Genomic DNA, 56836 nt, shown 5'->3' on the forward strand with positions numbered 1-56836 from the left:
TTCATCAGCGTGTTCTTGGCGTTGTGCCGGCAGCCGGTCATGCACTCGCCGCACTCGATGCACGCGTTGCGATCCGGCCCCACCCCGCCGAAGTACGGATCGGGGACGAGCTCGCCGGGCTTGCCCTGACCGCCGGTCTTCTCGCCGAAGAACACGCCGACCGGGGTGTAGACGAAGGTGTCCTCGGCGCCCATGTCGCGGGCCACCTTCTTCATGACCTCGTCCGAGTGGGTGTGCGTGGGATTGGTGACCACGCCCAGCATGCGGCGGCCCTGGTCGTAGAACGGGGAGAGTTCGGACTCCCAGTCCGTGATGTGACCCCACTGCCGGTCCTTGAAGAACTGGCTCGTGGGCTTGTACAGCGTGTTGGCGTAGTTGAGCGATCCCCCGCCCACGCCCGCGCCGGCGAGGATCATCACGTCGCGCATCATGTGGACGCGCTGGATCCCGAACAGCTTGAGCTTGGGCGCCCACACGTACCGGTGGAGTCGCCAGGACGTCTTGGGCAGGTCCGCGTCCTCGAAGCGGCGACCCGCCTCGATGACCGTGACGCGGTACCCCTTCTCCGACAACCGCAGGGCCGTGACGCTGCCACCGAAACCGGATCCGATGACGACGACATCCGTGTCCGTCGGCGTGGTGGGGGCGTCGGTCGGGGTCGACGGTGTGTGCGGCGTCATGGTGCAACTCCCAGGAGTGGTCGATGGTGGGCATCACAGTACCCGAGCACCCTCGAACCTACCCGACAGTAGGTCACGATTTGTCCAGAGAGTGGGGCCGTCCGACCCCCGGTCGGGCGATCAGGGCCGGACGGACAGGTCCACCTTCTGGAAACCCTTGACGTCGGAGTAGCCGCACTTCGCCATCGCGCGACGCAGTCCGCCCATGAGGTTGCGGGTGCCGTCGGGGACGCTGGTGGGCCCCTCGAGGACCTCTTCCAGTGGCGCCAGGGCCGTCTCGTCCTCCACCTCGGACACATGCCCACGCGGCACCTTGGGGTGGGCGGAGACCGCGTCCCAGTAGACACCGCGGCCCGGGGACTCCAACGAGCCGGCGAGCAGCGGCCCGAGGACCACCGCGTCGGCGCCGCACGCCACGGCGCGGGCGATGTCACCGGAGGTGTAGATGTCGCCGTCGGCCAACACGTGCACGTAGCGGCCTCCGGTCTCGTCGAGGTAGTCCCGCCGGGCCGCGGCCGCGTCGGCGATCGCGGTGGCCATGTGGACCTCCATACCCAGCACCTGGCCGGTGGTGGTGATGCCGTCGACCCCGCCGTATCCCACGATCACACCGGCGGCGCCCGTGCGCATGAGGTGCAGGGCGGTCTTGTAGTCGACGACGCCGCCGGCGATCACCGGGACATCGAGGCCACCGATGAACTCCTTGAGGTCGAGCGGGGCGTCCTCACCGCTGACGTGCTCCGCCGAGATGATCGTGCCCTGCACCACCAGCAGGTCGACCCCCGCCGCGACGAGCCCCGGGGTGAGCTCGCGCGCGTGCTGCGGTGAGACCCGCACCGCCACGGTCGCACCCTCGTCGCGGATGCGGTGAACCGCAGCGGCGAGGAGCTCGCGGTCGATCGGGGCGCGGTGCAGCTCCTGCAGTCGCGCCACGGCCCGGTTGCCGGTCACGTCCTCCAGCGCGAGCTCCCTCAGCTCGGCGATCACGGCATCGGGATCGGCGTGACGGGCCCACAGTCCCTCTCCGTTGAGCACGGCCAGACCACCGAGCTTGGAGAACTCCACCGCCGAGTCCGGGGAGACCACGGCGTCGGTCGGGTGGGTCATCACCGGGATGTCCATCTGGTAGGCGTCGATCTGCCAGGAGGTGGACACCTCCTTGGAGCTGCGGGTCCGGCGGGAGGGGACGATGTCGACCTCGCCCAGCCCGAACATCCGACGGGCCTCGCGACCCAGGCCGATCTCCACGACATTGCGCACGCGACTTCAGTCCTTGACGTTGTAGTTGGGGGCCTCGACCGTCATCTGGATCGCGTGCGGGTGGCTCTCCCTGAGCCCCGCGGCCGTGATCTGGACGAACTGGGCACGGTGCATCTCCGGGATGGTGGCGGCTCCGGTGTAGCCCATGCCCGCACGCAGCCCTCCGGCGAGCTGGTGGAGCACCTGACCGACGTCTCCGCGATACGGGACCCGCCCCTCGATGCCCTCGGGCACCAGCTTCTCCTCGGACAGCACGTCGTCCTGGAAGTACCGGTCCTTGGAGAACGACTTCTCCTGCCCGGGCTTGCCGCGGCCGCGCATCGCGCCCAGCGAACCCATGCCGCGGTAGACCTTGTACTGCTTGCCGTCCACGAAGATCAGCTCACCCGGCGATTCGGTGCACCCCGCGAGCAGGGACCCGAACATGCAGGCCGAGGCGCCGGCGGCGATCGCCTTGGCCACGTCACCGGAGTACTGCATTCCGCCGTCGGCGATGACGGGGATCCCCGCCGCATGCGCTGCGACCGAGGCCTCGAGGATCGCGGTGATCTGGGGAGCACCCACGCCCGCGACCACCCGGGTGGTGCAGATGGAACCGGGGCCGATGCCCACCTTGATGGCGTCCGCACCCGCGTCGATCATCGCCTGGGCGGCACCGCGGGTGGCGAGGTTGCCCCCGATCACCTGCACGCGGTCGCCGAGTTCCCGCTTGACCCGGGCGACCATGTCGAGGGCGTTGCGGTTGTGGGCGTGGGCGGTGTCGACCACCAGGGCGTCCACCCCGGCGTCGGTGAGGGCCCCGGCGCGCTGCCAGGCGTCCTCCCCGGTGCCGATGGCGGCGGCCACGCGCAGCCGGCCGTCCGAGTCCTTGGTGGCGTCGGGGTGCTTCTCCGTCTTGACGAAGTCCTTCACCGTGATGAGTCCGGTCAGTCGCCCGTCACCGTCGACGATCGGCAGCTTCTCGATCTTGTGCCGGCGCAGCAGGCCGAGCGCCGCCTCCGCGGTGACGCCCTCCCGCGCGACCACCAGGGGCGCCCGGGTCATGACCTCGTCGACCCGCCGGGACTTGTCCATCTCGAACCGCATGTCGCGGTTGGTGATGATGCCGACCAGCTCACCGCGCTCGTCGGTCACCGGCAATCCGGAGATGCGGTAGCGGGCGCACTTCTCGTCGACCTCCGCCAACGTGTCGCTGGGCGCGCAGGTCACCGGGTCGGTCACCATCCCGGCCTCGGACCGCTTCACCGTCTCGACCTGGGCGGCCTGGTCCCCCACGGAGAGGTTGCGGTGCAGGACGCCGATCCCGCCCTGCCGTGCCATGGCGATGGCCATGCGGGCCTCGGTCACGGTGTCCATCGCCGACGAGATCAGCGGCACCCGCAGGGTGATGTCCCGTGTCAGGCGGGTGCTGGTGTCGACCTCACTCGGGACCACCTCGGACGCGGCCGGGAGGAGGAGCACGTCGTCGAACGTCAGGCCCACCATCGCGACCTTGGTCGGGTCGTCGCCGCCGGTGCGCACGGGGCCATTCGACTCGCTCATCTGCCGTCCTCCTGGGGGGTCGTCTAGGTGCTGACTTTCGAGGATAGTGGTTCCGGGGGCCACGGCTCGAACCGTCGACCACGTGAGACCGTGGTCACGGGTACGGTGGAGGTCGTGGACGATCCCCTACGGCACGGAATGCCGCCCGACCCGTTCGCCGGAGATCCGGATGATCCGGCCGCGGAGCTGGCCGAGCTCGACCCCGTCGATGACGACATGCCCACGGGCCCGCTCGACGCGGACGAGCGGCGGGCGATCGAGGAGGACCTCGCGGATCTCTCGGAGTTCCGTCGGTTGCTGGCCCCGATCGGGGTGAAGGGGGTCGCGGTCCAGTGTGACGACTGCGCCGAGGAGCACTACCACGAGTGGGACATGCTCCGCGCCAACCTCATGCAGCTTCTCGAGGACGGCTCCCTCCTCCCCCACGAGCCTGCCTTCGACCCGATCCCGGACGACTACGTCACCTGGGAGTACTGCCGCGGATACGCGGACGCCGCCCGGGCCCTGCGCCCCCGTCGACTCAACTGGCGCCGCTGAGCAGAGGCGGTCGCCGCGCGCGGGTGCCGCCCGTTCGACCCGGGCCCGGCCCGGCCCGGCCCGGACGACTCGATCCCCGTCCCTCCGAGACGGGCGGGGATCGAGTCGTTTCCCGGGGTCAGTTCGTCGGCCGGACCGACTGCGAGGTCTGTTGTGAGTCGGTCGGCGCCGGCTGCGTGGGAGTCGGGACCTGGGTCACGGTGGTGCGGCTCGGCGTCGGCGCCGGCACCACCCGGTCGTCATCCGCCTCGTCACCCTGTCGTCCGGTCGTCGGTGACAGGAAATCCTGGATCCGCTGGGTGTCGATCGGGATCTGCAGCGTGGTCGAGATCCGCAGCCCGTCGAGCGGGAGCGGGATGACCGGCATCCCCGGAGGCGGCGGGGGGACCAGGTTGGACGGCACCGGCACGGGGAGGCCGGGAACGAGAGTCGCCACACCCGGAGCGGGCGGGGGCGACGGGGCCGGCGCGGGTGCCGGGGCGGGCGACGGGACGACGCTCGGGGTGACCCGACTGAGATCGCGCTTGATGGCGTCCCGACGCTTCATGAGCTCGACTCGTTCGGAGGCGTCGGAGACCTCGTCGAGCCGCGCGCTCACCTCATCGAGCAGCCGCTCGGCCTCGTTCCGGTCCCCCTCTCGGGCGGCGAGGTCCGCGGCGGCGAGGTCCTCGCTGAGATCGCTCACGAGCTCGACGTTCCCGGCACGGTCGGAGAACATCGTCTTGGACACCCCCCAGAGCGGGTCGCCCGGCATCGCGCTGTGCGCGGCCACGGACAGACCGCCGACGATCACGGCCGCCACTGCGGCGGCGCCGGTCACCGCCTGCCACAGGGCCGGACGCTGGCCGTGGTGGTGCTCGCCCGAATGCACCCACCCGCGGCGCGGCCACAGTCGGGAGACGTTCGGGGCGAGGGCCACCTCGATCTGCTCGTCGCTGGGCAGGTCCGGCAGTCCGGCCGAGTCCACCTCGGCGCGCCAGTCGGCGAGCAGCGCGACGAGAGGCTCATCCCCCTCGGGACGGTCGCCGCGTCCGAGCGCGTCGAGGAGCTCGTCGTCGCGATCCACCTCGACCCGGTCCTCGTCGACACGGTCCTCGTCGTGGCCGTCCACGTCATGCGCGCGGAGCGAGGCGTCATCGTCCCGGGTGCCGGGATCGACTTCGTCGTTCATCGCCATCGCTCCTCTCCGTCCTGCTCGATCCTCGCCCGGAGCTGCTTCATCGCCCGGTGTTGGGCGACGCGCACGGCGCCGGCCGTACTGTCGACGATCTCCGCCGTCTCCTCCGCGGAGAGTCCGACCACCACACGTAGCCGGATGATCTCCCTCTGCTTCTCGGGCAGCGTGCCGAGGAGGCGGCTCACCGCTCTCGACACCTCGCCGTCGAGGACGTGGTCCTCCGGCCCCGTGTCGGTCGAGAGCACCTCGGGGAGGTACTCCACGGGGTCGGACTTGTTCCGCGCGGCGCCACGATGGGCGTCCGCGACCTTGTGGGCCGCGATCCCGTACACGAAGGCCATGAAGGGACGTCCCTGGTCCCGGTACCCCGGCAGAGCCGAGAGAACCGCGATGAGAACCTCCTGGGCGACATCGTCAGCAGACAGGTTGACCCTCTCCGAGCCACCGACGCGGGAACGGCAATACCGCACCACACCGGGCCGCACGAGCTCCAGCACCCGCGTGGCAGCGACACGGTCACCCTTGACCGCCTCGGCTACGGCGAGTTCCAACTCGTCTGCTGTACCTGTCATCGGATTACGGGGGCCCCGTGTTACACGGATGTGTTACGGGGCACGGCCTTTCTCTCGAGTCGCGACGCACGTCACGACGGATCCCACGTCCCGGCCCGTCAGCGGCCGATGTGGCTCGGGCTCAGAACAGGCGTGTGACCCCTGGGTCGTGGGACCACTGCTGAGCGCCAAGCGTAACCGCTGGGGGGCGTGCGGGACCACGTGACCGGCCCGGAACGGGGCCGGGCCCCGTCCCCCGCGGCGCGGAGAGCGGGGCCCGGGAGGCCGGACGCGATCAGTGCGAGTGACCGGCGTGCGAGTGGCCGCCGGCGCCCTTCTCCTCGGGCTTCTCGACGATCGCCGTCTCGGTCGTGAGGACCATACGGGCGACCGAGCAGGCGTTGACCACGGCGGAGGAGGTGACCTTCACCGGGTCGATGATCCCGGCGGAGACCAGGTCACCGTACTCCCCCACGGCGGCGTTGAAGCCGTCGCGCGGGCCCATCTCGGAGACCTTGCTCACCACGACGGAGCCGTCCTCGCCGGCATTGGCGGCGATCCAGAACAGCGGGGCGGACAGCGCCTTGCGGACCACGTTCACCCCGACCGCCTCGTCGGCGTCGGCGGTGTCGGCGGCGAGCCGCTCGAGTGCCGCGGCCGCCTGGACCAACACGGAGCCACCGCCGGCGATGACGCCCTCTTCCACGGCCGCCTTGGCCGAGTTGACGGCGTCCTCGACGCGGAGCTTGCGTTCGGTCAACTCGGTCTCGGTGGCCGCACCCACGCGGATCACGGCGACACCGCCGGCGAGCTTCGCGACGCGCTCCTCAAGCTTCTCGCGGTCCCAGTCGGAGTCGGTGGCCTCGGCCTCGCGGCGCAGCTGCGCGACGCGGGCGTCGACGTCCGCCTGGTCGCCGGCGCCGTCCACGATGATCGTGTCGTCCTTGGACACGGTCACCCGCCGGGCCTGACCGAGCACGTCCAGGCCGCACTCCGACAGCTTCATGCCCAGGTCGGGGCTGATGACCTGCCCCTTGGTGACGATCGCCAGATCCTCCTGGAAGGCCTTGCGCCGGTCGCCGAAGAACGGCGCCTTGATCGCGACGACCTTGAGGGTCTTGCGGATCGAGTTGACCACGAGGGTCGACAGCGCCTCGCCGTCGACGTCCTCCGCGATGATGAGCAGCGGCTTGCCGGTCTCGGCGACCTTCTCCAACAGCGGCAGCAGATCCGGCAGGGAGCTGATCTTCTCCCGGTGGATCAGGATCAGCACGTCCTCGTGGATGGCCTTCTGCTCGTCGGGGTCGGTGACGAAGTACGGCGAGAGGAAGCCCTTGTCGAAGGCGATGCCCTCGGTGACCGACACCTCGGTGTGCAGCCCCTGGGACTCCTCGACGGAGACGACGCCGTTGACTCCGACGGCGTCCATGGCCTCGGCGACCATGCGACCGATCTCGGGGTCACGCGACGAGACGGTCGCCACCTGCGAGACGGCGTCCGAGCCGGAGACCGGTGTCGCTGCCGCACGGAGGAACTCCACGACGGCGGCGGAGGCCTTCTCGATGCCCTTGCCCATCGCCATCGGGTTGGAGCCGGCGGCCACGTTGCGCAGCCCCTGGCGGATGAGTGCCTGGGCAAGCACGGTGGCCGTGGTGGTGCCGTCGCCCGCGACGTCGTTGGTCTTGGTGGCGACACTCTTGACCAGCTGTGCGCCGAGGTTCGCGAACGGCTCGGAGAGCTCGATCTCGCGGGCGATGGAGACACCGTCATTGGTGACGGTGGGCCCGCCGAAGGCCTTGGCGAGCACGACGTGACGGCCCTTCGGGCCGAGCGTGACCTTGACGGTGTCGGCGAGCTCGTCGACACCGGCGAGCATGCCCGTGCGGGCCTCCTCGTCGAACGCGATCAATTTGGACATCGATGGAACTCCTGGAGGGAAGTGGGTGGTCGTGACGGGCGGGTACCGCGGGGTGAGACACCTCCGCCCCGGTGGTGCCTGGCTCTGGCCGGCGCCGCCGGGGCGGGGGTCATCAGCTCACGTCAGTCGATGACCGCGAGGACGTCACGCGAGGAGAGGATCAGGTACTCCTTGCCCTCGTACTTGATCTCGGTGCCGCCGTACTTCGAGTAGATGACCTTGTCCCCCTCCTTGATGTCCATGGGGATGCGGTCGCCGTCCTCGTCGAAGCGGCCCTTGCCGACCGCGACGACGGTGCCCTCCTGGGGCTTCTCCTTGGCGGTGTCCGGGATGACGAGACCCGACGCCGTGGTGGTCTCGGCCTCGAGGGCCTGGACGAGAATCTTGTCCTCAAGCGGCTTGATCGCCACGATGATCCTCCCGTATGGGGTGTGGCCGCCCGGATGCCGGGCGACTCGGAGTGTGGTTGGACAGATCGGGACGCCGGAAGGCGGCCCGTGGTTTATGTACGACCCGGGCTGCCGCGTGCACCGTCGCGGGTGGCGCCCTCGGAGCTCCGTGTCTATTGGCACTCTACACAGGCGAGTGCCAGCACTCAAGGAAACCGCGTGCGGGTTCGCCGCCGTCGGGGTCCGACGGAGATCGGAGAACGCTCGGCGCGGGCCTGCGCCGCGGGTAGGCTCACCCGCACCGCACGGACATCAACCGGACCACCCCCTCTGCCCGACCCGATCCCGATCGAGTACAGCGAGGCCCAGAAATGACCGCAGTCGCACCCCCGGACATCGTCACCGCCGCAGTCGAGGGCGGGGAGGCGAAAGCCGACGCCCCGGGGTGGCAACTTGCCCTCCGCGGCTTCCTCGCCGTCTACCTGCTCGGAGCGGCCACCCTTCTGTCCGTCATGGCCACCGAGGCGACCGGAGTGGCGATCCTCGGCGCCGTGCTCTTCCCACTGGGCCTCACCATGGTCGTCCTGCTCGGCTGGGAACTCGTCACCGGCGCCTACGGGCTGGTCCCGCTGGCCGCGATGGAGGGCCGCATCCGGGTGCGCGACTGCCTACGGATCTTCGGCTGGATGATCCTCGGGCACACTGTCGGCGGGCTCGCGGCGGCGTGGATGCTGACCTCCGTGCTCACCGGGATGGGGACCGAACCCGACGCCACCGGGGCCCAGGGCCTGGTGGACCTCGCTGTCGAGAAGACGGTGGCCTACAAGGAGGCCGGCGTCGTCACCGGACTCGGTTGGGTGACGTTGAGCGCCGTGCTGTGCAACTGGCTGGTCGCGCTCGGCGTGATCATGTCGTTCTCCTCCACGAGCACCTCGGGCAAGATCCTCGCCATCTGGCTGCCGATCCTCACGTTCTTCGCCCTCGGTTACGAGCACGCGGTCGTCAACCACTTCACGATCCCCGCGGGCATGATGCTCGGGGCCGATGTGAGCATCGCCGACTGGCTGCTGTGGAACCAGATCCCGGTGCATGTCGGTAACTTCATCGGCGGGATCACCCTCGCGGGGTTGGGACTGTACTTCGCGCAACGGACGCGGGTCGAGCGCTCCCCCGGGGCACCGGCGGGCCGCACCCACCCACCCCGGGAGTGACCTCCTCGTATGCACCCACCCGAGAAGCCAGGGGATCGGCCCGACGGGCCGCGCCGCCGAACCGGGTCCGACGGCACGCCGGGATCGTTCCACCCTCCCGGGACCAACACACTGGCCGTCGTCGCCCTCGTGATCGCCGTCGCGAACGTGGTGTTCGGCTCGTTCCTCGGCCTGTTCGTGCCGCTGGTCCCGGCCGCCGTCGCGGTCGTCGTGGTCGCGATCGGACACACGTCCCTCAGGCAGATCACCCGCAGAGGCGAGGCCGGAAAGGAGATGGCCGTGTCCGCCCTCGTGATCGGCTACCTCTGCCTGGCCGCGGTCGCCGCGTTCCTGCTGATGGCGTTCACGTTCACCACCGTGGGGATGGCGCTCCTCGGCTACTAGGCGACCTGGGTGACCTCGACCGGCAGCCCGGGGTCGGCCGCCACGGTCAGGGGGCTGGGGTCCGCGTCCGCGGCGAGGAGCGCGGAGGCGACCCCCACCACCATCGCGCCGTTGTCGGTGCACAACCGCGGCCGCGGGACGCGCAGGGTCAGGCCCGCGTCGGCACACCTGCTCGCGGCGAGGTCACGCAACCTCGAGTTGGCGGCGACCCCGCCACCCACGAGCAGGGTGTCCACGCCCAGGTCGGTGCAGGCCCGGACAGCCTTCATGGTGAGCACGTCGGCCACCGCCTCCTGGAACGAGGCCGCGACGTCCGCCACGTCGAGCTGCTCACCGTCGCGTTCGGCGGCCTCGATGCGTCGGGCGACCGAGGTCTTGAGCCCGGAGAAGGAGAAGTCGTGCCGGGCGTCGCGTGATCCGGTCATCCCGCGCGGGAACGCGATCGCCGTGGGGTCACCGGTGCCCGCGAGCCGATCGATCACGGGCCCGCCCGGGTACCCCAGGCCGAGCAGCCGGGCCACCTTGTCGTAGGCCTCCCCTGCCGCGTCGTCGACGGTCGACCCGAGTTCGACGACCGGCTCGGTGAGCGAGCGGACGTGTAGCAACTGGGTGTGCCCACCGGAGACCAGCAGGGCCACGCACTCGGGAAGCGGGTCACCGTCGAAGCCCGCGACGGCGACGTGACCGACGAGGTGGTTGACGGCGTAGAACGGGGCCCCCCACGCGGCCGCATAGGCCTTGGCGGCGGACGAACCCACGAGCAGCGCCCCGGACAGGCCGGGTCCGATGGTGGCGGCGACGGCGTCCGGCCGCTCCACCCCCGCCTCGGCGAGGGCGGCGCGGACGGTCGGCACGAGCGCCTCGAGGTGGGCGCGGGAGGCGATCTCCGGGACGACCCCGCCGAACCGGGCGTGTTCGGACATCGACGAGGCGACCACGTCGGACAGCAACTCGGCGCGGCCGTCGTCGTGCACGCGCGCGACGGCGACCCCCGTCTCGTCGCACGAGCTCTCGATCCCCATGACGGTTCTCACCGGCCGCTCACCTTCCCTGCCTCGTTCTGACCAGCGGCTCCCGCCGGCCGCACCATGAGGTGCGCGTCGGTCCTGCTGGGCCGGTAGTACCGGGGACGCAGCCCCACCACCTCGAACCCGTGGGCCTCGTACAGGGTGCGGGCCGGGACGTTGTCGGTTCGCACGTCCAGCACCACCGGCGACGCGTCCGCGTCCGCCACCTCGAGCATGCGGCGCAGCAGCGTGCGCCCGATCCCCCGCCCCTGGTGGGCCGGATCGACCCCGATGGTGTGCACCTCGTACTCGCGATCCCCCTCGGGTCCGAGCACGGCCAGCACGGCGTAACCGACGAGGACCCCGTCCGCCCGCGCCGCGAAGCAGTGGGTGTGCCGGGAGCCGATCTCCGACAGGAACGCCGCCGCCGACCACGGACCGTCGGCAGGGAACAGCACCCTCTCGAGGTCCGCGCACCGCATGGCGTCGTCGGCGACCAGATGGTCGTGCACGATCGCGTCCGGCGGCGTCCCGGTCACCGCTGGACCCCCCGCAGCGCGGTCGAGGGTGCGGCGCGCCGGGGCGGGATGGCGTCGGGCCGACGTAGGTAGAGCGGTTCCAGCGGCGCCGGGGCCGTGCCCGCGAGGAGGTCGGAGGCCGCGACGGTGACGAGGCCGGCGGGGTCGGGCGCGGTGACCGCCTCGAGGATCCCCGCGGCGGCGTGGCCGGCGGCGGTGACCTCTCCCAGGCGTACGGGGTCGCCGACCAGGTGGTCGACGCCGTCCGCGTCGATCCCGGCGGCGGGGCCCACCATGGGGCCCGAGGTCCGTGCGCCGTCCGCGGAGTAGCGGGCGTGGTAGGCCTCCCGGCGGCGGGCGTCGGTGACGACGACGAGGTCTCCGGTCGCCCCGGCGGCGCGCGCGGTGGCCGCGAGCCCGTCCAGCGAACACACCCCGTGGACCGGCCTGGAGATGGCGTCGGCGAATGCGGCTGCGGTCGCCATCCCGACGCGCAGGCCGGTGAACGGTCCCGGACCGATGCCCACGACCACGGCGTCGAGCTCGCGCGGCGTGAGGCCCGCGGCGGTGAGGCACTCGAGGATGTGCGGGGTGAGCAGCTCCGCGTGGGCGCGGGCGTCCTCGGTGACCCGCGTGGCCAGTGCCTCCACCTGCGGGACCCGGTCGCCGGGCACGAGTCGGCACACCCCTGCGGTGACGAAGGGCGTGGAGGTGTCTACGGCGAGGACGAGCACGGGGTCAGGGTACCGCCGGGCCGGGTGCGGGACCGTCCGAGGCGTCCCGGCGCCAGCTCGCCGTCCGGACGTCGGTGCCGTCGGGCCGACGCAGGGTGACGACCAGTGGCGCCTCGACGAGGGAGTCGACGAATCCGGCGCCCCACTCGACGACCACCACGTCGCTGTCGAGTGCCGTGTCGAGGTCGAGCGATTCCAGTTCGTCGGCCAGGTCGGCCCTGGTCGGTTGCGGACCGTCCGGGTCCTGGCCGCCGAGCAGTCGGTAGGCGTCGACGTGGACCAGCCCCGGACGGCCGGGCGTCGCCGGGGCGTGGCGACGGGCGATGACGAAGGTCGGCGAGGTGATGCGCCCGCGTACCCCCAGGCCGGCGGCGATCCCGGTGGTCAGCGCGGTCTTGCCGGCGCCGAGGGGGCCGTCGAGGATCACCACGTCGCCGGCCCGCAGGAGGCCGGCGAGCTCGGCGCCCAGTGCCCGGGTGTCCTCCGCCGTCGGCAGGTCGCGCTCCCCGGGGACGCGGATCGTCACGAGGACCGGTCGTGGTCGGTGGACGGGGCCGTCTCCCCACCGGCGCCCCGGTCCGGCGGGGGCATGGCGGCGCGGCCCACGCCGTCGGCGCGACGCTCCCGCTCCCGCCATTCGATGATCGCGTCGGCCACCAGGTCCCCCAGCACCTCGGACACGTGGGCGGGCTCCTCCAGCATCACCATGTGCCCGGCACCCGGGACCACCACGAACTCGGCGTCCGGCAGTTCCTCGACGATGTCGACCGACCGGTCGAGCGGGGTGAGCAGGTCGCGGTCACCGCACAGCACGGTCGTGCGGACGTCCCGCAGGACGGGCACGGCGGCCGACTCGTCGTGCTGGGTGAGGGTCTCGAAGAAGTTGGCAATGGTCAGCACGTCGGTCGAACCGATGAGCTTGTCCACGAACCGGGCGACGGTCGGGCTCATCGTGGCGGGGTCACCGAACGAGCCGCCGTAGATGAACGGCGAGATGAGCGCCCCGAGGGCCCGCCGACCGTTGGTGAACACCCCGGGACTCCGGCCTGCGAGACCGGCGAGCCGCGCGACGGATTTGTTGTCGAGCACCGCGCCGAGCCCCGCCTCGGAGAGCTCGGCCATGGCGGTGGAGACCAGCCCGGCCCCCAGGACGCGCTCCCGCACGGTCTCCGGGTGGCGCGCGGCATATCCCATGACCGTCATCCCGCCCATGGAATGCCCGATCACCACCACCGGACCGGTGGGTGCCGTCGCCGAGATGACGGTGTCGAGGTCCCGGGACAGCTGGTCGATGGTGGAGTTCTTCCGCGAACTCATCCCGCTCAGCCCGTGTCCACGCTGGTCGTAGAACACCATCCGGATCTCCGAGCCGAACCGGTCCGCGAGATGCCGCCGCTGGAAGTGCCAGCTGTCCATCGACAGGGTGTAGCCGTGGGCGAACACGACGGTCATCGGCGCATCGGTGGGCCCGGCCTCCCGCACCGCGAGCGGTACGCCGTCGGAGGCCGCGACCATGGAGCCACGGTCCACTCCGAGTTCCCACATGTCTTCGCCCGCCCACGGGTCGTTGGCGCGTCGACCGGGCAGCAGGGTGACCACCGAACCGAGGGTCGCGGCGCCGAGGGCACCCAGGCCCGCACGCAGCCCCCCGGGGGTCCGGATGTGGTCCGCGACCGCCTCGAGATCCCCGGGCGCACCCCCCACGACCTGGGGTGGTCGGATCTCCACCGGCTCCTCGGCCGCGGACCGGGCCGGGCGTCTGGGCAGACGGATCCGGGGCCTACCGCTGCGACCGGTCACCTCGCCGTCGTCGTCGTCCTCGCTCATATCGCGGCCTCCCGCCCCCGGTCGGCACCGTGCGACGCGCTCAGGACGTGGTGCCTCTCGGCACGTCCCCGCACAGCGGTGACCACCTCGTAGTGGATGGTGCCGACCGTCCTGGCCCACTCGGCGGCCGTCGGGCCGCCGTCGGCCCCGTTCCCGAACAGCACCGCGGTGTCCCCCACCCGGACCGGCGTCGCGGGCTCCGGGCCGAGGTCGACGACCAACTGGTCCATACAGACGCGGCCGACGTTCGGATAGCGGCGTCCGCCGATCGTGACATCCATCCGGCCCGACAGCAGCCGCCACACCCCGTCGGCGTAACCGGCAGCGATCAGGGCAACGGTGGTGTCGTGCGGGGCGTGCCACGTGTGCCCGTAGCTCACGCCCTGACCGGCGGACACGCGCCTCACCAGGAGGACCTCCGCCGAGAACGTCATGGCCGGGACCAGGTCGGCCTCCAGGCCCTCGACCGGGTTGAGACCGTAGAGCGCGATCCCCGGCCGGACCATCTCGAAACCGTCCTCGGGTCGGGTCAGGGTCGCCGCCGAGTTGGCGTGGTGGTTGACCGGGCACTCCAGCCCCCGGGCACGCGCGAGGGACACGCACTCGTGCAGCCGGGCCACCTGCAGGTCGATCACCGGGTTGCCCGGATCATCGGCGTGGGCGAAGTGCGCCATCAACCCCGTCACCTCGACGAGACCGCCGGCGGTCGCCGCGACCAGCCGCTCGAGTACGGCCGGCCAGTCCTCCAACGCGATGCCCGACCGGGCGAGACCCGTGTCGATCTTGGGGGTGATCCGCGCGCGGCGGCCGGTACGTCGGGCGGCCTCGAGCACGGTGTCGAGGTGACCCGGGCTCGGGACGGCGAGGTCGATGTCGGCCTCCAGGGCCGACCGGACGTCATCGGACGCCGAGTAGAGCCACGCCAGGATCTCGGCGCCGATCCCCGCCGACCGCAGCTGCGTCGCCTCCGCGATGGTCGTCACGCCGAGGGCGTGCGCGCCTCCGCGCAGTGCGGCCAGTGAGACCGGGACGGCCCCATGACCATAGGCGTCCGCCTTGACCACGGCCATGACCCGCGCCCCGCGCGCAGCTCGGACCAGGACGCGACTGTTGTGCTCGATCGCGTCCAGATCGATCTCGGCGCGGCACGGCGCCGGGGGGACAACTGGACCCATTTCGTCAATACTGCCAAAAAGCACCACCGGTGGGCGATTCACGCCCCCCGCAGGGCGGAGATCGCTCCCGGCACTGCTGCCAGCAGATCGGAGGCCCCGATCGGCGCACCCGCCACTCCCTGGCGGTGCGCGGCCCGCCGCGCGGCCTCCCCGTGCGCCGTCGCGGCCGCGACCGCCGGCCACGCCAACGACTCCCCGGGAACGGAACCGCCCACCCCCCTGCCACCGACCCCCGTGCCACCGACACCCATGCCGCTCGCCAGCAGCCCGCCCGCCATCCCGGCCAGGACATCGCCCGAACCCGCTGTCGCGGCCCACGAGGAACCGACATCCACGGCGAACGTCGTCTCGCCGTCGTCTATCAGGGTGACCCGCCCCTTGAGCAGCACCGTCGCCCCGATCCCTCGCTCGCGCAGACCCGCGACGAAGCGGCGCAGCGCGCCGGGGCGGTCCCCGCGGTCCCATCCACCGGTGAGGCGGTCGAACTCGCCGGCATGCGGGGTGAGCAGTACGGGCGCGGTGGCGCTGCGCAGCAGCACGGGGTGGGTGGCGATGCAGGTGAGGGCGTCGGCGTCGAGGACGGTGGGCCGTCCCGTCGACAGGACCGCGTCGATGTCGGCCACCGCGCCGGTCCCCGTCCCGCCGCCCGGCCCCACCACCCACGCCTGGGCGGTGCCGGCCTCGGCCACCGTCGGGTGGCACACCACCTCCGGTCGGGCCGCGAGCACCGCCCCCGCGGCGGATCCGACGTACCTCACCATCCCCGACGTCGCCGCCACGGCGGCGGACGCACACAGCACCGCTGCCCCCGGATACCGGTCGGATCCAGCGCGCACGGCCACGACGCCCTGGGTGTACTTGTCGTCGGCCGGGCCGGGCACCGGCCACGTGCGCCCCACCTCGGCGCGGGAGTGGGCGACGACAGTGTTCGGACCGGCGCTCAGATAGTCCGGCACGCGCTCCTGCATCTGCAGACGACGCGCCTGCACGGGATCCGTGGGATCGATGAGGCCGATATCCACCACCTCGACGCGGCCGCACACCGGCGAAGCCAGCAAGTGGGCCCGCCGCAGCAGCCCGAACGTCACGGTGAGGGTGGCGGGAACGTGGGCGTCGTGGACGGTGCCGGTGTCGGCGTCGACCCCGCTGGGCAGATCCACTGCCACCCACGGAACCCCGGCCGCGGCCAGGCCGTTGACGATCCGGTCGGCCGGCTGGCGCAGCGGTCCGCGTCCGCCCAGGCCCACCACGCCGTCGACGGCGACATCCGGGACCGGAAGACGAGAGCCCACCGACTCCGTGTCGTGGATCCGCCCGCCGACACGGCGCAGGGCGACCAGGCCGCGAGCGTGTGCGCGGTCCGGGTCGAGCATCACGGCGTCGACGCGACAGCCACGGGCCCGGAGCATCGCGCCGGCGTAGAGCGCGTCGCCCCCGTTGTCGCCGGCACCGACCAGCAACTGCACCGTCCGGCCATAGAGGCCCCCGGTGCGCTCCCTCAGTAGGACGGCGGTGTGGTGGGCCACCCCGGCCGCGGCACGGCGCATCACCGCATCCGGGTCCCCGGAGGCTGCGGCGGCGGCGATGAGCGGGCGCTCGGCATCCCTGATCTGCCCGACCGGGTGAGCGCGCCTCATTGCCGTGGCCCCCGCCGTCCTACTCGACCGTGACGGACTTGGCGAGGTTCCGCGGCTTGTCCACGTCGTACCCCCGCGCGGCCGCGACCTCGGCCGCGAACGCCTGGTACGGGATGGTGGCCAGCAGCGGCTGCAGGAGCGTGGTCGACGCCGGGATCGGGATGAAGTAGTCCGACAGCGGCCGGACCACGTCGTCACCCTCTTCGGCGATCACGATTGTCCGGGCACCACGGGCCCGGATCTCCTGGATGTTGCTCACCAGCTTCGAGTGCAGCACCCCGCGACCCTCGACCGGCGGCATCACGATGAAGACCGGCAGGCCCTCCTCGATGAGCGCGATGGGTCCGTGCTTGAGCTCGCCCGCCGGGAAGCCCTCGGCGTGCATGTAGGCGAGCTCCTTGAGCTTGAGCGCGCCCTCGAGGGCCGTCGGGTAGCCGACGTGGCGCCCCAGGAACAGCACCGACTTGGCACCGGCGAGCTCCCGGGCGATCCCGCGGACCGGCTCGAGGGAGTCCACGACCTTCTGGATCTCGTGCGGCATCTGCTCGAGCTGGCGGAACTCGGCGGCGACCTCGTCCGGGTACTTGGTGCCGCGGGCCTGCGCGAGCGCGAGTCCCACGAGGTAGTTGGCGGTGATCTGCGCCAGGTACGCCTTCGTCGACGCCACACCGATCTCGGGACCGGCGTGCGTGTACAGCACGGCGTCGGCCTCGCGCGGGATCTGCGAGCCGTTGGTGTTGCACACGGCCAGGACGCGCGCCTTCTGGGACTTGGCGTGGCGGACCGCCTCGAGGGTGTCCGCGGTCTCGCCGGACTGGGAGATGGCCACCACCAGCGTGGAACGGTCCAGGACCGGGTCGCGATAACGGAACTCCGAGGCGATCTCGACCTCGCATGGCAGGCGCGTCCAGTGCTCGATCGCGTACTTGGCGACCATGCCGGAGTGGTAGGCGCTGCCGCAGGCGACGATGAACACCTTGTCGATGTCCCTCAGGTCCTGGTCTGTCATCCGCTGCTCGTCCAACACGATGCGGCCGTTCTGGAAATGGCCCAGCAGCGTGTCGGCGACCGCCTGCGGCTGCTCGGCGATCTCCTTGAGCATGAAGTAGTCGTAACCGCCCTTCTCGGCGGCGGCGAGATCCCAGTCGATGTGGAAGGGGCGCCCCTCGCTGGGCTCTCCGGCGAAGTCGGTGATCTCGTAGGAGTCGGCCCGCAACACCACGACGTTGTCCTGGCCGAGCTCGACCGCCTCGCGGGTGTGCTCAATGAACGCCGCGACGTCGGAACCGAGGAACATCTCGCCCTCGCCGACGCCCAGCACCAGTGGGGTCGAGCGGCGCGCGGCCACCAGGACGTCCGGGTGGGCCGCGTGGCTGAAGACCAGGGTGAACGCGCCCTCGAGGCGGCGGAGCACGGTGCGGCACGCGGCGACGAAGTCACCGCCGCTGCGGCCCGACTCCATCTCGCACCGCACCAGGTGGGCAGCCACCTCCGAGTCGGTGTCGGACTCCAGATCGACCCCGGCGGCCTCGAGCTCCGCGCGCAGCGGGGCGAAGTTCTCGATGATGCCGTTGTGCACGATCGCGACGTCGCCCGAGACGTGCGGGTGGGCGTTCCGGTCGCTCGGGCGACCGTGGGTGGCCCAGCGGGTGTGGCCGATGCCGGTGGTACCCGGGAACCCGTCCCCGCCCGCGGCCGTGAGCTCCGCCTCGAGGTTGGCGAGCTTGCCCTCCTTCTTCTCGACCCGGGAGGTGCCCGCGCCGTCGAGGACGGCGACACCAGCCGAGTCGTAACCGCGGTACTCCATCCGCCGCAGGGCCTCGACGACGACAGGGAGGGCGGGCCTGTGCCCGACATATCCGACGATTCCGCACATGGCCGCTAAGTGTAGCCACGCAGTCCGGGGACCCTCGCCCCTTCGTCGCCCCCGAGGCGATACTGTGGCCATCGTGGCCAAGAAGACGAAGGAACTGCTCGCCCGGGTGTCCCGACGCGGCCCCTACGGTGTCGACAGGGGCGACCTCGGTTTCACCGGGACGCCGGGGGTCGTGTTCGTCCCCCGCGGCGCTCCGTCGCCGGCTCCGCTCGTGGGCTGGGCCCACGACTGGACCAGGGGGCCCGAGCACTACGTCGACACCCTCAAGCATCTCGCGTCGTGGGGGTTCGTGGTGGTGGCGCCCGCCTCGGACCGCGGCCTGAAGCCGAACCACCAGCACTACGCGGATCACCTGTCCGCCGCGCTGGAGGACGTCCTCCAGGCCACCCTTGGCCGCGGGGCCGTCCGGGCCGATCCACACCGGATCGCCGTGGCCGGGCACGGTCTCGGCGGCGGGGTCGCCGCGCTGCTGGCCTCCCAGCGCACCGACATCGACGGGGTGGTCATGGTCTTCCCCACGGAGACCGTGCCCTCGGCCGCCGATCGGGCGATGACCGTCGACGCCCCCGCCCTGCTGCTCTCGGGTGCGGGCGGGGTCCACTCCGAGGACGCCCGCGAACTGCAGCGCCTGTGGCGGGGTGATCTGGTCCACCGACGCCTGGAGAAGGCGATCGAGACGGGTCTGGTCGAGCGCAACCCGCTTCTCGAGCGGGTCGGGCTGGCGGACCCCGACCTCCGCACCCATCGGGCCGTGCGCCCGCTGCTGGCGGGGTACCTGCTGGCCACCCTGACCGACGACGACACCTATGCCGCGTTCGCCGATCCGGAGGCGGAGTTCAAGGGCACCGTCACGGTCACCCACGAGATGCTCGACGAGGAGGCCGACGACCTGCTCGCCAGCGCCCCGCCGATGCTCAAGCTGGTCAAGTCCTTCACGGGCGGCTGATCGCCCTCCGGTGCCCGGCCCGTGGCGCCCGGTCGCGGGGGCCCGGCGCAGGAGAGCGCACGGGCCCGGCCGGTCACACGGCGGCGACCACGCCCGCCAGTCGCTCGGCGACCTCGCCGGCCAGGTTCGCGTCCTCCGCCTCGACCATCACGCGGACGAGCTGCTCGGTGCCGGAGGGACGCAGAAGCACGCGGCCTGTGGAGCCGAGCCTGCGCTCCTCCCCCACCACGGCGTCACAGACCGCCCCGGATGCCACGACTGCGGCCTTGTCCTCGACCGGCACGTTGACGAGCACCTGCGGCAGCACGGTCATGACCCCGGCGAGCTCGGCCAGCGACTTGCCGGTCTCCGCCATGCGGGCCATGAGGCGCAACCCGGTGAGCACGCCGTCACCGGTGGTGGCGTGGGCGGGCAGCACGAGGTGCCCGGATTGTTCGCCGCCGAGGCTGTACCCACCCTCGCGCAGACGCTCGAGAACGTAGCGGTCGCCCACCTTGGTCTCGGTGATCTCGATCCCGGCCTCCCGCATGGCGACCTTGAGCCCCAGGTTGCTCATGATGGTGGCCACCAGTGTGTTGCCGACGAGTTCCCCGGAGTCGCGCATCGCCAGGGCCAGGATCGCCATGATCTGGTCGCCGTCGACAACCTCGCCGGAGGCGTCGATGGCCAGACACCGGTCCGCGTCGCCGTCGTGCGCCAGGCCCAGGTCGGCGCCGTGCGCGCGCACCGCGGCGCGGACGTCGTCGAGGTGGGTGGAACCGCAGTTGTCGTTGATGTTGTAGCCGTCGGGGCTGGCGTGGATCTCGATCACCGTGGCGCCGGCCTCGCGGTAGGCGCGCGGGGCCGCCGCGCTGGCGGCGCCGTTCGCGCAGTCGACGACGACGACGAGCCCGTCCAACCGGCCCGGCGTGGCATCGAGCAGATGCCGGACATAGCCGTCCAGGGCGTCCTCCGGCGTCGCCCGCGAGATGCGACCGATCGCCGAGCCGGTCGGCCCGGTGATGGCACCTTCGGTGAGGGCGGCCTCGACACGGTCCTCCACCTCGTCGGCCAGCTTGTGGCCCCCGGCGGCGAAGAACTTGATGCCGTTGTCCGGCATCGCGTTGTGCGAGGCCGAGATCACGGCACCCAGCTCGGCCTCGTGCTGGGCCGTGAGGTGGGCGACGGCCGGGGTCGGCAGCTCGCCGACGAGCAGGACGTCGACCCCTTGACTCGCCAGGCCGGCGGCCAGGGCGGCCTCGAGCATCTCCCCGGAGACACGGGGGTCACGGCCGACGACGGCGACGGGCCGGGATCCGGACCGCCGGGGCGACGGCTCGACCTCGGTCGCCAGGACCGCCGCGGCGGCCGCCCCCAGGCGCACGGCCAGGTCGACGGTGAGGGTCCGGTTGGCGAGTCCGCGGACCCCGTCGGTGCCGAACAGTCGCGTCATATCGTGTGGTCCTCCGGGGGTGGTGGTTCGCCCCGCCGCGGACGGTGGGCGTGAATGGCCGGGTCAGGATAACCCCGACCCACAGTGCAGTGGGCAAATGGACCGGAGCAGGCCCCCGCATACGCAGGGGCCTGCTCCGGTGACGCGACCCGGGTGGATCAGCGCTTCGAGTACTGCGGGGCCTTACGGGCCTTCTTGAGGCCGGCCTTCTTGCGCTCGACGGCACGGGCGTCGCGCGTGAGGAAGCCCGCCTTCTTGAGCGCCGGGCGGTCGTCCGGCGAGTACTGGATGAGCGCGCGGGCGATGGCCAGACGCAGCGCGCCGGCCTGACCCGAGGGGCCGCCACCGTGGAGCAGTGCCACGATGTCGAACTGCTCGTCGCGCTCGACGAGGACCAGCGGCGACTTGACGAGCTGCTGGTGCACCTTGTTCGGGAAGTACTCCTCGAGGGTGCGGCCGTTCAGGGTGAACTGGCCGGAACCGGGGAGCAGGCGCACGCGGGCGACGGCTTCCTTGCGACGTCCGACGGCCTGGGCCGGACCGGAGGTGACGGTCGACCCCAGCTGGGCGTCGGCGTCGGCGACGAAGTCGGTGCCACCGGCGTAGTCGGCCTCGCTGTAGTCCTCGGCGACCTCGGCGGCGAGGTCCGCCACCACGTCGTCGGCAACCTCGGCCTCGGGGGTGATGTTCTCGTCGGTCACTGGGCCACCTGCTTGATCTCGAAGGGCACGGGCTGCTGGGCGGCGTGCGGGTGATCGGGACCCGCGTACACCTTGAGCTTGGAGGCGACGGCACGGCCGAGCTTGTTGCTCGGCAGCATGCCCTTGACGGCCTTCTCGACGACGCGGTCGGGACGGGTGTCCATGGCCTTGCCCAGGGTCTGCGACTTCAGGCCGCCCGGGAAACCGGAGTGGCGGTGCTGCACCACGCGGTCACGCTTGTTGGACGAGATCGCGACCTTGTCGGCGTTGATGATGATGACGAAGTCGCCGGTGTCGGCGTTCGGGGCGAACTGCGGCTTGTGCTTGCCACGGAGGATGTTGGCGACCTGGACGGCGAGTCGACCGAGAACCACATCAGTGGCGTCGATGACGTACCAGGCGCGCGTCACGTCCCCGGGCTTGGGGGTGTACGTGGACACAGGCGATACCTCTGTCTGTCTAGTGGGCTGCCGGCCGGTCGGGCGCCCTCCCCCTCGAACGGCGGCCGGTGGTGACCCGCGCGAGGTGGTCCACCGCCCCACCAGGGGACGACATGGACGCCGACGGTCAAGACTACCGGCCGGGACCACTCACTCCAAGTCGGCGATCACGATCCCCCGCCCATCGGTTAGACTCTCCCCGGTTCCCGCCCTCGTAGCTCAGTGGATAGAGCACGGCTCTCCTAAAGCCGGTGTCGGAGGTTCGATTCCTCTCGGGGGCACCACCCACAGTGGCCGGCCGTCACGGCCGCCGCGAGCGCGTCATCGCCGGAGAGTGGCGGAGAACGCACTGGTCAGTGCCAGGATCGGCAATCCGATGAACAAGTGCACGATCGCGGCCGCCAGGCCGTCGAGGAACGGCACCGTCACCAGCAGCGGCAACGCCACGGCGGCGACGATGAGCAGCCCGACGGTCCAGGAATAGAACTGGTGGGGGTTGGCCGTGCCGACGAGCAGCAGGTACCAGAGCAGCCCGGCGAGGAGCGCGGCGACGGCCCCGTAGACCGCGTACATCGTGGGCGTGTTCCCGCCGTTGGCCCACTGGTGGCCGAAACGCGAGAACACCGCTTCCACGATCCAGGCGATCAGCCATCCGGCGATGGCCGCCACGAGGGCGGTCGCGACCACGCTGCCCGCGAACTTGCCCACGTCGAGGGCGGGGCCACGGCGCTTCGCCGCGGGCGCGGCGGCGTATCCCCCGTCGCCTCCGTAGCCGTCGTCATAGGCGGGGTCGTAGGCCTGGTCGTCGCCCATCCGCGAGTAGGCACGCGAGTCGGGCTGCTGCCCCATGCGTCGGGTCTGGTCGTCGTGTCCGGGATACATCTCTACCGCCTCCGAATCGGTGTGGTGCCCACCGAGAGTAGTCCCTCCCGGTCCACGACGAGGCCCGCCCGGTCGTCCGAGGACGGCCGGGCGGGCGCGGCGGGGGCCCGTAGTGGTGGGCCCGCCGAAGAGACGTCAGTGAGCGATGGTCTTCTCCACACCGACACCGGTGAGGGAACGGACCTCCATCTCCACCCGCTTCTCCGGGAACTCGTCCTTCTTCCCGATGAACGTGCCGACGATGCCCAGCAGGAACGCCAGCGGGATCGAAACGATGCCCGGGTTCGAGAGCGGGAACAGGGAGAAGTCGACACTGGTGATCATCGACTTCTCGCCACCGGAGACCGCCGGCGAGAGCGCGATCAGCACCAGGGTGCTGATGAGCCCGCCGTACATCGAGAACAGTGCGCCGGTGGTGTTGAACCGCTTCCAGAACAGCGAGTACAGGATGGTCGGCAGGTTCGCCGATGCGGCGATCGCGAAGGCCAGGGCGACGAGGAAGGCGATGTTCTGCCCCATGGCGCCGATACCCATGACGATCGACAGGAGCCCGATCACGACGACCGTGATCCGCGAGACCCGGAGCTGCGACTTCTCGGTGGCCTTGCCGTGCTTGATCACGCCGTTGTAGATGTCGTGCGCGAACGATGCGGACGCCGTGATCGCCAACCCGGCCACCACCGCCAGGATCGTCGCGAAGGCGACCGCGGAGATGATGCCGAGGAAGATCTCACCGCCGAGGGCGAATGCGAGTAGCGGTGCCGCCGAGTTCACGCCACCGGGCGCCGCCTCGATCACCTCCGGACCGACCATCGCCGCGGCACCGAAGCCGAGCACGAGGGTGAACAGATAGAAGCCGCCGATGAGGGCGATCGCCCAGGTGACGGACCGACGGGCCTCCTTGGCGGTGGGGACCGTGTAGAAGCGCATGAGCACGTGGGGGAGGCCGGCGGTACCGAAGACGAGTGCGATCGACAGGGAGACGAAGTCGAGCTTGCTGGTCTCGGTGGCGCCGTACTGTAGACCGGGCTGCAACAGGTCCTTGCCCGAATTGGCGACGGCCTCCCCCAGGAGCGCGGAGAAGTTGCCGCGCGCGGCCACGAGAACCATGAGGCACATGATGAGGACGCCACTGACCAGCAGGACGGCCTTGACCATCTGCACGTACGTGGTGCCCTTCATGCCGCCGACCAGCACGTAGACGATCATGAGCAGCCCCACGGCCGCGACGACGATCGCCTGCCCCGTGGAGTCGTTGATGTTCAGCAGGAGGGCGACGAGGCCACCCGCGCCTGCCATCTGGGCGATGAGATAGAACAGGCACACCGCGAGGGTGGCCAGGGCTGCCGCCATCCGGACGGGCCGCTGGTTGAGGCGGAAGCTGAGCACGTCGGCCATGGTGAACCGGCCGGTGTTGCGCATCAGCTCGGCGACGAGCATCAGGGCGACGAGCCAGGCGACGAGGAATCCGATCGAGTAGAGAAAGCCGTCGTAGCCGTTGATCGCGATGGCGCCGGCGATGCCGAGGAAGGATGCCGCCGACAGATAGTCACCGGCGATCGCGAACCCGTTCTGCGGACCGGTGAAGCTCGACCCACCAGTGTAGAAGTCCTTCGTCGACTTCGTGGACTTGGATGCCCTCAGGACGAGCGTCATCGTGATGACGATGAAGATCCCGAACACGACCATGTTGAGCAGCGTGCTGCCCACCTGCTCGCCCGGCGTGAGTTCATTGATGTTGAGTAGCCAATCCATCAGACAGCCTCACCTTCCAGCTCGAGGCGGATGGATTCCGCACGGGGGTCGATCACGCGGTTGGCGAACCGGATGTAGAGGAACGTGATGAGGAAGGTGGTCACGAACTGCCCCAGCCCGATGATCAGGCCCCAGGTGATGTTTCCGAAGACCTTCGTGGCCATGAAGTCCGTGGCGTAGACGGCGAGGATGACATAGAGGAAGTACCAGATGAGGAAGGCGACGGTCATGGGGAAGACGAACGCCCGGAACTTGCTGCGCAACTCCTGGAAGGCGGGGCTGGACTGCATCGCCGTGAACTCCGCCGTTCCCGGGGTTCGCCGCGATGCGCCCCCCGTCGGCGGATCAGTTGGTTGGGACACGGAGGTCCTCCGTTTCGGGTTCTCATCAGCGCACCCCTGTAGTGATGCGCCTCACAGATAGTGACGGAGGAAGTGTGACACGTAACACAAGTTCTCGGCGGAGACTCTCATGCAACGCGGTCGATTCCCTGGAAACCGGAGGATGCCGCACCCCCATCCGAGGGGTCAGCCACCTCTATCCGGGGTTAAGGGGGTCAGGCGCCGGGCGCCGCTCCGCGACGGCCCACCGCGTCGGCGAACACCCGCACGATCTCGTCGGGCGTCCGCGCGACGTGGCTGCTGCCGCCGGTCACCCGGGAGATCTCCGCCAGGGTGCCCGACGCGGCGTCGTCGAGCAGACTGATCGTCACGACGATCACCGGGCGCGACGGGGTGACCATGTCGCGTAGTCGGGCGAGGAACGCCCCTTCGTCGAGGTCCGAGGTGGCGTCGTCGGCCCCGTCGGAGATCACGATGATCGAATTGACCATGTTGGGGTCGTAGTCGGATCGCACCTGGGCGTAGGCGTCGAGCACGGACCGGTAGAGGTCGGTTCCGCCGCCCACCAGACCGGGCAGGGCCGCCAGCGCGCCGCCGAGGGCCTCCCGGTGCGAACCGTCGGCGCCGGCCTCGTCGAGTCGTCGGAGTGGCGCGACCTCCGCGTAGGGCCTGCCATCCCGGCCGGCGGCCCCGCCGAACGCCCACAGCCCGAGAGCCGCGTCGTCGGGGAACTGCCCGAGGCCGGCGCCCGCCGTGGCGACCAGTGCCTCGATCCGGGTCCGGTCCGTGCCCGGTATCCCGAATCCCATCGATCCCGAGGTGTCCACCAGGACGAGGGACCGCCCGGGCATCGCCAACACCCGCCACCGTCGGAGGACGCCGTGGAGGCGGTCGGGGTCGCGGACGACGAGCATCTCGATCTCGCCCACCCCAGCCCCGTCCGCGAGGGGCGCGCGGTCCGCTTTCCGGAAACCGTCCGCCGAGAGGCCGTCGCGGTGGGCGGGCGAGGCCGTGGCGTCGCGGAGCGCTTCGGCGGCACCGGCGACCTCGGTTCGCCGGGTCGGGTCCTGGGTGGTCACCGCCAGCGGGTACCCGAGGAAGACCGCCCCGGTGGCGGGAGCGGCGATCTGGAGTCCCGCGTCCGGGGTCTCACGACGGGCGAGCACGGCCTCACGCTCCGTCACGATCGTCGCGCCGCCCCCGGAGACCACCCTGTCCAGCATCTCGCGCGATGTCGGGGGAACCTTCATGCGGCTCATCTGCCCCTGCGCCAGGATCGCCATGGACGCGCCCAGAGCCTCGGAGGTCGACCGCATGATCTCCACCTCGGACGCGGCGGCGAGGATCGGCGCGTCCGCGATGCCCGACCGGACGGGATCGCCCATCATCAGTCCCGGGGTCGCCAGGGCGGAGGTCCACGTGGACATGTCGACCGGGGTGTCGCGGGACGCGATGACCACCGGGGTGGACGCGAGCGAGTTCACCACCGTGTCGAAGGGGATCTGGACGTCCCGCGACAGTTGCGCGAGCCGCACCGCCGAGTCCGGGACCCAGATGTCGGGGAGCGCCTCACGGGAGGCGACACGCCCGGCGAGGTCAGCCGACGAGACCGGGACGACCTCGAAGGAATAGCACCCGTCGGCACCCTCGGCCAGGGCATCCACGTGGTCGGCGATCTCGGGCTCGGCGGCGACACTGATCCGGAGGTCGTCCCCACAGAATCCACCGACACCGGCCCGGGAGAGCCCGGCGAGCACCAGTACCGCGACGAGCACGACCGCGAGGAGCGCGGCTCCCACGAGGACGACCCTGCGGGCCGTCGGATTCCCACTCTGTGGCGACGCACTGTGCCTGGCCATCGCTGGCGTTCCCCCTGGATGTCATTTACCCGGGGCCACGCCGGACGCCCACGTCAGGCGGATCCGGGTCGGGCGCTGGAATCGTACCCGGGCCGGGGTCCACGTGGGGCCGACACGTGGGAGCCGCCGCGGCGCGCCCCACCGCTGGTGTGGCGCGTCAGCGTCCGCGGAAGACGGGGGGCCTCTTCTCGGCGCGCGCGGCCCGGGCCTCGGCCATGTCCTCACTGCCCCAGGCCCGGAGCTGGAGCTCGGTGTGCTCGTCCCGCGGGAGCAGCCGGGCGTCGTCGTCGTTGATGACGGTCTTGATATGCCTCAGGCTCAGCGGCGCCGAGCGGGCGAGCTCCGCCGCGAGCTCCATCGCCGAATCCATGTCACCGATCTCGTTCGCCAGGCCGATCCGGGCCGCCTCCTCCGCGCCGACGGGGCGCGCGGTCATGAGGACCGAGCGGGCGTGCCCGCCGCCGACGACGTTGGCGAGACGCTTGATCGTCCAGTTGTCGAGCGCCAACCCCACCTTGACGACCGGGACGGCGAAGACCGCGCCCGGTGCCACCACCCGGAGATCCGTGGCCAGGGCGAGCTGCACACCGGCGCCCACGGCCGGTCCGTTGACGGCTGCGATGACCGGCACGGGAGCCGATTCGACGGCCCGGAGCATCCCGGCGTGGCAGTCGTAGAAGTCCGAGTTGTACACCCCGCCGGACAGGTCGGCCCCGGCGCAGAACGCGGTTCCCGCGCCCGTGATGACGATCGCCCGGACCGGATCCTCGGACTCGGCCTCCGCCCCGGCGGCCTCGACGGCCTCCCGCAGCGCGGTACACACCTCGGCGTCCAGGGCGTTGCGGGTCTCGTGACGGTCGATGGTGACGACGACGACTGCGCCGTCCCTGCGGGTGACGATCATGGCGACGGGGCCTCCTCTGCGGGACGGGGGGTGCGGCGGCGCACCCCTGCGCCGAGGATACCGGCTGGTAGTCGCCCCCACCGTACGATGCGGTCATGGCGCGAACGGGAGCACTGCAGATCCTCGACCTGGTCCTCGATGACGGTTCGTTCCGACCGTGGGACGGCGCTCCGGTACGCCCGCCCCACGTGGACTCGGTGCCCGGGTACGAGGACTCCCTGCGGCGGGCGGCGGAGAAATCGGGAGTGGACGAGTCCGTCATCACCGGCGAAGGAACCCTGCTGGGGCGACGCGTGGTGCTCATCGCATGCGAGTTCGATTTCCTCGCCGGCTCCATCGGGATCGCCGCCGCCGAGAGGATCGTCTCGGCGATCGAACGGGCGACCGCCGAGGGCCTGCCCATCCTCGCCTCCCCCACCTCCGGTGGGACCCGGATGCAGGAGGGCACGATCGCATTCCTGCAGATGGTCAAGATCTCGGCCGCGGTGGCGGGACACAAGACCGCTGGCCTGCCCTACCTCGTCTATCTGCGGCACCCCACCACCGGCGGCGTGTTCGCGTCCTGGGGCTCACTGGGGCACGTGTCCGTCGCGGAACCCCGAGCACTCATCGGGTTCCTCGGACCCCGCGTGTACGAGGCCCTCTACGACGCCCCCTTCCCCGACGGCGTCCAGGTCTCGGAGAACCTCGCACGCCGCGGGATGATCGACGGTGTCCTCCCTCCCGAGGGCCTGCGGGACCTCACCGCGCGGGCGTTGCGGGTGCTGTGCCAGGACCCGCCCTCCGACGACGAGCCGGCCCCACCGCCCGGCCCCGTACCCGAGCCGGAGCCCGACGACGGCACCCCACCCGACGCCTGGGACGCCATCACCCGGTCCCGCCGGCACGACCGCCCGGGCGCCCGCGCCTTCCTCGACCGGGTCGCACCCACCCGCGTCCCGCTGTCGGGGACGGGGCAGGGAGAGGACAGTGGGTCCCTCCTGCTCTCCCTGGCGCGCTTCCGGGGCCAGTCCGCGGTCGTCCTGGCCCAGGACCGCGATGCGGAGAACGAGACGAGCCCGCTCGGTCCGTCCGCGTTGCGGTCGGCCCGCCGTGGGATGCGGATCGCGGCGGAGATGGGCGTTCCGCTGGTGTTGCTCATCGATACCCGGGGGGCCGCGCTGTCCCGGGAGGCGGAAGAGGGCGGCCTCGCGGGCGAGATCGCCCGGAGCCTCGCGGACCTGGTCACGCTGTCCAGCCCGACCGTCTCGGTGATACTCGGCCAGGGCACCGGCGGGGCCGCCCTCGCGCTGCTCCCGGCCGACCGGGTCCTGTGTGCACGGCACGGGTGGCTCGCACCGCTCCCGCCCGAGGGCGCCAGCGCCATCCTCCACCACGAGACCTCCCGGGCGCCGGAGGTCGCCCGATCGCAGGGGATCACCTCCGCCGACCTGCTGGGAGCCGGGATCGTGGACGTGGTGGTCCCGGAGAGGCCCGACGCCGCCGACGAACCGGATTCCTTCTGCGACCGGATGGCCGATGCCGTCGCCGCGGCCCTCCTCGAGGTCCGCAGGCGCCCCCCTGAGCGGAGGTATGCCGAGCGGATGATGCGGTATCGGGAGCTCGGCCTGCCACTAGAGTGAGTCCTGTCACAGCCCGTCGGCCCGGCCGGCGGGCACGCTCCCACCTGTGAGGGGAACTCCCGATGTCGGACTCCACCGCCTCGTCCTATGCCGCCGCCCACCGGCTCTCGATCAGCGATCCCGACGCGTTCTGGCTCGACGTCGCGGCGGATATCGACTGGACCACGCCTCCGACCACGGCGGTCGACCGCTCTCGCCCGCCGTTCTACCGCTGGTTCCCGGACGGGGAGCTGAACACCTCCTACAACTGCGTGGACCGCCACGTCGAGGCGGGCCGGGGGGACCAGGCCGCGTTCATCTACGACTCCGCCGTGACCGGGGTGAAGGAGACCATCACCTACGCCCAGCTGCTGGACCGGGTCGAGGAGTTCGCCGGAGCGCTGGCCGCCGAGGGCGTCGGGCGGGGCGACAGGGTCGTCATCTACATGCCCATGGTTCCCCGCGCGGCCGTCGCGATGCTCGCGTGTGCCCGGCTCGGTGCGGTGCACTCCGTCGTCTTCGGGGGCTTCGCCGCCCCGGAGTTGGCGATTCGTATCGACGACGCGCGCCCGAAGGTCATCGTCACCTCCCACGGCGGGATCGAGCCGACCCGCAAGGTGCCGTACTTCCCCATGGTGACCAAGGCTCTCGAACTCACCCGGCACACCCCCGGCGCCGTGATCGTGGCCCCGCGTCACGAGCAGTTCCCCGACGAGGCCTTCCCGGAGACGCCGGGCACCACCTGGAGCTACTGGGATGACGCCGTCGCCGCGTCCGAGCGGGCGGCCCCGGTGCCCGTCAAGGCCACCGACCCCCTGTACATCCTCTACACCTCCGGTACCACGGGCCTGCCCAAGGGCGTCGTGCGGGACAACGGTGGCCATGCGGTCGCGCTCGCGTGGTCGATGTGGAACGTCTACGGGGTCCGGCCGGGTGAGGTGTGGTGGACCGCCTCGGACGTGGGCTGGGTGGTCGGCCACTCGTACATCGTCTACGCACCGCTGTTGATCGGTGCGACGTCCATCATCTACGAGGGCAAGCCGGTCGGCACGCCGGATGCCGGTGCCTTCTGGCGGGTCATCTCCGAGCACCGTGCCACCGCGCTCTTCACCGCCCCGACCGCCGTCCGCGCGGTGCGCAAGGAGGATCCGGAGGGCGCCGAGGTCGACAAATACGACCTGTCCTCCCTGCGCACGCTGTTCTGCGCGGGTGAGCGCCTGGACCCCGACACCTACCAGTGGGCCACCGACAAGCTCGGCACGCCGGTGGTGGACAACTGGTGGCAGACCGAGACAGGGTGGCCGATCGCGTCCAACCTGCGCGGTCTGGAGCCGATGCCGATCAAGGCGGGCTCGCCCACCGTCGCCGTGCCCGGGTACGACCTGCACGTTCTCGACGGCGAGGGCAACCCGCTGCCCGCGGGCGAGGAAGGCAATCTCGCGATCAAGCTGCCCATGGCACCGGGGACGCTGGCGGGGCTGTGGGAGGACGACGAACGGTTCGTCTCCTCGTACATGTCGGTCTTCGACGGGTACTACTCGACCGGGGACGGCGGGTACATCGACTCCGACGGCTACGTCTACGTGATGGGCCGGACCGACGACGTGATCAACGTGGCCGGCCACCGCCTGTCGACCGGGTCGATGGAGGCCGTCATCGCGACCCACCCCGCCGTGGCGGAGGCCGCCGTGATCGGGGTCAGGGACGAGCTGAAGGGCCAGCGGCCCGTCGGGTACGTGGTCCTCAAGTCCGGCCAGGTCCGGGACCCCGAGGAGCTGCGGGCCGAGCTGGTGGCGATGGTGCGTGACGAGATCGGGGCGGTGGCCACGTTCCGGGACTGCACGGTGGTCCAGGGGCTGCCCAAGACCCGGTCGGGCAAGATCCTGCGCAAGACCATGCGGCAGATCGCCGACGGCCAGCAGGACGTGGTGGTGCCCTCGACGATCGAGGACCCGGCCGTGTTGGACGCGCTGGCGCCTTTCCTGCGACCGAGGAAGTAACCCGGACCTACGCGCCGGTTCTGCACGGCTGCGCGGGGGTGCGCGTCCGCCTGGGACCAGTCCGGGCGCGTAGCCCCCGTCTATGCGGGCAGAACGGGCACACACCCCGGGCTCCCCACGGTGCGCGTCAGCCCGGGCGAGGCGTGCGACGTCCGCCCCGCCATCTCCGCCCTGCCGGCCCCCCTACCGACGCCGATCGCCCCGCCCTCCGTGGGGAGGACGGGGCGATCGGGTCTCCCGGCTACGGGAGGAGGGCTCAGGCGTTGAGCAGGTCGATGACGAACACCAGGGTCTTGCCGCCGAGCGGGTGCAGCGCCGCGGAGGTGCCGTAGGCCTTGTCCGGCGGGATTACCAGCTGGCGGCGACCGCCGACCTTCATCCCCGGGATCCCCTCCTGCCAACCCTGGATCAGGCCGTTGAGCGGGAAGGTGATGGACTCGCCGCGGTCCCAGGAGGAGTCGAACTGCTCACCGGTCTCGTAGTCGACCCCCACGTAGTGGACGGTGACGTTGCCGCCGGCGACCGCCTCGGCACCGTCCCCCACCGTGATGTCCTCGGCGACGAGGTCGGTGGGCGCGGGGCCCGTCGGCATGTCGATCTCGGGCTTGTCCATGGTGTCTCCTCCTGGAGTCAGGTTCCCGGGTTCAGCGCTGGCTGATCGGGGTGAAACTCCGCTCGGCCGGGCCGGTATAGACCTGACGCGGGCGGTTGATCTTGGTGGACGGATCCTCGCGCATCTCGCGCCAGTGCGCGATCCACCCGGGCATACGGCCGAGCGCGAACAGCACGGTGAACATCTCCGTCGGGAAGCCCATCGCACGGTAGATCAGGCCGGTGTAGAAGTCCACGTTCGGGTAGAGCTTGCGCTCGACGAAGTAGTCGTCGGCGAGCGCCGTCTCCTCGAGCTTGAGCGCGATCTCGAGCAGCGGGTCGTTGCTCTGCGACAGCAGCGCGTGCGCGTGCTTCTTGGCGATCTGCGCGCGCGGATCGTAGCTCTTGTAGACGCGGTGGCCGAAGCCCATCAGCTTGACGCCGTCGACCTTGTTCTTGACCCGGTCCATGTAGTCGGTGGCGTCGCCGCCCTCCGAGTCGATCCGCTCGAGCATCTCCAGCACGGCCTGGTTGGCGCCTCCGTGCAGCGGACCGTACAGCGCGTTGATGCCCCCGGTGATCGAGGCGTAGAGCGGGGCCTCGGAGGAACCGACCATGCGGACGGTGGAGGTGGAGCAGTTCTGCTCGTGATCGGCGTGCAGCACGAGGAGCATGTCGAGGGCGTCGGCGACCTCGTCGGTGACCTCGTAGTCCGGGCCGAACGTCATCCGCAGGAAGTTGCGGACGTACCCGAGCGACGGGTCCGGGTCGATGGCGTCCTTGCCGCCCCGGATGCGCTCGATCGCGGCGGCCAGGGTCGGGCCGCGTCCGAGGAGTCGGGCGGTGGCCAGGTCGACGGCCTTGGGGTCGTCGATGTCCAGGTCGTCACCGTGGGTCCCGAAGAGGCTCACGCCGGCCGATAGGACGGGCATCGGGTGGGTGTCGCGGGGGAAGGCCTGCAGCAGCGGCATCATCTGGCCGGGCAGCGTCGTCTCGGCGAGCACCTTCTCGGTGAACTCGGCGAGCTGGGCCTCCGTGGGGTCCTCACCGTAGATGAGCAGGTAGGAGACCTCGAGGAAGGACGCGTTGTCGGCGAGCTGGTCGATCGGGTACCCGCGGTGGCGGAGGATGCCCTCGTTGCCGTCGATGTAGGTGATCGAGGAGGTGCACGCGGAGGTGTTGACGAACCCGACGTCCAGGGTCGTCATCCCCGTCTTGGCCAGCAGGGAACCCAGCTGCACCGCGTCGCTTCCGCAGGTCGCTTCCACCACATCGAGTTCGAGCTCACCGCCGGGGTAGGACAGTGTTGCATTGCGGTCCGAACCGTTCGAGCCTGCGGTCACGCGATTCCCTCTCCGACGACTGGTCCCGGCGGCCTGAATCCCGCCACGAATGTGCTGTGCCACACCCTACCGTGAGGGCGGAGCACGGTTCGAAGGGAGTTCTCAGACGCTCCCCCCACGGCCCCACAGCCTGTCTGGACGCGGGTGGTCAGGGCTGGAGCCTGCGGGCCGTCCACGTCTCCCCCGCCAGGAGGCACTCGACGCGGTCGTGGAAGCGGTCCGGACCGCCCTGCCAGAACTCGACCCGTTCGGGCACCAGCCGGAACCCGCCCCATCTGTCCGGCATGGGGATCTCGTCGACGCCCGCCAGTCGCCGCTCCGCGGTCGCGTACAGCGACTCCAGCTCCTCGACGGATTCGGCCGGTCGGGACTGCTCCGAGGCCCACGCCGAGACCTGCGACCCCCGGGGCCGCGTGCGCCAGTAGTCGAGACTGTCCGCCCGGTCGACGGGACGGCACGGGCCCTCGATGTGGACCTGGCGTTCGGCCACCAGCCACGGGAAGGTCACCGATGCGTACCCGGTCTCCGCCAACTGCGCGCCCTTGCGGGACGTCGTCGTCGTGAAGAACGTCACCCCCCGCTCGTCGGCGCCCTTGCACAGCACCGTCCGGGTCGAGGGCCGGCCGTCGGCACCGACGGTGCCGAGCACCATCGCGTTGGGCTCACGGACACCTCGACGACCCGCCTCCTCCAACCACGCGGTGAACAGCGGCAGCCACCCGTCGTCCAGGTCGGCGACGTCCAAGCGCGGATGCAGGCCGTACCCGACCCGCATCACGTCGAAATCGGTCGGTTCCAGGGCGGGTTCCTCCATGACCCAGACGGTACTCCGGGCCACCGACGGGCCGGACTACGATGGACCACGTCCCACACCCCGACCGAACGGCACCCCAAGAGCATGAGCGATCAGCTGCCCACCATCCCCGCCGACCTCAAGCCCGCCGACGGCCGCTTCGGCTGCGGCCCGTCCAAGGTCCGTCCCGAGCAGATCGCGGCCGTGTCCGACGCCGCCACCACCGTGATGGGCACCAGTCACCGGCAGGCCCCGGTCAAGGATGTCGTGGGCCGCGTGCGCGACGGCCTGTCCTCGTTGTTCTCCCTGCCCGACGGCTACGAGGTCGTGCTGGGCAACGGCGGCACCACCGCGTTCTGGGACGCCGCCGCCTTCGGACTGGTCCGCGAGAAGTCGCTGCACCTGACCTACGGTGAGTTCTCCTCCAAGTTCGCCAAGGTCACCGGCGGTGCGCCGTTCCTGGCCGACCCGATCGTCATCTCCTCCGAGCCCGGTTCGGCCCCCGAGCCGACCTCGGACCCGTCGGTCGACCTCATCGGCTGGGCCCACAACGAGACCTCGACCGGCGTCATGCTCCCCGTGAGCCGTCCGGCCGGCTCGGACAACGCGCTGGTGGCGATCGACGCCACCTCCGGCGCCGGCGGGCTGCCCGTCGACATCGCCGACACCGACGTCTACTACTTCGCCCCGCAGAAGTCGTTCGCTTCGGACGGTGGCCTGTGGGTGTCGATCATGAGCCCGGCCGCGCTCGCGCGGGTCGACGAGATCGCCGCCACCGACCGCTGGTGCCCGGACTTCCTGTCCCTGCCGACCGCGGTGGACAACTCGCGCAAGAACCAGACGTACAACACCCCGGCCGTGGCCACGCTGATCATGTTCGCCGAGCAGATCGAGTGGATGAACTCCCAGGGCGGTCTGGACTGGTGCGTCGCGCGCACCAAGGACTCGTCCTCGCGCCTCTACGACTGGGCCGAGGCCAGCGACTACGCCACCCCGTTCGTCACCGAGGCGGCCCACCGCTCGCAGGTCGTGGGCACCATCGACCTCGACGAGAAGATCGACGCCGCGAAGGTCGCCAAGACGCTGCGCGCCAACGGCATCCTCGACACCGAGCCGTACCGCAAGCTGGGCCGCAACCAGTTGCGCATCGGCATGTTCCCGGCGATCGAGCCGGAGGACGTCACGCAGCTGACCCGTTGCATCGACCACGTGGTCGGCCAGCTCGCCTGATCGGCGTCCTCCGGGGCCACCCGCGCAGCATCGTCTGCAGTTTTCCGCAGCCCACCCGGCCCGTCCGCGCGCCGGGTGGGCTGTGCTGACCTACCATGTGGATCAACGCCCAGGACCCGGGTGCGCGCCACTCGACCCCTCGAGCCGCCCACGGGACCGCGAGGAGTCGAGGAGGCGGCATGCGGAAGCTGAGGATCGTCGGTGTGGACACCGAGTCGTCGGTCGTCGAATGCGAGGTCCCGGACTCCGGCGAGAAGTTCTCCCTCCCACTCGATGATCGTCTGCGGGCGGCCGCCCGTGGTGAGTTCGTGCCCGGCGGTGGGTCCGGTCGGGCTCCCGTGACCGGCACGCTGCGCCCCCGCGAGATCCAGGACCGCATCCGGCACGGCGCCTCCCCGGAGGAGGTCGCCGCCGACGCCGGCGTGTCACTGTCGCGGATCCAGGGGTTCGCCGTGCCGGTGTTGTTGGAACGCGCCAACGCCGCCGACATGGCCAAGGGCGCCCATCCGGTGCTGCCGGACGGCCCGGCCCTCAACACGCTCGCCGACCGGGTGGGTGCCGCCCTCGACCGCCGTGGCGTGGACCCGGACCTGGTCGTCTGGGACGCCTGGCGTGACCGGTCCGGTGGGTGGGTCGTCCGTACCTCCTGGCCGGCGGGCCTGTCCGACGACGCCAGTGCGACGTGGTCGTTCGTCCCCGACTCGCACGGCGGTTCGGCCCGGGCCCTCGACGACGAGGCCGAGAACATCCTCGACCCCTCGCGCGCGACGGCGCTGCGCTCGGTCTCGTCTCCTCCCCCGCTGCCGCCGGGCCCGCCGCCGATCCACGCGGTCCCCGCGCCGTCCGCCGCGCCGGCCACCCCAGCCGGATCGTCGACACCAGCCGGACCGTCCACCCCCGCCGCATCCGCCCCTCCCGCGGGGACGGGACCGGTGGCGTCCGGGCGGTCGGAGCCGACGTCCGGCGCCTCGCGCCCCGCGGGGGTGCGTGGCGGGAACGACAACGACGACGACGACAACACCGACAACGAGGACTTCCTCCAGCCCACGCCCACCGAACCCGAACGACGCCCCTCGCGCCGTCATCCCACGATGCCCTCGTGGGAGGACGTCCTGCTCGGGGTCCGCGGTAAGGACGACTGAGTCCGGTCATGGGACACCACGTCGCAACCTTCTGGTATCTGGCCACGGACGATCCCGCCGCACCGATCCGGGCGGGACAGCCGTCCGACCCCGGTTTCGCGCGACGTCTGCTGTCGCGGCTGTTCCCCACGGTCACGGTGGCGTCCCTGGGCGCGTTCCCGCTCAACCGCTCGGCCTCGGCCGGGCCGGGGGAGATCTACGTGGGCTCGTTCCCGGGACTCACCGTCGTCCAGACCCCGATGGAGGGGCCCATCACGCCGTCCGCCACCCCGGAGTCGTGGCTGAAGCTGGTCGAGGCGCCCACCATCCTGCTGTTCGCCCAGGATGCGGAGGACGGGGTGAGCGGATTCGCCCGGTGGGAGTCGGGGCGGCTCGTGCGAGCGTTCGCCGGGGCCGACGACCGGATCGTCGAGGACGAGGGCATGCCCCTGCCGTTCGAGAGGCCCTACTGGGCCGGCGAGTTCCCGCTCGACACGGCGACCGACACCCCCTTGGCGTTGCCGTTCTCGCCGTCGTCACTCCTCCACGCCGCCCACCGCGACTGGCTCGGCTTCGACCTGGAGCCGGGGGGTCTCGACGTGCCGGTCCACGGGTTCGCCACCGACGGTCGCCGCGAGGTACGCCAGCACACCCCGCTCTCCGGGCCGGCGCTGCACGTCGTGGGGATGCCGGGCCGCGCCGAGCTCCACGCGGCCGCGAGGCGTGCCGCCGGCGTCGGGTCCGACACGGACGCCGATGGCGACAGCGCCGCCGGCGGGCCCTCCCCCTACGCCGACGACGACTACGAGCGGCTCCCCTCCGGATCCCGCGGGCCGGGCGGGGGTGCGCGCGGCGGCCGGATACGGAGCATCGCCGGCCTCGTCGGTGACGCCGTGCGCCGGGGCGCGGACTCGGTGTCCCGCCGCCGTCGCGACGGCGGATCCCGCTAGCGGGTCGACGCGGCCCGTCGCGAGCGGGTCAGTCCCGGCGGGACCGCTCGTAGAACGCGACCGCCGCGGCGGTGGCGACGTTGAGCGAATCCGTGCCGTCGGTCATGGGGATCGCGGCCCGCACATCGCAGGCACGCATCGCGTGCTCGGTGAGCCCCGGGCCCTCCGCGCCGAGCACGAACGCCACCCTGTCGGCGTCGACGGCCCGGGACAGCGGGGTGTCGGCGGACGGCGTCAGGGCGACGGTCCGGAAGCCCCGCTCCCGCAGGTCCTCGAGCGAACGCTGCCAGGTGGTGGGCGTGCCGGGCAGGTGGGCGAACGGCAGGCGGAGCACGTGTCCCATCGACACCCGCACGACCCGCCGGTAGAGCGGGTCCCCGGCGGCCGCCCCGAACAGCACGCCGTCGACCCCGAGGGCAGCGCAGTTGCGGAAGATCGCGCCGAGGTTCTCGGGGTCGTTGACGCCCTCGAGCACGACGAGCGTCCGCGCGCCGTCCAGCACCTCCTCGACCGGCAGTGGTGCGGGCCGGTCCGCGGCGGCGAGGATGTCGCGGCTGGACCGGAAGCCGATCACCTCGCTGAGGACGTCCTTGGTGGTGCGCAGGTACACCGCGTCGCCCGCGCGCTCGTCGGCGTCCCACCCCTCGGCGGCGGCCTCCCTGCGCAACTGGTGCAACCGCGCGTCGGTACCCAGGAGGACGTGTGGCCGGAAGCGCGAGAGCAGCATGCGGCCCACGACGTACGTGCCCTCGGCGATCACCAGTCCCCGCCCGCCGGGCAGGTCGGGCCGCCGGTCGGAGTTGTTGAGGTCGCGGAGGTCGTCCAGCCTGGGGTCGGCGGGGTCGGAGACGTCGACGACGTGCACGGTTCGGTCGCTCCTCCCGCCGGCCGGTCAGGCCAGCGCGTCGGTGATGGGACCGATCGCGAAGTACACGACGAACGCGACCGCGACGATCCAGAGGATCGGGTGCACGGTGCGGCCCTTGCCGGTGGCCGTTGCCATGACGACCCAGGCGATGAAACCGATCCCGATGCCGTTGGCGATGGAGTACGTGAACGGCATCGCCACGATCGTGAGGAACGCCGGTAGCGCGACCGCGAAGTTGGTCAGGTCGATCGCCTTGATCTGCGAGATCATCAGCGCACCCACGATCACCAGCGCGGGCGCGGCGGCCTCGACCGGGACGACCTCGTACAGCGGGGTGAAGAACATCGCCAGCAGGAACAACCCGCCCGTGACGACGTTCGCCAGGCCCGTCCGGGCTCCCTCGGCGATGCCGGAGGCGGACTCGAGGAACACCGTATTCGACGACGACGAGGTCAGACCGCCGGCGACGGCACCGAATCCCTCGACGACCAGCGCGGCCTTCATGTTGGGCAGGTTGCCCTTGTCGTCCATGAGCTCGGCTTCCTTGCCGAGGCCGGTGAAAGTGCCCATGGCATCGAAGAAGTTGGCGAGCAGCAGGGTGAAGACGAACAGTCCCGCGGCCAGCGGCCCGATGCGGACGAACGCGCCGATGAGGTCCACCTGGCCGATCAGCGACAGGTTCGGGATGCCCCCGAGAGAATCGGGGATGCCGGGGACCGCGAGGCCCCAGCCGGTCGGATTGGGCTCGCCGTCGACGAAGGACGGGCCCGCGTCCGCTAGGGCCTCGACGATCACCGCGAATACCGCGGTGACGACGATGCCGATGAACAGGCCGCCGCGGATCTGGCGTGCGACGAGGATTCCGCAGAGCAGGAGACCGACGACGAAGACGAAGGTGGGCCACGAGGCGATCGACCCGTTGATGCCCAGCCCCACCGGGACGGTCGTGCCGGCCGCGTCCGGGAGGCGGCGGACGAAACCGGAGTCGACGACACCGACCATCGCGATGAACAGGCCGATGCCGACGGCGATGGCCGCCTTGAGCTCGCCGGGCACCGCGTTGAACACGGCGGTGCGGAACCCGGTGACGGCGAGGATCACGATGATGATGCCCTCGATGACCACCAGGCCCATGGCCTCGGCCCAGGTCACCTGCTGCGCGATGGTGACGGCGACGAGCGAGTTGATCCCCAGGCCCGTGGCGAATGCGAAGGGGTACCGCGCGATCGCACCGAACGCGATGGTCATCACGCCCGCCGTGAAGGCGGTGACCGCGGCGATCTCGACGATCGACAGCTGGTTGCCCTCGACGTCGGTGCCCGAGCCGAGGATCAGCGGGTTGAGGATGATGATGTAGGCCATCGCGAAGAAGCTGACGAGCCCGCCGCGGACCTCGCGGGACACCGTCGAGCCGCGCTCGCTGATCTTGAAGTAGCGATCGAGCGCCCCGACCTTGGTGGGGGGCTGCGACGGGGCCCCGGTGCTCTGCGACATCTGGTGACCTTCCTGAGCTGTGGGTGAGGAACCGTCATAGAGTAACCGCCCCGCCGCCTGCGGTAGCGTCGCGGTCATGACGGACGAGTCGACAGACCCGGGGGTCCCCCGGATTCCCGCCTACCTGCTGGACCCCCGACCCGTCGTCATCATCGGCACCCTGGCGTGGACGTTGGCCCTCCTGACCCACATGCTCATGGAGGAGGTCGACATGCGTTCGGTCATCCTGGGCGCGGTCGGCGTCGGCGTCGGGGCGGTCGGCACGATCGTCTACGCACTGCAGCGCCGGGCCGTACTACGCGGCAGCGCGGGTGCCCAACAGGGCCTGGACTACGACCTGGACTGAGCGGGTCAGTCCGCAGACGTGGGCTCGTCGACAGACGTCTCGGCGTCCCCACCCTCGTGGGGGGCGGCCGCACCGGACGCGGCGTGGCCGGACGCAGGGTGGCCGGACGCGGCCTGATCGTCCGTGCGGTCATCGGCGGCGGAGCGGGCACGTGCGGTCGCGGCGAGCTGCTGGGGCAGGACCACCACGTCGACGGCGGCGTCGTCGTACGCCTCGGCAACAGCCGGCCCGGTGTCGGAGGGGATCTCGACCTCGCTGTGGGCGCCGCAGCCGTACTCGAGGTGGACGACCTGCCCGTCGGCGGAGAACTCGTTGGCGCAGACGCCGAACAGGGCGCCCAGGGACCCGGCCACGGGCACCAGGAACCCACAGGTCCCACAGTGGTGCTTGGCGGCCCGGGCGATCTCGGTGTCCGGTCCGCGCTCGACCGTCCACCGGTCGGCGGCGGCGGCCCGCCCCTCCCAGCTCAGGTGATGCGGTCGGCCGAGACCGATCGGCCCCGCGGCCTCGTCCAGCTCGTCGTCGCCGTTCAGCGTGTAGCCGGGGACGAGCCGGTCGTCGTCCTCGGGCGGCGGGAGCAGATCCCCGGCGCCGAGGTCCCCGGGCCGGATGCGCCGATCCCACGGCACCCACTCGGGGGCGACCAGCGCGTCCGCTCCCGGGAGGAGCGCGATCTCGTCGACGGTCAGGTCACCACCGGGCACGAGCGCGAGGACGCAGGCCCAGTACCAACCTCGGTACCCGGGCAGTTCGGAGGCGAACCGGTGCGTGGTGGTGAACTCCGCCTCGACGGTGCTGCCGAGGTGCTCCCCCACACCCTCCGCGGCGAACTCCTCGACCGCCGACCGGGCCACGTCGACGCCGGAGGCCAGCCGCTCACGCAGCGCGCCGTCGAAATCCGACCCCTGATCCGTGCCTACCCCGGTGTTCACCCCTCCCATTATGCGCATCTCCGCGTGGAGGTCACGGCCCGGCCCGTCGTGCGGCATCCTGGGGGGCATGCGCAGCGCCCTCGGCCCGGTCGGCCCCCTCGTCGTGTCCCTGAGCCTCGTCGCCGCACTCACGGCGTGTTCCTCGGACGACGGAGGAGCACCGCCCGCCACCACCTCCGCCGGCGCTTCCCTGGCCTCGTCGAGCGTCCCCTCCGGCTCGGCCGCCGGGAGTTCGGCGGCCCCCCGGGTGCCGGTCGGGCCGTCGGACCCGCAACCCGCGCGCGGCTCGGTGGAGGTCGTGCGCACGCTCGAGCACGACCCGTCCTTGTTCACCCAGGGGCTACAGGTGGTGGGCGACGAGATCTACGAGTCGACGGGGCGGGTCGGCCGTTCCGTGGTCCAGCGTCGACCGCTGGGGGGTGGCGAGCCCGCGGTGACCGTCGCCATGGCGGGGGACGAGTTCGGCGAGGGCCTGGCCGTCACCCCCGACACCCTGTGGACCCTCACCTGGCAGAAGGGCATCGCCCACAACCGCGACCCGCAGACCCTCGAGGTGCGCTCCGAGGTCCCGTACGAGGGCGAGGGCTGGGGCCTGTGCTCCGACGGCACGGCGCTGGTGATGAGCGACGGCTCCGACACCCTGACCTTCCGCGACCCGACGACCTTCGAGCCGACCGGACGCGTGTCGGTGACCTCCGGGGGCACGCCGGTCACCCGGCTCAACGAGCTGGAGTGTGCGGACGGCTCGGTCCTCGCGAACGTGTGGATGACCGACGAGATCGTGCGGATCGACCCCGCCACGGGGCAGGTCACCGCCATCTACGACGCCGGGCAGCTCCAGCAACCGCGGCCCGCCGACCCCGATGCCGTGCTCAACGGGATCGCGGCACTGCCGGACTCCGGGAACGTCCTGCTCACCGGCAAGCTGTGGCCGACCATGTACGAGGTGCGCCTCGTTGGGTGAGCGTACCGCCGGTCCCGCGCGCCGCGCCGCCTCCTCCGCCGGACGGGGCGTGCGCCGGGTCTTCCACGCCGACGGCGCGGACCGTTCGGGACTCGCTCCGCTCAGCTACGTCACGGTCGCCAACTTCGCCTGCGACGCGATTCTCGCCGTGGCCCTGGCCAACACCCTGTTCTTCTCCGCCGCGACCGCGGAGTCCCGCGCCAGCGTGGCGCTGTACCTCCTGGTCACGGTCGCGCCGTTCGCGCTGATCGCGCCCGTCATCGGCCCCGCCCTGGACCGCCTCCACCGGGGCCGACGTCTCACCGTCTCACTGACGTTCACCCTGCGTGCGGTGCTCGCGGTGATCCTCGCGTTGAACTTCGACTCCTGGCTCCTGTACCCCCTCGCGCTCGGCATGCTCGTGTTGTCCAAGACGTTCGGCGTCGTCAAGGCGTCCATCACCCCCCACGTGCTGCCCCCGACCCTGGACCTGGTCCGCACCAACTCCCGCCTGACCGTGCTGGGGCACGTCTGCGGCAGCCTCATCGCAGGGGCCACAGCCGGCGCCGTGGCATGGCTGTGGGACTCCGACGCCGCCCTGTGGTTGCTCGCAGCGGTCGCCCTCGTCGCGGCCTACGTCGCCGTGACCATCCCCGCGCACGCCGAGGCGTCCCGGGACGAGGAGTCCGCCACCCTGCGGATGGAGCGGGGCCCGAGTCTGACCGGTGACCTCCGGGCGGTCCTCACGCGGCCGCTGGGCAGGAACGTCCTGGCGAACCTGTGGGCGGTGTCGCTCCTGCGTTTCATGACCGGCTTCCTCACCCTGTTCCTGGCGTTCATGGCCAAGGCCCAGGAGGACGCCACCGCGATCGAGCAGGCCGGCCTCCTGGCGATGGCGGGCGCCGCCGGCGGGCTGGGTACCTTCGCCGGCAACGCCGTCGGTGCGCGGCTCCCGCTGGGCCGGCCCGAACGGATCGCCGGCACGGCCGCGGGGGCGGCCCTGGCGACCGCCGTCGTCGCCGCGTTCCTCGGGACCATCTGGGCCGCGGCCGTCCTCGCGCTCGTCGCGGCGGTGTGCAGCGCCCTGGGCAAGGTCGCCCTCGACGCGTCGGTCCAGACGGACATCCCGGACGCCGCACGCTCCTCGGCCTTCGGTCGCTCCGAGACCGCCCTGCAGGTGGCGTGGGTCCTCGGCGGAGCACTGGGCGTCCTCCTGCCGACCGACTTCACCGTGGGGTTCTCGGTGATCGCCGTGGTCGGCGCCCTGATGTTCGCGCAATCGCACCTGACCGGCCGCGGGTCGACCCTCGTCCCCGGCCTCGGCGGCAACAGGCCGCGCTTCCCGGGCCCGCCGCGCGACCCGGGTGTGGCCGACACCCGGCCCCTCGGCAGAATGAGGGAGTGAGCTCCCGCAACGAGACCCCGTCGACCGGCTCCCGTATCCGTCCCATCACCTGGGCGATCGCGGCGTGGATGATCATCATGATCGCCGCGATCGTCGGCGCCTGGCAGGGTTCGGAGGCCCGATACGGTGCACTACCCGAGGTGACCGTCGCGAGCGATCGCAGCCAGGTGACCGTGCTGCCATTCACCGCGACCGACCTGGACGGGAACACCTTCACCAATCCGGTCGGCGAGTTCCGGGTGCAGGATGAGGACATCCTCACCGTCCGGCTGCCCGGAGAGCTGCGTGCGTCGACGATGGACGTCTACGAGATCCGCGCCGACGGCTCCCGCGACTACACCGTCGAGGCCGGCGGGCCGGGCCAGCTGCTGGTGCCCGTGACCACCCCGGAGGAGGGCCGGATCGAGGGCCTCGCCATCCGTGCGGTCGCGATCGTCTATGCCGCCGACGGGTCGGAGTCGATCCTCAACGGCGAGTGGTCGGTGCGCTTCACCTACGCCGACTGATCCGTGGGTCAGGCGTCCAGCTCGCGCGCGACCGCGCGGAGCACCGACGCCACCCGGCCCGAGACCTTGGCCTCCGGCCGGTGACCACGGCGCAACTCGGGCTGGACGGTCGACTCGAGCACCTTGATCATGTCCTCGACCATCCCGTGCAGCTCGTCCGCCGAACGTCGGGGCCCGCTCCTCGGGGCCCGCTCCTCCGCGACCGTCGGCTCGTCGTGGACCACCACGCGCAACGCCTGGGGGCCGCGGCGCCCGGAGACCATGTCGAACTCCACGCGCTGGCGCGGACGCAACGTCTCGACCCCCGCGGGCAGCGCCTCGGAGCGCACGTAGACATCCTCGCCACCCTCCTGGGACAGGAAGCCGAAGCCCTTCTCCGCGTCGTACCACTTGACCTTGCCGCTGGGCACCGCGAACCACCTTCCGACCGGACGCGGCATACGCGACCGACAACCATGACTGATGCCCCGAGACTACCCTCGTGCGCGTTGGTGCCCACCGCGAGGCGAGCGGTAACCTCCCCGTGTGACCGCCGACGATCGACGCCCCGCCGACGACCCCTGGACACCTGACGCCGCGGCGTCCACCCGGGCAGCCGACCCCGTGCGGCCACGACGCCGGGGCCTGTTCGTGACGGCGCTCGTCATCTTCACGATCGGGGTGCTGTTCACCGTCGCGGCGGCGCTGACCCCGTTCGTGCTCGGCCGCGACGCGCCGACCCTCCTGTATCTCGGCGCGATGCTGTTCACGCCGGTCGGGTTCCTGCTGGGGCTGCTCTACGCCATCCTCGGCTCGCGACCGCCCTCGGTGTGATCAACCACACCCTCCCGCGAACACCGCTGGTAACGAGCCGATAACGGCACGCACGTCAGCCCCAGACTGCCTCGGTTTATTTCAGAATGGTGACGATCCGGCATCGGACCGCTACAGTTTCGTAGCAGACTCGTCAGCGAGTCGGCATCGGACGCACCTACCGAACCCCGCCCAGCGGCCGATGCCACAGTGACCATTACCCGGGCGGGGACGGGGGACCCGACAGGGCCCACCACGGGCCCGGCGACCGATGGTCGCCTTGGGGTGAAGCCGCCACCGGCGGCCGGACGCACTCGTCCGAACCCGACAGCTCACCCCGTAGGCACAGAGTGAAAAGGACTGACGACATGACCTCTTACACCGGACGCCACCGTGCCGCCGCCGCCTCCTCAGCGCCCAGGAACGCTGTGAAGGTCGTCCTCGCGGGCACCGCGTTCTCCGCCGCCGGCCTGGCCCTCGCGCCGGCCGCCAACGCCGCCCCCGACTCCGACTGGGACCGCCTGGCCCAGTGTGAGTCCGGCGGCAACTGGGGCATCAACACCGGGAACGGGTACCAGGGCGGCCTGCAGTTCTCGCCGAGCACCTGGGCCGCCTACGGCGGTACGCAGTACGCCCCGACGGCCAACCAGGCCACGCGCGAGCAGCAGATCGCGATCGCCGAGAAGACCCTCGCCGGTCAGGGCTGGGGCGCCTGGCCCGCCTGCTCGGCCAAGCTGGGCCTGAACTCCGCGCCGACCCCGCGCGACCTGTCCAACCCGGCGCCCGCGCCGGCCCCGCGTGCCCACGCCCCGGCCGCGCCCGCCGCCCCGGAGGCGGTCACCGCCGCCGATCACGTGGCGACCTTGTCCTCCTTCGCCGAGGGCCGCGGCATCGTGCTGCCGATCGCCGACACCTACGAGGCCAACCGGGACGCCGTCGACGCCGCCTACGCCGGCAACCAGGACCTGGTGGACGGCTTCTTCGCCACCTACCTGGCCAACTGACGCGTCACCCGCGCAGCCCCGGTCCACGGACCACGAGGAAGGGCCGCCACCCCCTGCAGGGAGTGGCGGCCCTTCCTCGTGTGTGAGTGCGTCGCGCTCAGCGGGTGCGGACGGTCCTGTTGACCACCGTCTCCGGGTGGAGGTAGCCCAGCCGATGCTGCGGCAGCGGGAAGGTCTCCTGCCCGAAGGGGGACAGGCCTCCCGCGACCAGCGCGGCGAGTTCGGTCACCGGGTGCTCGCCGAACGAGGCGTCGGGCCATCCCGGGTTGTCATGGGTCAGATTCTTCTTGGCAGCCACGTGTCCAGTGTCTCACCTCGCGGGCGTCCCGTCAGCATCCGGGTCGTATCGGACCCGGACGGTCCTCACCGCCGCCGCGATCTCACTAGGCTGGGACGGATCATGCCGAGTTCCCGAGCCTCCTCCCGCCGTGTCGCCCCCCGCCGTGCTGGTTCCCCCGGTGCCGCCGGCGACGAGCCGGACTTCCCCGCGTGGCTGGCCGGACTGTCCGATGACGCGCTCGTCCGCGTGTGCGAGTCGCGTCCAGATGTGGCCACCCCTCCCCCGGCCTCGATCGACGTGCTCGCGTCGAGGCTGCGGTTGCCGGCGTCCACCGCCCGCGCGCTGGGGACCCTGACGTGGCCGGAGCTCGTGGTCCTGGCCACCGCCGCCGCGGTGGGAGCCGATTCCGGGACGGTGCCGCTGGGCGCGGTGTCGGGCCGATTGGGTGTCGACGACGACGAGCCCGTCTTCCACGCCGCCCTCGCCCGTCTCCGCGACCTCACCCTGCTCTGGGGCGGAGGGGACCATGTCCGGATGGTGCCCGTCACGGCGGTGGCCGTCCGGTCGGCCCCGGTGGTGGCGCCGCACCCCGGCGAGCCCGCGGGCGCCGCCCTCGACGTCGCCTGGGGCGGCCTGTCCGCTCCGGCGGTCGGGGTGCTCGAGGCGATCGCCCGCGGGCGCACCCCCGTCGGGGCTCTCGGCGCCGGGGCGTCGGAGCCGGTGCGTGCCGCCGCGACCGAACTGGCCGGCGCGGGGCTCGCGGAGGTGACCGGTGGGGACGACGGCGAGGTGGTCGTCCCGCGTGCCCACGCGCTGGACCGGGCCCGCCACGGCGCCCGCGACGAGGGATCGTCGCTGCTCCACGCCCCTGCGTGGGCCGCTCCGAGGGCCGGGGCGGCCGCGGGCGGGGCGGGCCGGGTCGACGCCTCCGGCGGCGTCGCGGCCCTCGAGCTGCTGCACCGCTGCGACTCGGTCCTCTCCGCCCTGTCGACCGCCCCGGCCGCCACCCTCAAAGCCGGCGGTGTCGGGGTGCGCGAACTGCGGCGGGTGGCCCGCGCCTCCGGCCTCGTCGAGCGCGAGCTCCCCCTGCTGCTCGAGGTCCTCGCGGCCGCGGGACTCATCGCGGTCGGCGACGCCGACGTCGGCGACGTGGCCTTCGACTCGGTGTGGGCGCCCACCGAGGCCGCCGACGTGTGGTCGGCCCGCGAACCCGCACGCCGCTGGGCCGAGCTCGTCCTCGCGTGGTGGTCCATGCCGCGGACGCCGTGGAGGGTCGGGTCCGAGATCGAGGGCGGCGGCACCGTGCCCGCACTGGGTGAGCCCATCGGCCCGCCCGGACCCACCGAACGGATCCGGGTCCTGAAGGCGCTGGCCGCCCTGGACCCCGCAGCGGAGCCCGACGCCACACTGCTGACGGAGGTGGTGCGCTGGTCCTCGCCGGTGTGGTTCTCGCGTGCGGGTTCCCGGCCCGTGGCCGAGACCGTGGCGGAGGCGCGTCTGATGGGACTCGTCGTCGGGACCACCGCCACCAGCGCGGCCAGGGCCCTCGCCGGCGACACCCACGCACCCGTCGCCGGAGCCGCCACCCACACCGCCACCACCCATGACGGCACCCCCGCCCCCGGCGTCGAGGACCTCGAACCGGTCCTCGTCGCCGCCCTGCCAGACCCGGTCTCGGAGGTCATCGTCCAGGCCGACCTGACGATCCTCGCCCCCGGCCCGCTCGTGCCCGAGCTCGCCGCGGAGTTCGCGCTCCTGGCCGACGTCGAGTCGGCCGGCGCCGCCACCACCTACCGCGTCACCGAGACCTCCGTGCGTCGCGCACTCGACGCCGGGCGCACGGCGGCGGGGATCCGGGACCTGCTCGCCCGGACCTCCGTCACCCCCGTCCCGCAATCGCTGGACTACCTCATCGAGGACGTGGCCCGTCGTCACGGTCGGCTGCGGGTGGGTACCGCCCTGTCCTTCGTCCGGTGCGACGACCCGTCGCTGGTCGCCCAGGTCCTCAGCTCCCCGGTGGCCGAGAACTGCGCACTGCGGACCGTCGCGCCGACCGTCCTCATCTCCCAGGCCCGGCCGTTGGACCTGGTGGAGGCCCTGCGCGAGCACGGGTTCTCCCCCGTCGTCGAGGACACGACCGGCGCCGTCGTCGCCCTGACCCGGCCGGTGGCCCGTGTCCGGGAGAGCCGCATCACCCGCGCGCCCCGCGTCCCCACGCGCACGGCCACCCCCTCCGAACTGCGGGCGGCCGTCGCGGCGATGCGCTCGGCCGACCGGGTGCGCTCGGCGCGGGGTACTTCAGGGGGCGCGTACACCGGCGAGGCCGCCATCGCCCGCCTGCACGACGCGGCGAGCACGGGCACCGCCGTCACCGTCTCGGTCGTCGACGCCCAGGGCCGGTCCACCGCGCGACTGCTCGTGCCGGCCTCCGTCGGCGGGGGTCGGATCGAGGGGATCGAGCCCGATTCCGCCGAGCCCGTCACCCTCCCGCTGCACCGCGTGATCTCCGTCTCCGACGTCGACCCGACCCGCTGACCCGGATTCCTGGACAATGGAGGGTCGGACCCACGCGGGTCCGGTGAGACCCCGAGGAGGGCCGGAGTGAGTGGTGGACCGCTGATCGTCCAGTCGGACAAGACCGTGCTGCTGGAGATCGACCACGATCAGGCGAACGACGCGCGCCAGGCGCTGGCCCCGTTCGCCGAACTGGAGCGCGCCCCCGAGCACGTCCACACCTACCGGATCACGCCGCTGGCGCTGTGGAACGCCCGGGCCGCCGGGCACGACGCCGAGCAGGTGGTCGACGTGCTGGTCAACTTCTCCCGCTTCCCGGTCCCGCAGCCGCTGCTGGTGGACATCGCCGAGACCATGGCCCGCTACGGCCGGCTCCAGTTGGTCAAGAGCCCGGTCCACGGACTGACCCTGGTCTCCCTGGACTCCGCGGTGCTCGCCGAGGTCAAACGCCACAAGAAGATCGCCCCCATGCTCGGCGCCGACATCGACACCGACACCGTAGTGGTGCACCCGTCCGAGCGCGGCCGCCTCAAGCAGGAGCTGCTGAAGGTGGGCTGGCCCGCCGACGACCTGGCCGGGTACGTCGACGGTGAGGCCCACGACATCGACCTGTCCACCGAGTCCGAGCCCTGGGAGCTGCGCGACTACCAGCAGATGGCCGCCGACTCGTTCTGGGCGGGCGGCTCGGGTGTCGTCGTGCTGCCCTGCGGCGCGGGCAAGACGATGGTCGGGGCGGCCGCGATGGCCAAGGCCAAGGCCACCACGCTCATCCTGGTGACCAACACGGTCGCCGGTCGGCAGTGGAAGCGGGAGCTGCTGGCCCGCACCACGCTGACCGAGGACGAGATCGGTGAATACTCCGGTGAGCGCAAGGAGATCCGCCCGGTCACCATCGCCACCTACCAGGTGGTCACCCGCAAGACCAAGGGCGTCCACCGGGCGTTGGAGCTGTTCGACTCCCGCGACTGGGGGCTGATGATCTACGACGAGGTGCACCTGCTGCCCGCGCCGGTGTTCCGGATGACCGCGGACCTGCAGTCCCGGCGCCGACTCGGGCTCACCGCCACCCTGGTGCGCGAGGACGGCCGCGAGGGTGACGTCTTCTCCCTCATCGGACCCAAGCGGTACGACGCCCCGTGGAAGGACATCGAGGCGCAGGGCTGGATCGCCCCGGCCGACTGCGTCGAGGTACGGGTGACGCTCACGGAGAACGAGCGGATGCTCTACGCCACCGCCGAGGCGGAGGACAAGTACAAGCTGTGCTCGACCGCGCGGACCAAGATCCCGGTGGTCAAGAGCATCCTCGCCAAGCACGCGGGCGCCCCGACCCTGGTGATCGGTGCCTACCTCGACCAGCTCGAGGAACTCGGCGACGAGCTCGACGCGCCCGTCATCCAGGGCTCCACCTTCAACAAGGAGCGCGAGAAGCTCTTCAACGCGTTCCGCGCCGGGGAGATCTCCACGCTCGTGGTGTCCAAGGTCGCCAACTTCTCGATCGACCTGCCCGAGGCCAGCGTGGCCGTGCAGGTGTCGGGGACGTTCGGCTCCCGGCAGGAGGAGGCGCAGCGGCTGGGCCGGCTGCTGCGGCCCAAGCACGACGGCGGCCAGGCACACTTCTACTCGGTGGTCTCGCGCGACACCCTCGACGCCGAGTACGCCGCGCACCGGCAGCGGTTCCTCGCCGAGCAGGGGTACGCCTACCGGATCATCGACGCCGACGACCTGCTGGGGCCGCCGATCCCCGAGGTCGGCTGACGCCGGCGACCACCCGCGGGTCCGGTCCGGACGGTTCCTGGGATACTGGACCCATGGCCGCCGATCGCACCCCCCGCGCCCCGCACGAGCAGTACCGCCTCGCCGACATCCCCGTCGACGACGCCTGGGTCCGCAAGCACAACGAGAGCCTCGCCGAGGTGCGGCGGCTGCAGTGGTCCGCGGGCATCCTCGGTGTGCTCGTCCTGGCCGCGGCCGTGGGCCTGCTCATCTACTCCGGCTTCGAGGCCTGGGCCTGGATCGTCGCCGCGCTGGCCGGGGTCTTCGCTCTCGGATGCCTGGCGATGATCGGGTACATCCCGCGCAAAATGGGCTCGATGCAGCGCACCTACGCCACCTCGGAACTCGTCCCGGCCATCATCGCCGAGGTGCGCCCCCGCGGGCTGACCCTCCTGGCGCTGGTCGACCGTGCCGTCGACCGCTCCGCCGGAAAGCTCCCCGCGCTGGCCGTCCGCAGCTGCGAGAAGCTCCCGGGTCACGACGTTCGCGTGGGCGAGCGCGTGCCGTGCGTGGCCGTGGTCGGCAACCGCAGCGCCCGCGGCGGCGACAACCTGTACCAGTTCATCTCACCCATGCCCGTCGCATGGGCGACCTCCGACAAGGCCGTCCTGCGCCGACTCGAGAAGGAGATCCCCTCCGGCGAGTGGGAGCGGGTGCGCCAGAACCTCGACCGGGTGGACGAGGTCTCGGCCACGCCGACGAGCCTGCTCCCCCTCGACTGAGCGGCCCCCCTCCCCCGGCATCTGCGCAAGCGACCGCCCTCACCCGGTTCCCGGCATCCGCGCGCCCTCGGCACGCCCGCACCCGTAGCCCGTCCGCGGCCTCACCCGCCGCCGGGCCCCCTGTGAACTAAGCGTCACGGGACCGTGATCCGACGCCACAGTTCCGCAACACCGCCTTCCTAGCCTGATCGGTACAGGCTCGAAGGAGGTCCAGGAATGACTGAGCACATCGTCGTCGTCGGGCACGGGATGGTCTCCCACCGATTCGTCTCCACCCTCGGCTCGCGGTACGCCGACACCGACCTGGCCGTCACGGTGATCGGCGAGGAACCCGATCCCGCGTACGACCGCGTGGGCCTCTCGGCCTACGTCGGCGCCTGGGAACGTGCGGCCCTGCACCTCGAGGACGCCCGCCACTCCGCCGACCCGCGGGTCACCGTCCGTTCCGGCCACCTCGTCACGGCGATCGACCGATCCGCGCGGCAGGTCGAACTCGACTCCGGCGAGCTCATCTCCTACGACACGCTGGTCCTGGCCACCGGCTCGCGCGCGTTCGTCCCGCCCGTGCCCGGTCACGACCTGCCCGGCTGCCATGTCTACCGCACCCTCGACGACCTCGACGCGATCCGCGCGGCCGCCGAGACCGCAGGGCCCGGCGCGCACGGCGTCGTGATCGGCGGCGGGCTGCTCGGCATCGAGGCCGCCAACGCGTTGAGTCTGATCGGGCTGACCCCGCACGTCGTGGAGCGCAACGACCGGCTCATGCCCGTCCAGGTCGACGGTCGCGGCGGCGCACTGCTGGGCGACCTCATCCGCGACCGCGGCATCGAGGTGCACCTGAGCGTGACCGACACGGTGATCGAACCGTGCGACGGTGTCGACGGAGTCCAAGTGGCCCTGACCGGCGACGACGGCGAGACGACCGCGGTCGAGGCGGCGGTCGTGGTGTTCTCCGTCGGTGTGCGACCCCGTGACGAGCTCGCCCGCGCGGCCGGGTTGGCGCTGGCCGAGCGGGGCGGCGTGCTGACCGACCGGGCGTGCCGCACCTCGGACCCGCACGTGTTCGCGATCGGCGAGTGCGCGGCCATCGAGGGCACCTGCTACGGCCTGGTCGGGCCCGGCTACGCCTCGGCCGAGGTGGTCGCCGCCCGGCTGGGCGACGGTCCGGGCGCCGACGCCGAGTTCACCGGCGCCGACCTCGCCACCAAACTCAAGCTCATGGGCGTGGACGTGGCCAGCTTCGGCGACGCCCACGGGCGCACGCCCGGCTGCCTCGAGTTGGTGGTGGACGATCCCGTCACCCGCACCTACTCCAAACTCGTCCTCAGCGACGACGCCCTGACCCTGCTCGGCGGGGTGTTCGTCGGGGACGCGGGCCCGTACCAGCTGCTCAAGCCGCTGCTCGGGCGCACCTTGCCGTCGTCGAATCCCCTGTCCCTCATCACTCCCGGCGCCGCGGCGGACGGCGGGGGTGTCGGCGTGGAGTCGCTGCCCGACGACGCCCAGATCTGTTCCTGCAACGCCGTCACCAAGGGCACGCTGCGCGACGCGATCTGCGGCGGGGCGTGCGACGTCCCGGCACTCAAGGCGTGCACCCGCGCCGGCACCTCGTGTGGGTCGTGCCTGCCGCTCATGCGTCAGGTGCTCGAGGCCGAGGGGGTCGAGCAGTCCACGGCACTGTGCGAGCACTTCGACCAGTCCCGCTCGGAGCTGTTCGAGATCGTCACGGTCACCGGGATCCGGACCTTCTCCGGCCTGATCGGGCGCTTCGGCCGCGGCTCCGGCTGCGACATCTGCAAGCCCACCGTCGCTTCGATCCTCGCCTCGACCAGCTCCGACCATGTTCTCGACGGCGAGCAGGCCTCGCTGCAGGACACCAACGACCACTTCCTGGCCAACATTCAGAAGAACGGCACCTATTCGGTGGTCCCGCGGATGCCCGGCGGGGAGGTCACGGCCGATCAGCTCATCGTGATCGGCGAGATCGCACGCGACCACGACCTGTACGTCAAGGTCACCGGCGGCCAGCGGATCGATCTCTTCGGCGCGCGTGTGGAGGAGTTGCCGCAGATCTGGCGACGCCTGGTCGACGCGGGCATGGAGTCCGGTCACGCCTACGGCAAGTCGCTGCGCACGGTGAAAAGCTGCGTGGGTACCTCGTGGTGCCGCTACGGCCAGCAGGACTCCGTGGGGATGGCGGTCCTGCTCGAGACTCGGTATCGCGGGTTGCGGGCGCCGCACAAGATCAAGATGGGCGTCTCCGGCTGTGCCCGCGAGTGCGCCGAGGCGCGCGGTAAGGACGTCGGCGTGATCGCCACCGAGACCGGGTGGAACCTCTACGTCGGTGGTAACGGGGGCGCGACGCCGCGGCACGCCCAGCTGCTGGCCGGGGATCTCACCGACGACCAGCTCATCCGCTACATCGACCGCACCGTGATGTTCTACGTCCGCACCGCCGAGCGCCTGCAGCGGATCGCACCGTGGCTGGAGTCGCTCGAAGGCGGCATCGACCACCTTCGTGAGGTCGTCTGCTCCGACTCACTGGGGCTCGCGGCCGAGCTCGAGGGCCGGATGGAATCGCATGTCGAGGGGTACGTGGACGAGTGGGCGGCCGTCCTGGACGACCCCGACAAGCTCGGCCGGTTCGTCTCCTTCATCAACGCCCCCGAGGCGCCCGACCCCACCGTGCAGTTCGAGGAGCGCGACGGCCGCAAGGTGCCGGTCCTGCTCGGTTCGCCGTCCATGCCGGCCCGCGTCTGACGGTCCCGCGCCGGACACCGGCCAGCTCTGCCGGCCACCCCGCCCACGACTCCTGCTCACCAGCTCCGCCCACTACTTCCGCCCACGACTTCCGCTCACCAGTTCCGCCCACCAGGAGGAGATCCGTCATGACCACCACCCAGCTGTTCACCGCCACCCGCCCCGCTCCCGCATCGGGCGCCGCGCGCCCCGCCGAGATCGCCGTCTGCCCGGTCGGCCGCCTCATCCCGGGGCGTGGGGTCGCCGCCCTGCTGCCCGACGGCCGCCAGGTGGCGGTCTACAAGATCGACGACGACGAGGTCCGCGCCCTCTGCAACATCGACCCCGTCGCCCGGGCCGCCGTGATGAGCCGCGGCCTGGTGGGCGACCGCGCCGGCGAACCCGCGGTGATCTCACCGATCGGCAAGCAGGCCTATGCGCTCGCCGACGGTCGCGGCCTCGACGACCCCTCGCACGGACTCTCGGTGTTCCCCGCCCGGGTCGCCGCCGATGGCACGGTGTTCGTGGCTACCCAGCCCGCCGTCCGGCATGCCCGCGTGATCGCGGCGTAGTCCCCAGGCCCTGCGCGCCGCCGGCCCGGCCCGGCCCGAACCAGGGGCAGCGCACCCACTCGCGGGTGCGCTGCCCCTTCTGCGTGCGCCGCCCCTTCTGCGTGCGCCGCCCCTTCTGCGTGCCCCGCCCCGCTGGCGTGCGATGGCAGAATGCACATTCACAGGCGGGTTACGCTGCGGGTTCGGACCATTCAGGGCGCATAGGTCGAGGAGTCCGCAGGGCCGGCGGCGCCTTTAGATGCTGAGTCGGTACCCGCGCTTGACGACGGTCGTCACGAGGTCGGGAACGCCGAGCGCGCGCCGCAGGCGACCCATCGCGGTCTCGACGGCGTGCAGGTCGGTGCCGTCTCCGGGGAGAGCCGCGAGCAGGTCATCGCGGCTCACGCAGGCCCCGGGGCGCCGGGCGAGGGCCCGCAGCAGCGCGAGCTGGGCCGGGGTGAGCTCCACCGGTTTGCCGTCGACCAGTGCGGCCGCCGCACACACGGTGAGCTCGTGCCCGGCGACCTCGATCGGCGCGGTCCGGGCGGCGAGCTCGTCGGTGGTGTGCCGCATGAGTGACCCCAGCCGCATCCGGTCCGGGCTGGTGAACGGCACACCGAGCTCGGCCAACGGCGCCGCGGTCACCGGCCCCACGCACAGCGCGGCGACGGGCGCGTCCAGCGCCTCGAGCAGGTCGTCGAACACGCCCAGTGCCTCGGCACGCGTGAGCACCGCCACCACCGCCGGGGCCGCGGTGAAGGTCACGCCGTCGACGCCCTGCGCCGCGATGGTCCGCACCAGATCGTCGAGTGCCGCGAGATCGTCGGGCAGCTCCCAGCGGTAGACGGGCACCTCGATCACGTCGGCACCCGCCTCGCGCAGACCGTCGAGCAGCACGGACATCGGGTTCCACCCGGAGCCGGCGCCCTGGATCTGGACGCCGATCGTCAGGCCCTCGACGCCGCGCTCGAGCAGCATCTCCAGCAGCTCCGGGCTGGCCTCGCTCTTGGCCGAGGCGTGCTCGCGCAGGCCGGCGGCACGGATCGCGCCGGTGGTCTTGGGTCCGCGGGAGTACAGCGGGACCGCGCCCATCAGCTCGAGCAGGTCGTCGGCCAGGCCCCATTCCTCGCACACCTGCATCCACCAGCGCACGCCGGCCGCGGTCGTGAGCACCATGAGGTCGGCGGGCGCGTCGAGCAGGCGCCCGGTGGCCTCGCGCACCACCGTGTCCTCGGCGATGGGGATCATGTGCATCGCCGGGGCGTGCAGGACGGTGGCCCCGCGCCGCTCGAGGAGGGTCCGTTGTTCGGAGGCCCGCCGGGCGGCGGTGACGGCGACAGTGCGTCCGAGCAGCGGGAGATCGGGTTCGGAGGTGGTCACGTCGGAATCGGTCACTCCCCCATCATGAACGAGGCGTGTGTCCGGCAGGTTTCCCTCCACCGCCTCGTCCGCCCCCGCCGCAGCACCGCACGCCCCCGCCGCCGCGTCCCGTGACCGCTCGTCCCCCGTCATCCAGCCTCCTGTAGCCATCCGCATATCCCTTCGACCGCCGACGAGCACCCACCGCAGCCCGTCCCGGCGCGGGTCCGCTGCGCCAGGGCATCGTTGTCGCGCGCGCCGTCGGCCCAGGCCGCGACCAGGTCCCCCTTGCTCACACCGTTGCAGCGGCAGACCACCGCCGCGGCCGGCATCGTCGACGGGGTCTGTGCGGCCACCGCCTCGGCGCGTCCCAGCACCACCGACACGACGTCGTCCGGCACGGGAAGAGCGTTCTCGAACAGCTGCGTCAGTGTCCCGACGGGCTCCGGGTGCCCCACCAGCGCCGCCCCCACCACCCGTCCCCCCGCCACGTCGACGCGCGCATACCGGCCGCGGGCGGGTTCGCTCAGGGTCGTGACCTCGATGGGCGCACCGGTGTCGGGGCACCGCGATCCGTAGACGTCGGTCGCGAGCGAGCCCAGGGCGACCACGTCGAGCCCGTGGGCCTTGAGCCTGGTCACCTCCGCGCCCCCGAGGTATCTCGCCTGCGGGTCCGCGCCGCTGAGCCGGGCGGCCAGCGCCACGGCCTGGTCCCAGGCGGGTGCGACCAGTCCGCTGACGACGCCCCGGTGCTGCGCGCAGTCGCCGATCGCGGAGATGGCGGGATCGCTGGTGGCCAGCTCGTCGTCGACGACCACGCCGTGGCCCACCTCCAGCCCGGCGTCGCGTGCGAGGTCCGTCCGCGGCGCGGACCCGGCGGTGAGTACGACGGTCCGGCAGCGCACCTCGCCGTCGTCGAGCGTCAGGGTGGCCCCGTCCCACCGCGTGGCGCGCACGCCGGTCAGCACCCGCACCCCGAGCGCGGCGAGGGCGCGGACCAGTACGGCGCCGGCGCCGGCGTCGAGGCACCCGTTCATGGGCCGGTCGCGGGGGTGGACGACGACGACGTCGTGCCCCGCCCCGGCGAGTGCGCAGGCGATCTCCAGACCGATGAAGCCCGCACCGACGACCGCGACAGGGCCCGGGTGGGCCGCGAGATGAGCGGTCAGTTCTCGCTGGCCCGCGGCATCCCGGAGGGTGAACGCGCCGGGCGCCAGGCCGCCGCCGGGACCGCGGATGCCGTCGACGGGCGGGATGCGGGGTGCGGCGCCCGTGGCCAGGACCAGGTGGTCGTAG

53 protein-coding genes, 1 tRNA gene and 1 riboswitch (2 of these 55 only partly in view) are annotated in these 56836 nt (G+C 71.8%); of the genes, 21 read left to right on the forward strand and 33 right to left on the reverse strand.

Features of this window, described 5'->3' with window-relative positions; genetic code table 11:
• The 3 genes from AC3DEV_RS14110 to guaB form a co-directional block, all read right to left on the reverse strand.
• A protein-coding gene (locus tag AC3DEV_RS14110) for an FAD-dependent oxidoreductase (protein ID WP_488372509.1) crosses the window boundary here: on the reverse strand, window positions 1–680 show its start. The gene continues 1084 nt to the left of window position 1, outside the view; only the first 680 of its 1764 coding nucleotides appear in the window; the start codon lies at window positions 678–680; its stop codon lies off the left edge, out of view.
• 120 nt (window positions 681–800) lie between these two features.
• On the reverse strand, window positions 801–1940 hold the full coding sequence (locus AC3DEV_RS14115; protein WP_268091725.1) for a GuaB3 family IMP dehydrogenase-related protein: 1140 nt from the start codon (window positions 1938–1940) through the stop codon (window positions 801–803).
• Between the two features lie 6 nt (window positions 1941–1946).
• Window positions 1947–3482 carry an IMP dehydrogenase gene (gene guaB / locus AC3DEV_RS14120; RefSeq protein WP_067712595.1) on the reverse strand — a complete coding sequence of 512 codons (1536 nt, stop codon included), beginning with the start codon at window positions 3480–3482 and terminating at the stop codon, window positions 1947–1949.
• A gap of 114 nt (window positions 3483–3596) precedes the next feature.
• On the opposite strand from guaB, the gene AC3DEV_RS14125 reads away from it, so the two are divergent.
• Window positions 3597–4019, forward strand: coding sequence for a DUF5319 domain-containing protein (locus tag AC3DEV_RS14125; protein WP_372502191.1), 423 nt, complete (start codon window positions 3597–3599; stop codon window positions 4017–4019).
• A gap of 118 nt (window positions 4020–4137) precedes the next feature.
• Here AC3DEV_RS14125 and AC3DEV_RS14130 read toward each other — a convergent pair whose 3' ends face one another.
• The 4 genes from AC3DEV_RS14130 to groES form a co-directional block, all read right to left on the reverse strand.
• Window positions 4138–5190 (reverse strand): anti-sigma-D factor RsdA, encoded by a 1053-nt coding sequence (locus tag AC3DEV_RS14130; RefSeq protein ID WP_268091724.1) that lies wholly within the window; start codon window positions 5188–5190, stop codon window positions 4138–4140.
• Complete coding sequence (locus AC3DEV_RS14135; RefSeq protein WP_067712600.1) at window positions 5187–5768, reverse strand: sigma-70 family RNA polymerase sigma factor; 582 nt, start codon at window positions 5766–5768, stop codon at window positions 5187–5189. Before AC3DEV_RS14135 ends, AC3DEV_RS14130 begins: the two co-directional genes overlap by 4 nt.
• A gap of 274 nt (window positions 5769–6042) precedes the next feature.
• Window positions 6043–7665 carry a chaperonin GroEL gene (groL, locus tag AC3DEV_RS14140; RefSeq protein WP_488372510.1) on the reverse strand — a complete coding sequence of 541 codons (1623 nt, stop codon included), beginning with the start codon at window positions 7663–7665 and terminating at the stop codon, window positions 6043–6045.
• A 122-nt stretch (window positions 7666–7787) separates the two neighbouring features.
• On the reverse strand, window positions 7788–8081 hold the full coding sequence (groES, locus tag AC3DEV_RS14145) for a co-chaperone GroES (RefSeq protein ID WP_181694306.1): 294 nt from the start codon (window positions 8079–8081) through the stop codon (window positions 7788–7790).
• A gap of 344 nt (window positions 8082–8425) precedes the next feature.
• On the opposite strand from groES, the gene AC3DEV_RS14150 reads away from it, so the two are divergent.
• Both AC3DEV_RS14150 and AC3DEV_RS14155 read left to right on the forward strand, forming a co-directional pair.
• On the forward strand, window positions 8426–9265 hold the full coding sequence (locus AC3DEV_RS14150; RefSeq protein ID WP_488372511.1) for a formate/nitrite transporter family protein: 840 nt from the start codon (window positions 8426–8428) through the stop codon (window positions 9263–9265).
• Window positions 9266–9274: 9 nt separating this feature from the next.
• Window positions 9275–9649 (forward strand): DUF4190 domain-containing protein, encoded by a 375-nt coding sequence (locus tag AC3DEV_RS14155; protein WP_488372512.1) that lies wholly within the window; start codon window positions 9275–9277, stop codon window positions 9647–9649.
• On the opposite strand, the gene tsaD is transcribed toward AC3DEV_RS14155, so the two are convergent.
• From tsaD to glmS, 8 genes are read right to left on the reverse strand one after another with little or no spacing between them, the layout of a single operon-like run.
• On the reverse strand, window positions 9646–10671 hold the full coding sequence (tsaD, locus tag AC3DEV_RS14160) for a tRNA (adenosine(37)-N6)-threonylcarbamoyltransferase complex transferase subunit TsaD (protein WP_488372533.1): 1026 nt from the start codon (window positions 10669–10671) through the stop codon (window positions 9646–9648). The genes AC3DEV_RS14155 and tsaD overlap by 4 nt on opposite strands.
• Before the next feature lie 8 nt (window positions 10672–10679).
• A complete protein-coding gene (rimI, locus tag AC3DEV_RS14165; protein WP_488372534.1) occupies window positions 10680–11138 on the reverse strand; it encodes a ribosomal protein S18-alanine N-acetyltransferase in 459 nt (152 codons plus the stop codon).
• A 53-nt stretch (window positions 11139–11191) separates the two neighbouring features.
• Window positions 11192–11908, reverse strand: a complete 717-nt coding sequence (tsaB, locus tag AC3DEV_RS14170; RefSeq protein WP_488372513.1) for a tRNA (adenosine(37)-N6)-threonylcarbamoyltransferase complex dimerization subunit type 1 TsaB — start codon at window positions 11906–11908, stop codon at window positions 11192–11194.
• Between the two features lie 4 nt (window positions 11909–11912).
• On the reverse strand, window positions 11913–12434 hold the full coding sequence (gene tsaE, locus AC3DEV_RS14175) for a tRNA (adenosine(37)-N6)-threonylcarbamoyltransferase complex ATPase subunit type 1 TsaE (protein ID WP_254050506.1): 522 nt from the start codon (window positions 12432–12434) through the stop codon (window positions 11913–11915).
• The gene (locus AC3DEV_RS14180; RefSeq protein ID WP_488372514.1) at window positions 12431–13735 is read right to left on the reverse strand and encodes an alpha/beta fold hydrolase; all 1305 of its coding nucleotides are present in this window, start codon (window positions 13733–13735) and stop codon (window positions 12431–12433) included. Before AC3DEV_RS14180 ends, tsaE begins: the two co-directional genes overlap by 4 nt.
• The gene (alr, locus tag AC3DEV_RS14185) at window positions 13732–14919 is read right to left on the reverse strand and encodes an alanine racemase (RefSeq protein WP_488372535.1); all 1188 of its coding nucleotides are present in this window, start codon (window positions 14917–14919) and stop codon (window positions 13732–13734) included. The genes AC3DEV_RS14180 and alr overlap by 4 nt, the downstream gene beginning before the upstream one ends.
• A 29-nt stretch (window positions 14920–14948) precedes the next feature.
• Window positions 14949–16547, reverse strand: coding sequence for a bifunctional ADP-dependent NAD(P)H-hydrate dehydratase/NAD(P)H-hydrate epimerase (locus tag AC3DEV_RS14190; RefSeq protein ID WP_488372515.1), 1599 nt, complete (start codon window positions 16545–16547; stop codon window positions 14949–14951).
• A 19-nt stretch (window positions 16548–16566) separates the two neighbouring features.
• Entirely contained in the window at window positions 16567–18423 is a 1857-nt protein-coding gene (gene glmS, locus AC3DEV_RS14195) for a glutamine--fructose-6-phosphate transaminase (isomerizing) (protein WP_488372516.1), read from the reverse strand.
• Window positions 18424–18496: 73 nt separating this feature from the next.
• On the opposite strand from glmS, the gene AC3DEV_RS14200 reads away from it, so the two are divergent.
• Window positions 18497–19369: a dienelactone hydrolase family protein gene (locus AC3DEV_RS14200; protein WP_271799653.1), complete on the forward strand. Its 873-nt coding sequence runs from the start codon at window positions 18497–18499 to the stop codon at window positions 19367–19369.
• 73 nt (window positions 19370–19442) lie between these two features.
• Here the strand turns inward: AC3DEV_RS14200 and glmM are convergent, their stop codons facing one another.
• From glmM to rplM, 3 genes are all read right to left on the reverse strand, one after another.
• A complete protein-coding gene (glmM, locus tag AC3DEV_RS14205; RefSeq protein ID WP_488372517.1) occupies window positions 19443–20801 on the reverse strand; it encodes a phosphoglucosamine mutase in 1359 nt (452 codons plus the stop codon).
• A 158-nt stretch (window positions 20802–20959) separates the two neighbouring features.
• A complete protein-coding gene (rpsI, locus tag AC3DEV_RS14210; RefSeq protein WP_069389715.1) occupies window positions 20960–21502 on the reverse strand; it encodes a 30S ribosomal protein S9 in 543 nt (180 codons plus the stop codon).
• Window positions 21499–21942, reverse strand: a complete 444-nt coding sequence (gene rplM, locus AC3DEV_RS14215; RefSeq protein WP_007627425.1) for a 50S ribosomal protein L13 — start codon at window positions 21940–21942, stop codon at window positions 21499–21501. Before rplM ends, rpsI begins: the two co-directional genes overlap by 4 nt.
• A 208-nt stretch (window positions 21943–22150) precedes the next feature.
• On the opposite strand from rplM, the gene AC3DEV_RS14220 reads away from it, so the two are divergent.
• Window positions 22151–22226, forward strand: a tRNA-Arg gene (locus AC3DEV_RS14220).
• Window positions 22227–22263: 37 nt separating this feature from the next.
• Here the strand turns inward: AC3DEV_RS14220 and AC3DEV_RS14225 are convergent.
• The 5 genes from AC3DEV_RS14225 to AC3DEV_RS14245 form a co-directional block, all read right to left on the reverse strand.
• Window positions 22264–22824, reverse strand: a complete 561-nt coding sequence (locus AC3DEV_RS14225) for a hypothetical protein (RefSeq protein ID WP_119192246.1) — start codon at window positions 22822–22824, stop codon at window positions 22264–22266.
• A 135-nt stretch (window positions 22825–22959) separates the two neighbouring features.
• Window positions 22960–24579, reverse strand: coding sequence for a solute symporter family protein (locus tag AC3DEV_RS14230; RefSeq protein WP_067712638.1), 1620 nt, complete (start codon window positions 24577–24579; stop codon window positions 22960–22962).
• Window positions 24579–24869, reverse strand: a complete 291-nt coding sequence (locus AC3DEV_RS14235; protein ID WP_067712641.1) for a DUF485 domain-containing protein — start codon at window positions 24867–24869, stop codon at window positions 24579–24581. The genes AC3DEV_RS14230 and AC3DEV_RS14235 overlap by 1 nt, the downstream gene beginning before the upstream one ends.
• A 266-nt stretch (window positions 24870–25135) precedes the next feature.
• Window positions 25136–26719: a substrate-binding domain-containing protein gene (locus AC3DEV_RS14240; RefSeq protein ID WP_488372518.1), complete on the reverse strand. Its 1584-nt coding sequence runs from the start codon at window positions 26717–26719 to the stop codon at window positions 25136–25138.
• Window positions 26720–26936: 217 nt separating this feature from the next.
• Complete coding sequence (locus AC3DEV_RS14245) at window positions 26937–27683, reverse strand: enoyl-CoA hydratase (RefSeq protein ID WP_119193201.1); 747 nt, start codon at window positions 27681–27683, stop codon at window positions 26937–26939.
• Window positions 27684–27778: 95 nt separating this feature from the next.
• On the opposite strand from AC3DEV_RS14245, the gene AC3DEV_RS14250 reads away from it, so the two are divergent.
• Window positions 27779–29305: a carboxyl transferase domain-containing protein gene (locus AC3DEV_RS14250; protein ID WP_488372519.1), complete on the forward strand. Its 1527-nt coding sequence runs from the start codon at window positions 27779–27781 to the stop codon at window positions 29303–29305.
• 62 nt (window positions 29306–29367) lie between these two features.
• Window positions 29368–31284 (forward strand): propionyl-CoA synthetase, encoded by a 1917-nt coding sequence (locus AC3DEV_RS14255; protein WP_185951318.1) that lies wholly within the window; start codon window positions 29368–29370, stop codon window positions 31282–31284.
• 256 nt (window positions 31285–31540) lie between these two features.
• Here the strand turns inward: AC3DEV_RS14255 and AC3DEV_RS14260 are convergent, their stop codons facing one another.
• From AC3DEV_RS14260 to pdxH, 3 genes are all read right to left on the reverse strand, one after another.
• The gene (locus tag AC3DEV_RS14260; protein WP_067712656.1) at window positions 31541–31897 is read right to left on the reverse strand and encodes an FKBP-type peptidyl-prolyl cis-trans isomerase; all 357 of its coding nucleotides are present in this window, start codon (window positions 31895–31897) and stop codon (window positions 31541–31543) included.
• 31 nt (window positions 31898–31928) lie between these two features.
• Window positions 31929–33218, reverse strand: coding sequence for a citrate synthase (locus tag AC3DEV_RS14265; protein WP_096905937.1), 1290 nt, complete (start codon window positions 33216–33218; stop codon window positions 31929–31931).
• Between the two features lie 148 nt (window positions 33219–33366).
• The gene (gene pdxH / locus AC3DEV_RS14270) at window positions 33367–34032 is read right to left on the reverse strand and encodes a pyridoxamine 5'-phosphate oxidase (RefSeq protein ID WP_478218684.1); all 666 of its coding nucleotides are present in this window, start codon (window positions 34030–34032) and stop codon (window positions 33367–33369) included.
• 84 nt (window positions 34033–34116) lie between these two features.
• Here pdxH and serC point away from each other — a divergent pair, with 84 nt between their 5' ends.
• From serC to AC3DEV_RS14285, 3 genes are all read left to right on the forward strand, one after another.
• On the forward strand, window positions 34117–35241 hold the full coding sequence (gene serC / locus AC3DEV_RS14275; protein WP_488372520.1) for a phosphoserine transaminase: 1125 nt from the start codon (window positions 34117–34119) through the stop codon (window positions 35239–35241).
• 179 nt (window positions 35242–35420) lie between these two features.
• A complete protein-coding gene (gene sepH, locus AC3DEV_RS14280) occupies window positions 35421–36383 on the forward strand; it encodes a septation protein SepH (protein WP_154830363.1) in 963 nt (320 codons plus the stop codon).
• Window positions 36384–36391: 8 nt separating this feature from the next.
• Window positions 36392–37312 carry a DUF6928 family protein gene (locus AC3DEV_RS14285; protein ID WP_185951314.1) on the forward strand — a complete coding sequence of 307 codons (921 nt, stop codon included), beginning with the start codon at window positions 36392–36394 and terminating at the stop codon, window positions 37310–37312.
• A gap of 28 nt (window positions 37313–37340) precedes the next feature.
• Here the strand turns inward: AC3DEV_RS14285 and AC3DEV_RS14290 are convergent, their stop codons facing one another.
• Together AC3DEV_RS14290 and AC3DEV_RS14295 are read right to left on the reverse strand one after the other, a co-directional pair.
• Window positions 37341–38177, reverse strand: coding sequence for a TrmH family RNA methyltransferase (locus AC3DEV_RS14290; RefSeq protein WP_067712671.1), 837 nt, complete (start codon window positions 38175–38177; stop codon window positions 37341–37343).
• 27 nt (window positions 38178–38204) lie between these two features.
• Entirely contained in the window at window positions 38205–39674 is a 1470-nt protein-coding gene (locus AC3DEV_RS14295; protein ID WP_067712674.1) for an NCS2 family permease, read from the reverse strand.
• A gap of 76 nt (window positions 39675–39750) precedes the next feature.
• Between AC3DEV_RS14295 and AC3DEV_RS14300 the strand changes: the two genes are divergently transcribed.
• Window positions 39751–40020: a DUF2530 domain-containing protein gene (locus AC3DEV_RS14300; RefSeq protein ID WP_488372521.1), complete on the forward strand. Its 270-nt coding sequence runs from the start codon at window positions 39751–39753 to the stop codon at window positions 40018–40020.
• Between the two features lie 5 nt (window positions 40021–40025).
• Here the strand turns inward: AC3DEV_RS14300 and AC3DEV_RS14305 are convergent, their stop codons facing one another.
• On the reverse strand, window positions 40026–40961 hold the full coding sequence (locus tag AC3DEV_RS14305) for a DUF3027 domain-containing protein (protein ID WP_396444538.1): 936 nt from the start codon (window positions 40959–40961) through the stop codon (window positions 40026–40028).
• A gap of 58 nt (window positions 40962–41019) precedes the next feature.
• Here AC3DEV_RS14305 and AC3DEV_RS14310 point away from each other — a divergent pair, with 58 nt between their 5' ends.
• Genes AC3DEV_RS14310 through AC3DEV_RS14320 form a run of 3 tightly spaced genes read left to right on the forward strand, consistent with a single transcriptional unit; the run spans window position 41020 to window position 43806 of the window.
• Window positions 41020–41916: a glutaminyl-peptide cyclotransferase gene (locus tag AC3DEV_RS14310; RefSeq protein WP_396444533.1), complete on the forward strand. Its 897-nt coding sequence runs from the start codon at window positions 41020–41022 to the stop codon at window positions 41914–41916.
• Window positions 41909–43300 (forward strand): MFS transporter, encoded by a 1392-nt coding sequence (locus AC3DEV_RS14315; protein ID WP_335672888.1) that lies wholly within the window; start codon window positions 41909–41911, stop codon window positions 43298–43300. Before AC3DEV_RS14310 ends, AC3DEV_RS14315 begins: the two co-directional genes overlap by 8 nt.
• Complete coding sequence (locus AC3DEV_RS14320) at window positions 43297–43806, forward strand: DUF2771 family protein (RefSeq protein ID WP_488372522.1); 510 nt, start codon at window positions 43297–43299, stop codon at window positions 43804–43806. The genes AC3DEV_RS14315 and AC3DEV_RS14320 overlap by 4 nt, the downstream gene beginning before the upstream one ends.
• 8 nt (window positions 43807–43814) lie before the next feature.
• Here AC3DEV_RS14320 and AC3DEV_RS14325 read toward each other — a convergent pair whose 3' ends face one another.
• Window positions 43815–44216, reverse strand: a complete 402-nt coding sequence (locus AC3DEV_RS14325) for a cold-shock protein (protein WP_067712771.1) — start codon at window positions 44214–44216, stop codon at window positions 43815–43817.
• A gap of 115 nt (window positions 44217–44331) precedes the next feature.
• Between AC3DEV_RS14325 and AC3DEV_RS14330 the strand changes: the two genes are divergently transcribed.
• Both AC3DEV_RS14330 and AC3DEV_RS14335 read left to right on the forward strand, forming a co-directional pair.
• Window positions 44332–44619, forward strand: coding sequence for a hypothetical protein (locus AC3DEV_RS14330; protein WP_067712686.1), 288 nt, complete (start codon window positions 44332–44334; stop codon window positions 44617–44619).
• A gap of 181 nt (window positions 44620–44800) precedes the next feature.
• Window positions 44801–44958, forward strand: a riboswitch (cyclic di-AMP (ydaO/yuaA leader).
• Between the two features lie 8 nt (window positions 44959–44966).
• Entirely contained in the window at window positions 44967–45602 is a 636-nt protein-coding gene (locus tag AC3DEV_RS14335) for a transglycosylase family protein (RefSeq protein WP_132063566.1), read from the forward strand.
• 97 nt (window positions 45603–45699) lie between these two features.
• Here AC3DEV_RS14335 and AC3DEV_RS14340 read toward each other — a convergent pair whose 3' ends face one another.
• Window positions 45700–45900 (reverse strand): hypothetical protein, encoded by a 201-nt coding sequence (locus AC3DEV_RS14340; RefSeq protein ID WP_067712692.1) that lies wholly within the window; start codon window positions 45898–45900, stop codon window positions 45700–45702.
• A gap of 102 nt (window positions 45901–46002) precedes the next feature.
• Between AC3DEV_RS14340 and AC3DEV_RS14345 the strand changes: the two genes are divergently transcribed.
• From AC3DEV_RS14345 to nirD, 5 genes are all read left to right on the forward strand, one after another.
• Window positions 46003–48417, forward strand: a complete 2415-nt coding sequence (locus AC3DEV_RS14345) for a helicase-associated domain-containing protein (RefSeq protein ID WP_488372523.1) — start codon at window positions 46003–46005, stop codon at window positions 48415–48417.
• Window positions 48418–48483: 66 nt separating this feature from the next.
• Entirely contained in the window at window positions 48484–50151 is a 1668-nt protein-coding gene (locus AC3DEV_RS14350; RefSeq protein WP_488372524.1) for a DNA repair helicase XPB, read from the forward strand.
• Window positions 50152–50204: 53 nt separating this feature from the next.
• Window positions 50205–50891, forward strand: a complete 687-nt coding sequence (locus AC3DEV_RS14355; protein ID WP_069390400.1) for a DUF3239 domain-containing protein — start codon at window positions 50205–50207, stop codon at window positions 50889–50891.
• Between the two features lie 216 nt (window positions 50892–51107).
• Window positions 51108–53651: a nitrite reductase large subunit NirB gene (gene nirB / locus AC3DEV_RS14360; RefSeq protein ID WP_488372525.1), complete on the forward strand. Its 2544-nt coding sequence runs from the start codon at window positions 51108–51110 to the stop codon at window positions 53649–53651.
• A 128-nt stretch (window positions 53652–53779) separates the two neighbouring features.
• Window positions 53780–54202: a nitrite reductase small subunit NirD gene (gene nirD / locus AC3DEV_RS14365; RefSeq protein WP_096905950.1), complete on the forward strand. Its 423-nt coding sequence runs from the start codon at window positions 53780–53782 to the stop codon at window positions 54200–54202.
• Window positions 54203–54436: 234 nt separating this feature from the next.
• On the opposite strand, the gene AC3DEV_RS14370 is transcribed toward nirD, so the two are convergent.
• Both AC3DEV_RS14370 and AC3DEV_RS14375 read right to left on the reverse strand, forming a co-directional pair.
• Window positions 54437–55561, reverse strand: a complete 1125-nt coding sequence (locus tag AC3DEV_RS14370; protein ID WP_488372536.1) for a uroporphyrinogen-III synthase — start codon at window positions 55559–55561, stop codon at window positions 54437–54439.
• A gap of 128 nt (window positions 55562–55689) precedes the next feature.
• Window positions 55690–56836, reverse strand: the 3' portion of a protein-coding gene (locus AC3DEV_RS14375; protein ID WP_488372526.1) for an FAD-dependent oxidoreductase. The gene runs 371 nt beyond the window's last position; only the last 1147 of its 1518 coding nucleotides appear in the window; its start codon lies off the right edge, out of view; its stop codon occupies window positions 55690–55692.

The organism is Dietzia sp. IBK-p2-15D, from assembly GCF_057773105.1.

Bases quoted from the DNA above. Each gene is read 5' to 3' on its own strand.
- guaB (WP_067712595.1), bottom strand. From the start codon at position 3,482: ATGAGCGAGTCGAATGGCCCCGTGCGCACCGGCGGCGACGACCCGACC.
- AC3DEV_RS14130 (WP_268091724.1), bottom strand. From the start codon at position 5,190: ATGAACGACGAAGTCGATCCCGGCACCCGGGACGATGACGCCTCGCTC.
- AC3DEV_RS14135 (WP_067712600.1), bottom strand. From the start codon at position 5,768: ATGACAGGTACAGCAGACGAGTTGGAACTCGCCGTAGCCGAGGCGGTC.
- groL (WP_488372510.1), bottom strand. From the start codon at position 7,665: ATGTCCAAATTGATCGCGTTCGACGAGGAGGCCCGCACGGGCATGCTC.
- AC3DEV_RS14150 (WP_488372511.1), top strand. From the start codon at position 8,426: ATGACCGCAGTCGCACCCCCGGACATCGTCACCGCCGCAGTCGAGGGC.
- AC3DEV_RS14155 (WP_488372512.1), top strand. From the start codon at position 9,275: ATGCACCCACCCGAGAAGCCAGGGGATCGGCCCGACGGGCCGCGCCGC.
- tsaD (WP_488372533.1), bottom strand. From the start codon at position 10,671: ATGGGGATCGAGAGCTCGTGCGACGAGACGGGGGTCGCCGTCGCGCGC.
- rimI (WP_488372534.1), bottom strand. From the start codon at position 11,138: ATGCGGTGCGCGGACCTCGAGAGGGTGCTGTTCCCTGCCGACGGTCCG.
- AC3DEV_RS14180 (WP_488372514.1), bottom strand. From the start codon at position 13,735: ATGAGCGAGGACGACGACGACGGCGAGGTGACCGGTCGCAGCGGTAGG.
- AC3DEV_RS14190 (WP_488372515.1), bottom strand. From the start codon at position 16,547: ATGAGGCGCGCTCACCCGGTCGGGCAGATCAGGGATGCCGAGCGCCCG.
- glmS (WP_488372516.1), bottom strand. From the start codon at position 18,423: ATGTGCGGAATCGTCGGATATGTCGGGCACAGGCCCGCCCTCCCTGTC.
- glmM (WP_488372517.1), bottom strand. From the start codon at position 20,801: ATGACGCGACTGTTCGGCACCGACGGGGTCCGCGGACTCGCCAACCGG.
- AC3DEV_RS14225 (WP_119192246.1), bottom strand. From the start codon at position 22,824: ATGTATCCCGGACACGACGACCAGACCCGACGCATGGGGCAGCAGCCC.
- AC3DEV_RS14230 (WP_067712638.1), bottom strand. From the start codon at position 24,579: ATGGATTGGCTACTCAACATCAATGAACTCACGCCGGGCGAGCAGGTG.
- AC3DEV_RS14235 (WP_067712641.1), bottom strand. From the start codon at position 24,869: ATGCAGTCCAGCCCCGCCTTCCAGGAGTTGCGCAGCAAGTTCCGGGCG.
- AC3DEV_RS14245 (WP_119193201.1), bottom strand. From the start codon at position 27,683: ATGATCGTCACCCGCAGGGACGGCGCAGTCGTCGTCGTCACCATCGAC.
- AC3DEV_RS14250 (WP_488372519.1), top strand. From the start codon at position 27,779: ATGGCGCGAACGGGAGCACTGCAGATCCTCGACCTGGTCCTCGATGAC.
- AC3DEV_RS14255 (WP_185951318.1), top strand. From the start codon at position 29,368: ATGTCGGACTCCACCGCCTCGTCCTATGCCGCCGCCCACCGGCTCTCG.
- AC3DEV_RS14260 (WP_067712656.1), bottom strand. From the start codon at position 31,897: ATGGACAAGCCCGAGATCGACATGCCGACGGGCCCCGCGCCCACCGAC.
- pdxH (WP_478218684.1), bottom strand. From the start codon at position 34,032: ATGGAGGAACCCGCCCTGGAACCGACCGATTTCGACGTGATGCGGGTC.
- serC (WP_488372520.1), top strand. From the start codon at position 34,117: ATGAGCGATCAGCTGCCCACCATCCCCGCCGACCTCAAGCCCGCCGAC.
- sepH (WP_154830363.1), top strand. From the start codon at position 35,421: ATGCGGAAGCTGAGGATCGTCGGTGTGGACACCGAGTCGTCGGTCGTC.
- AC3DEV_RS14285 (WP_185951314.1), top strand. From the start codon at position 36,392: ATGGGACACCACGTCGCAACCTTCTGGTATCTGGCCACGGACGATCCC.
- AC3DEV_RS14295 (WP_067712674.1), bottom strand. From the start codon at position 39,674: ATGTCGCAGAGCACCGGGGCCCCGTCGCAGCCCCCCACCAAGGTCGGG.
- AC3DEV_RS14300 (WP_488372521.1), top strand. From the start codon at position 39,751: ATGACGGACGAGTCGACAGACCCGGGGGTCCCCCGGATTCCCGCCTAC.
- AC3DEV_RS14305 (WP_396444538.1), bottom strand. From the start codon at position 40,961: ATGGGAGGGGTGAACACCGGGGTAGGCACGGATCAGGGGTCGGATTTC.
- AC3DEV_RS14310 (WP_396444533.1), top strand. From the start codon at position 41,020: ATGCGCAGCGCCCTCGGCCCGGTCGGCCCCCTCGTCGTGTCCCTGAGC.
- AC3DEV_RS14335 (WP_132063566.1), top strand. From the start codon at position 44,967: ATGACCTCTTACACCGGACGCCACCGTGCCGCCGCCGCCTCCTCAGCG.
- AC3DEV_RS14345 (WP_488372523.1), top strand. From the start codon at position 46,003: ATGCCGAGTTCCCGAGCCTCCTCCCGCCGTGTCGCCCCCCGCCGTGCT.
- AC3DEV_RS14355 (WP_069390400.1), top strand. From the start codon at position 50,205: ATGGCCGCCGATCGCACCCCCCGCGCCCCGCACGAGCAGTACCGCCTC.
- nirB (WP_488372525.1), top strand. From the start codon at position 51,108: ATGACTGAGCACATCGTCGTCGTCGGGCACGGGATGGTCTCCCACCGA.
- nirD (WP_096905950.1), top strand. From the start codon at position 53,780: ATGACCACCACCCAGCTGTTCACCGCCACCCGCCCCGCTCCCGCATCG.